The 56,198-nt window shown below is 69.4% G+C and carries 51 protein-coding genes, 1 tRNA gene, 2 pseudogenes and 1 riboswitch (1 of these 55 running past the window's edge); of the genes and pseudogenes, 38 read left to right on the top strand and 16 right to left on the bottom strand.

Translation table 11 applies throughout. The features are described from left to right. Positions 1-938 carry the 5' portion of a GGDEF domain-containing protein gene (locus ASG30_RS11270; RefSeq protein ID WP_055896065.1) on the bottom strand. Its footprint begins 175 nt before the window's first position, so 938 of the gene's 1,113 nt are visible here — the first part of the coding sequence; it begins with the start codon at positions 936-938; the stop codon falls past the left edge of the window. Between the two features lie 261 nt (positions 939-1,199). Here ASG30_RS11270 and ASG30_RS11265 point away from each other — a divergent pair, with 261 nt between their 5' ends. Together ASG30_RS11265 and ASG30_RS11260 are read left to right on the top strand one after the other, a co-directional pair. After that, positions 1,200-2,294: an ATP-binding response regulator gene (locus tag ASG30_RS11265; RefSeq protein ID WP_055896062.1), complete on the top strand. Its 1,095-nt coding sequence runs from the start codon at positions 1,200-1,202 to the stop codon at positions 2,292-2,294. Positions 2,295-2,311: 17 nt separating this feature from the next. Further along, complete coding sequence (locus ASG30_RS11260) at positions 2,312-2,959, top strand: response regulator transcription factor (RefSeq protein WP_055897469.1); 648 nt, start codon at positions 2,312-2,314, stop codon at positions 2,957-2,959. 18 nt (positions 2,960-2,977) lie between these two features. Here ASG30_RS11260 and ASG30_RS11255 read toward each other — a convergent pair whose 3' ends face one another. Next, the gene (locus tag ASG30_RS11255; RefSeq protein ID WP_235579795.1) at positions 2,978-4,027 is read right to left on the bottom strand and encodes a PQQ-dependent sugar dehydrogenase; all 1,050 of its coding nucleotides are present in this window, start codon (positions 4,025-4,027) and stop codon (positions 2,978-2,980) included. A 208-nt stretch (positions 4,028-4,235) separates the two neighbouring features. On the opposite strand from ASG30_RS11255, the gene ASG30_RS11250 reads away from it, so the two are divergent. Next, positions 4,236-4,805: a C40 family peptidase gene (locus tag ASG30_RS11250; protein WP_055896061.1), complete on the top strand. Its 570-nt coding sequence runs from the start codon at positions 4,236-4,238 to the stop codon at positions 4,803-4,805. Between the two features lie 12 nt (positions 4,806-4,817). On the opposite strand, the gene lpdA is transcribed toward ASG30_RS11250, so the two are convergent. From lpdA to aceE, 4 genes are read right to left on the bottom strand one after another with little or no spacing between them, the layout of a single operon-like run. Then, positions 4,818-6,611, bottom strand: a complete 1,794-nt coding sequence (lpdA, locus tag ASG30_RS11245) for a dihydrolipoyl dehydrogenase (RefSeq protein WP_055896058.1) — start codon at positions 6,609-6,611, stop codon at positions 4,818-4,820. Then, positions 6,608-7,198 (bottom strand): MFS transporter, encoded by a 591-nt coding sequence (locus tag ASG30_RS11240; RefSeq protein WP_055896055.1) that lies wholly within the window; start codon positions 7,196-7,198, stop codon positions 6,608-6,610. Before ASG30_RS11240 ends, lpdA begins: the two co-directional genes overlap by 4 nt. Positions 7,199-7,223: 25 nt before the next feature. Beyond that, positions 7,224-8,903, bottom strand: a complete 1,680-nt coding sequence (aceF, locus tag ASG30_RS11235; protein ID WP_055896053.1) for a dihydrolipoyllysine-residue acetyltransferase — start codon at positions 8,901-8,903, stop codon at positions 7,224-7,226. Between the two features lie 43 nt (positions 8,904-8,946). Beyond that, on the bottom strand, positions 8,947-11,658 hold the full coding sequence (gene aceE / locus ASG30_RS11230; RefSeq protein WP_055896050.1) for a pyruvate dehydrogenase (acetyl-transferring), homodimeric type: 2,712 nt from the start codon (positions 11,656-11,658) through the stop codon (positions 8,947-8,949). Positions 11,659-11,815: 157 nt separating this feature from the next. Here aceE and ASG30_RS11225 point away from each other — a divergent pair, with 157 nt between their 5' ends. From ASG30_RS11225 to ASG30_RS11205, 5 genes are all read left to right on the top strand, one after another. After that, a complete protein-coding gene (locus ASG30_RS11225) occupies positions 11,816-14,356 on the top strand; it encodes a PAS domain-containing sensor histidine kinase (RefSeq protein WP_082522044.1) in 2,541 nt (846 codons plus the stop codon). Next, positions 14,353-14,982, top strand: a complete 630-nt coding sequence (locus ASG30_RS11220; protein WP_055896048.1) for a response regulator transcription factor — start codon at positions 14,353-14,355, stop codon at positions 14,980-14,982. The genes ASG30_RS11225 and ASG30_RS11220 overlap by 4 nt, the downstream gene beginning before the upstream one ends. 58 nt (positions 14,983-15,040) lie before the next feature. Further along, positions 15,041-15,892, top strand: a complete 852-nt coding sequence (gene folD, locus ASG30_RS11215) for a bifunctional methylenetetrahydrofolate dehydrogenase/methenyltetrahydrofolate cyclohydrolase FolD (protein ID WP_055896045.1) — start codon at positions 15,041-15,043, stop codon at positions 15,890-15,892. A 69-nt stretch (positions 15,893-15,961) separates the two neighbouring features. Continuing rightward, positions 15,962-18,022 carry a M3 family metallopeptidase gene (locus ASG30_RS11210; RefSeq protein WP_156385501.1) on the top strand — a complete coding sequence of 687 codons (2,061 nt, stop codon included), beginning with the start codon at positions 15,962-15,964 and terminating at the stop codon, positions 18,020-18,022. Between the two features lie 69 nt (positions 18,023-18,091). Continuing rightward, positions 18,092-18,730 (top strand): glutaredoxin family protein, encoded by a 639-nt coding sequence (locus ASG30_RS11205; RefSeq protein WP_235579783.1) that lies wholly within the window; start codon positions 18,092-18,094, stop codon positions 18,728-18,730. A gap of 1 nt (position 18,731) precedes the next feature. On the opposite strand, the gene rpiA is transcribed toward ASG30_RS11205, so the two are convergent. Next, positions 18,732-19,403, bottom strand: a complete 672-nt coding sequence (gene rpiA, locus ASG30_RS11200) for a ribose-5-phosphate isomerase RpiA (protein ID WP_055896037.1) — start codon at positions 19,401-19,403, stop codon at positions 18,732-18,734. A gap of 44 nt (positions 19,404-19,447) precedes the next feature. Here rpiA and ASG30_RS11195 point away from each other — a divergent pair, with 44 nt between their 5' ends. After that, a complete protein-coding gene (locus ASG30_RS11195) occupies positions 19,448-20,500 on the top strand; it encodes a quinone-dependent dihydroorotate dehydrogenase (RefSeq protein WP_055896035.1) in 1,053 nt (350 codons plus the stop codon). A 125-nt stretch (positions 20,501-20,625) separates the two neighbouring features. Next, positions 20,626-20,829, top strand: a complete 204-nt coding sequence (locus ASG30_RS11190; protein ID WP_055896031.1) for a hypothetical protein — start codon at positions 20,626-20,628, stop codon at positions 20,827-20,829. Between the two features lie 10 nt (positions 20,830-20,839). Here the strand turns inward: ASG30_RS11190 and epsC are convergent, their stop codons facing one another. Further along, positions 20,840-21,748, bottom strand: a complete 909-nt coding sequence (gene epsC, locus ASG30_RS11185; RefSeq protein WP_055896027.1) for a serine O-acetyltransferase EpsC — start codon at positions 21,746-21,748, stop codon at positions 20,840-20,842. A gap of 122 nt (positions 21,749-21,870) precedes the next feature. On the opposite strand from epsC, the gene ASG30_RS11180 reads away from it, so the two are divergent. Next, complete coding sequence (locus ASG30_RS11180; protein ID WP_055896022.1) at positions 21,871-22,593, top strand: sulfite exporter TauE/SafE family protein; 723 nt, start codon at positions 21,871-21,873, stop codon at positions 22,591-22,593. A 13-nt stretch (positions 22,594-22,606) separates the two neighbouring features. Here ASG30_RS11180 and ASG30_RS11175 read toward each other — a convergent pair whose 3' ends face one another. Beyond that, positions 22,607-23,623, bottom strand: a complete 1,017-nt coding sequence (locus ASG30_RS11175) for a sulfate ABC transporter substrate-binding protein (protein ID WP_055896020.1) — start codon at positions 23,621-23,623, stop codon at positions 22,607-22,609. Positions 23,624-23,742: 119 nt separating this feature from the next. Between ASG30_RS11175 and ASG30_RS11170 the strand changes: the two genes are divergently transcribed. Beyond that, complete coding sequence (locus ASG30_RS11170; protein ID WP_055896017.1) at positions 23,743-24,015, top strand: oxidative damage protection protein; 273 nt, start codon at positions 23,743-23,745, stop codon at positions 24,013-24,015. Positions 24,016-24,024: 9 nt separating this feature from the next. Then, on the top strand, positions 24,025-25,833 hold the full coding sequence (mnmD, locus tag ASG30_RS11165; protein WP_055896014.1) for a tRNA (5-methylaminomethyl-2-thiouridine)(34)-methyltransferase MnmD: 1,809 nt from the start codon (positions 24,025-24,027) through the stop codon (positions 25,831-25,833). On the opposite strand, the gene ASG30_RS11160 is transcribed toward mnmD, so the two are convergent. After that, a complete protein-coding gene (locus ASG30_RS11160; RefSeq protein ID WP_055896012.1) occupies positions 25,808-26,557 on the bottom strand; it encodes a response regulator in 750 nt (249 codons plus the stop codon). The genes mnmD and ASG30_RS11160 overlap by 26 nt on opposite strands. Before the next feature lie 179 nt (positions 26,558-26,736). Here ASG30_RS11160 and ASG30_RS11155 point away from each other — a divergent pair, with 179 nt between their 5' ends. The 9 genes from ASG30_RS11155 (at position 26,737) to ASG30_RS11115 (ending at position 36,102) form a co-directional block, all read left to right on the top strand. Beyond that, positions 26,737-28,551 carry a nitrite/sulfite reductase gene (locus ASG30_RS11155; protein WP_055896009.1) on the top strand — a complete coding sequence of 605 codons (1,815 nt, stop codon included), beginning with the start codon at positions 26,737-26,739 and terminating at the stop codon, positions 28,549-28,551. Then, positions 28,548-28,937 (top strand): DUF934 domain-containing protein, encoded by a 390-nt coding sequence (locus tag ASG30_RS11150; protein WP_055896006.1) that lies wholly within the window; start codon positions 28,548-28,550, stop codon positions 28,935-28,937. Before ASG30_RS11155 ends, ASG30_RS11150 begins: the two co-directional genes overlap by 4 nt. After that, positions 28,937-29,797, top strand: a complete 861-nt coding sequence (locus tag ASG30_RS11145; RefSeq protein ID WP_082522043.1) for a phosphoadenylyl-sulfate reductase — start codon at positions 28,937-28,939, stop codon at positions 29,795-29,797. Before ASG30_RS11150 ends, ASG30_RS11145 begins: the two co-directional genes overlap by 1 nt. Beyond that, positions 29,794-30,726, top strand: a complete 933-nt coding sequence (gene cysD, locus ASG30_RS11140) for a sulfate adenylyltransferase subunit CysD (protein WP_055896003.1) — start codon at positions 29,794-29,796, stop codon at positions 30,724-30,726. Before ASG30_RS11145 ends, cysD begins: the two co-directional genes overlap by 4 nt. After that, positions 30,726-32,036: a sulfate adenylyltransferase subunit 1 gene (locus ASG30_RS11135; protein WP_055896001.1), complete on the top strand. Its 1,311-nt coding sequence runs from the start codon at positions 30,726-30,728 to the stop codon at positions 32,034-32,036. The genes cysD and ASG30_RS11135 overlap by 1 nt, the downstream gene beginning before the upstream one ends. Before the next feature lie 114 nt (positions 32,037-32,150). Further along, positions 32,151-32,480, top strand: coding sequence for a ferredoxin FdxA (gene fdxA, locus ASG30_RS11130; protein WP_055895998.1), 330 nt, complete (start codon positions 32,151-32,153; stop codon positions 32,478-32,480). Between the two features lie 21 nt (positions 32,481-32,501). Beyond that, positions 32,502-33,605: an NAD(P)/FAD-dependent oxidoreductase gene (locus ASG30_RS11125; protein WP_055895995.1), complete on the top strand. Its 1,104-nt coding sequence runs from the start codon at positions 32,502-32,504 to the stop codon at positions 33,603-33,605. A gap of 122 nt (positions 33,606-33,727) precedes the next feature. Then, a riboswitch (TPP riboswitch) is annotated at positions 33,728-33,829 on the top strand. A 71-nt stretch (positions 33,830-33,900) separates the two neighbouring features. Then, a complete protein-coding gene (locus tag ASG30_RS11120; protein ID WP_235579782.1) occupies positions 33,901-35,988 on the top strand; it encodes a TonB-dependent siderophore receptor in 2,088 nt (695 codons plus the stop codon). Positions 35,989-36,026: 38 nt separating this feature from the next. Then, positions 36,027-36,102 (top strand) — tRNA-Asn (locus ASG30_RS11115). Between the two features lie 53 nt (positions 36,103-36,155). Here ASG30_RS11115 and ASG30_RS11110 read toward each other — a convergent pair. After that, positions 36,156-36,836, bottom strand: a complete 681-nt coding sequence (locus ASG30_RS11110; protein WP_055895990.1) for a response regulator transcription factor — start codon at positions 36,834-36,836, stop codon at positions 36,156-36,158. Between the two features lie 277 nt (positions 36,837-37,113). On the opposite strand from ASG30_RS11110, the gene ASG30_RS11105 reads away from it, so the two are divergent. From ASG30_RS11105 to ASG30_RS11030, 16 genes are all read left to right on the top strand, one after another. After that, positions 37,114-37,323 carry a hypothetical protein gene (locus tag ASG30_RS11105; protein WP_156385500.1) on the top strand — a complete coding sequence of 70 codons (210 nt, stop codon included), beginning with the start codon at positions 37,114-37,116 and terminating at the stop codon, positions 37,321-37,323. Positions 37,324-37,461: 138 nt separating this feature from the next. Continuing rightward, the gene (locus ASG30_RS11100; protein WP_055895984.1) at positions 37,462-38,043 is read left to right on the top strand and encodes a prepilin peptidase; all 582 of its coding nucleotides are present in this window, start codon (positions 37,462-37,464) and stop codon (positions 38,041-38,043) included. Positions 38,044-38,065: 22 nt separating this feature from the next. Then, positions 38,066-38,896 (top strand): Flp pilus assembly protein CpaB, encoded by an 831-nt coding sequence (gene cpaB, locus ASG30_RS11095; RefSeq protein ID WP_055895980.1) that lies wholly within the window; start codon positions 38,066-38,068, stop codon positions 38,894-38,896. A gap of 14 nt (positions 38,897-38,910) precedes the next feature. After that, positions 38,911-40,800 (top strand): type II and III secretion system protein family protein, encoded by a 1,890-nt coding sequence (locus ASG30_RS11090; RefSeq protein ID WP_235579781.1) that lies wholly within the window; start codon positions 38,911-38,913, stop codon positions 40,798-40,800. A 26-nt stretch (positions 40,801-40,826) separates the two neighbouring features. After that, complete coding sequence (locus tag ASG30_RS11085) at positions 40,827-41,099, top strand: hypothetical protein (protein ID WP_055895977.1); 273 nt, start codon at positions 40,827-40,829, stop codon at positions 41,097-41,099. Positions 41,100-41,258: 159 nt separating this feature from the next. Beyond that, positions 41,259-41,453, top strand: coding sequence for a Flp family type IVb pilin (locus ASG30_RS11080; protein WP_055895975.1), 195 nt, complete (start codon positions 41,259-41,261; stop codon positions 41,451-41,453). A gap of 53 nt (positions 41,454-41,506) precedes the next feature. Further along, positions 41,507-42,787 (top strand): pilus assembly protein TadG-related protein, encoded by a 1,281-nt coding sequence (locus ASG30_RS11075; RefSeq protein ID WP_055895972.1) that lies wholly within the window; start codon positions 41,507-41,509, stop codon positions 42,785-42,787. 10 nt (positions 42,788-42,797) lie between these two features. Then, the gene (locus ASG30_RS11070; protein ID WP_055895968.1) at positions 42,798-43,241 is read left to right on the top strand and encodes a TadE/TadG family type IV pilus assembly protein; all 444 of its coding nucleotides are present in this window, start codon (positions 42,798-42,800) and stop codon (positions 43,239-43,241) included. Further along, positions 43,238-43,675, top strand: a complete 438-nt coding sequence (locus tag ASG30_RS11065; RefSeq protein ID WP_055895965.1) for a TadE/TadG family type IV pilus assembly protein — start codon at positions 43,238-43,240, stop codon at positions 43,673-43,675. The genes ASG30_RS11070 and ASG30_RS11065 overlap by 4 nt, the downstream gene beginning before the upstream one ends. Before the next feature lie 19 nt (positions 43,676-43,694). Continuing rightward, positions 43,695-44,846 carry an AAA family ATPase gene (locus tag ASG30_RS11060; RefSeq protein WP_055895963.1) on the top strand — a complete coding sequence of 384 codons (1,152 nt, stop codon included), beginning with the start codon at positions 43,695-43,697 and terminating at the stop codon, positions 44,844-44,846. 2 nt (positions 44,847-44,848) lie between these two features. Beyond that, positions 44,849-46,243, top strand: a complete 1,395-nt coding sequence (locus ASG30_RS11055; protein ID WP_235579780.1) for a CpaF family protein — start codon at positions 44,849-44,851, stop codon at positions 46,241-46,243. A 9-nt stretch (positions 46,244-46,252) separates the two neighbouring features. Next, positions 46,253-47,245: a type II secretion system F family protein gene (locus ASG30_RS11050; RefSeq protein WP_055895958.1), complete on the top strand. Its 993-nt coding sequence runs from the start codon at positions 46,253-46,255 to the stop codon at positions 47,243-47,245. Between the two features lie 13 nt (positions 47,246-47,258). Then, the gene (locus tag ASG30_RS11045) at positions 47,259-48,167 is read left to right on the top strand and encodes a type II secretion system F family protein (protein ID WP_055895955.1); all 909 of its coding nucleotides are present in this window, start codon (positions 47,259-47,261) and stop codon (positions 48,165-48,167) included. 169 nt (positions 48,168-48,336) lie between these two features. Next, on the top strand, positions 48,337-49,125 hold the full coding sequence (aat, locus tag ASG30_RS11040) for a leucyl/phenylalanyl-tRNA--protein transferase (RefSeq protein WP_235579779.1): 789 nt from the start codon (positions 48,337-48,339) through the stop codon (positions 49,123-49,125). Continuing rightward, on the top strand, positions 49,122-49,871 hold the full coding sequence (locus ASG30_RS11035; protein ID WP_055895952.1) for an arginyltransferase: 750 nt from the start codon (positions 49,122-49,124) through the stop codon (positions 49,869-49,871). Before aat ends, ASG30_RS11035 begins: the two co-directional genes overlap by 4 nt. A 46-nt stretch (positions 49,872-49,917) precedes the next feature. After that, positions 49,918-50,715 (top strand): IclR family transcriptional regulator, encoded by a 798-nt coding sequence (locus ASG30_RS11030; RefSeq protein WP_055895945.1) that lies wholly within the window; start codon positions 49,918-49,920, stop codon positions 50,713-50,715. An 84-nt stretch (positions 50,716-50,799) separates the two neighbouring features. On the opposite strand, the gene pbpG is transcribed toward ASG30_RS11030, so the two are convergent. The 5 genes and pseudogenes from pbpG to ilvC form a co-directional block, all read right to left on the bottom strand. Next, complete coding sequence (gene pbpG, locus ASG30_RS11025; RefSeq protein WP_082522042.1) at positions 50,800-51,801, bottom strand: D-alanyl-D-alanine endopeptidase; 1,002 nt, start codon at positions 51,799-51,801, stop codon at positions 50,800-50,802. A gap of 375 nt (positions 51,802-52,176) precedes the next feature. Further along, positions 52,177-53,874, bottom strand: coding sequence for a 2-isopropylmalate synthase (gene leuA, locus ASG30_RS11020; RefSeq protein ID WP_055897457.1), 1,698 nt, complete (start codon positions 53,872-53,874; stop codon positions 52,177-52,179). A gap of 192 nt (positions 53,875-54,066) precedes the next feature. Further along, positions 54,067-54,885, bottom strand: a complete 819-nt coding sequence (gene pssA, locus ASG30_RS11015) for a CDP-diacylglycerol--serine O-phosphatidyltransferase (protein ID WP_055895940.1) — start codon at positions 54,883-54,885, stop codon at positions 54,067-54,069. A gap of 153 nt (positions 54,886-55,038) precedes the next feature. Beyond that, positions 55,039-55,325: pseudogene (locus tag ASG30_RS11010) on the bottom strand (ketol-acid reductoisomerase); the annotation flags it as partial. 32 nt (positions 55,326-55,357) lie between these two features. Further along, positions 55,358-56,198: pseudogene (ilvC, locus tag ASG30_RS11005) on the bottom strand (ketol-acid reductoisomerase); the annotation flags it as partial.

Below are 56,198 nucleotides of genomic sequence, written 5' to 3'. Positions count from 1 at the left end.
GCGCCATGCAGGCTGGCGATGTCGTCGTCGTGGCCGGCCTGCACGAGCATGAGGTCGGGCACCAGCACGATCTCGCTACCGCCCGATTCGTACTCCACGCGCGAGGGCGAACCCAGCACCTGCTGGATGGCGCGCAGGGCGCGCTCGCGGTCCAGGCCGGGCAGCAGCACGGCGAATTCCGCCACGCCGGTGCGGGCGGCCAGGCCGCGCTCGCCGGCCACCTGCGACAGCACCTGCGTGACGCGCAGCGCCAGCCGGCGGGCGACGGGAGGGCCGTAGATGTGGCGCACCTCCAGGAGGTCGCTGCAGTCGAACACTGCCAGCGTGACCGGCTGGCCGCGATGGCGGCAGCGCGCCAGGACATCCTCGCCATAGGCGCGCAGGCCCTCGAGGCTGCACAGGCCGCTGGCGGGATCGATCCGTCCGCACTCGCGTCGGGCGTCGGCCCGGCGCAGCGCCGCGCCCGGCACGGCGGCCAGCAGCGCGGGAAGGACAAGCGCCAGCGCATCCGTGAACAGGGGCATGGCCTGCGGCGATTCGCCGGCATGGAGCAGGCGTACCGTCCCCAGGACGAGGAACGCGAACACCGTGACGCCGCAGGCCCAGCGGGCCCTCAGCAGGAAGGCGTAGGTGGCGCAGGCGGCGCCCAGCCAGGCCTGGGTCAGCAGGGTCGCGGCGCCGGCATCGGCGGGCTGGTGGAGCTGGAGGAGCAAGACCCCGGCGACGACCAGGGTGCCGCGCAGCGCGAGTTCGGACTGGTGGCGGCCCGGGCCGGATTGCGCCCAGCGGGCCGCCAGCAACGGCACCAGGGCCAGCGCCCAGGAGACCGGCAGGCCGGGCCACAGGAAGATGGCCGTCGCGGCCATGGCGAAAGACAGCGCCACCAGCGCCCAGGGCTCGATCGCACGCACGCGGACCGACACCCAGCCGGCCGGCATCGCGGCGCCGCCGGTTGCCCGGTTGCCCCCCGTCTGCCGGCCTGCGTTGCCTGCCCGTGTCCTTGCTTCCACTGCCTTCGTCTCCCCGTGCCCTTCGGTCCCCTTGCGCCCCCGCAGCCGACTATGGATGGGCAGGCGCTGGGCCCTCTAGGACGATGTGGGGAAACCGCTAAGGAATTTGCTTACTGTTGAGGGTTCTGGTGACGCCCTGATGACAGGGGGCGGCGCTTAAACTTTGCCGCCCTCCCGCCCTGCTCATCCATGGAAGCTTCCGCCCTCGCCGACCCCGCGCCCGTGCGGTTGCTGTGCGTCGAGGACAACCCGGACGACGTCGAGCTGATGGGCCTCGCGCTGGAGCGCGCCGACCCGCGGCGGCGCTACGAGCTGTGCCGCGTCGACGACGCCACCGCCTTCGCCCAGGCACTGCGCGAGCACTACGACGCCATCCTGTGCGACTTCAACATGCCGCGGTTCTCGCCGTACGCGGCGCTGCAGATCCTGATGGCGCGCCGCTCCGCCACCCCGCTGGTGGTGGTGACGCGGGCGATCGGCGAGGAAGCCGCGGTGCACGTGCTGCGCTGCGGGGCCAAGGACTACGTCACCAAGGACAAGCTGGGCACGCTGCCGCAGATCATCGAACGCGTGATGGCCGAGCGCCGCCGCGCGGCCGAACAGGAGCGCATGGCGCTCGAGCTGGAGGCGGCCTACCGGCGCCTGAAGAAGCTGTCGGCCCGGCTGGTGGTGGCCCAGGAGCGCGAGCGCACCCTGATCTCGCGCGAGCTGCACGACCACCTGGGGCAGACCCTCACCGGCATGGTCATCCACCTGCACGCCGCCCGCCGCTCGGCCGACCCGGACGCCGCCCGCAAGTACACCGGCACGGCCATGGACATGGCCCAGGCGGCCATCGAGCAGGTCAAGACGCTGTCGTTCTCACTGCGGCCGGCCCAGCTGGACCTGCTGGGCCTGGTGCCCGCGGTGCAGTCGGCCGTGCAGCGCATCGCCGAGCCGGCCGGGCTGGCCTTCGAGGTCACCGCCCGCGGCGAGGAGCCCCGGACACTGGGCGAGAACGCGTCCGTGGTGGTCCGGCTGGTCCAGGAAGCCCTGACGAACACCGTGCGCCACGCCAGGGCGGCGCGCATGAAGGTGCGCGTGCGGTTCCTGCCGAACGACCGCATCGGCCTGCTGGTGGTGGACGACGGCGTGGGTTTCGACAAGCAGGCGCTGCTCACGGGAACCCCGAGCGAGCGCAATGTCGGCCTGTACGGCATGATGGAACGCACCGAACTGGCCGGCGGTCGATTGCTCATCCGCACCCGCCCCGGCGCCGGCGTGGCCATACGGGCCATGCTTTGATGGACCAAGAGGACAAGATGAAGAACTCCGTTGCCGCTGCGACCACCCGGGTCGTGCTGGCGGACGACCACGACCTGGTGCGCTCGGGCATCAAGGCGCTGCTGACCATGATCGACGGCGTGGAAGTGGTGGCCGAGGCCCGCAATGGCCGCGAGCTGGTCCACCTGGTCGAGTCGCTGCGTCCCGACGTCGTGATGACCGACATCTCCATGCCCGAGATGGATGGCATCGCCGCCATCGCCGAGATCCACGCCCGCCAGCCCCAGGTGCGCGTGCTGGTCCTGTCGATGTACGACACGGTCGACTTCGTCAAGCGCGCCGTGTCAAGCGGCGCCTGCGGCTACCTGATGAAGGACGCGCCGCCGTTCGAGCTGGAGCAGTCCATCCGCAGCGTGATGGCCACCGGCACCTACTTCAGCCCGGTGATCGCCCAGCGCCTGCTGCAGCCGTCCGAACCCACCGCCAGCGACGAGCTGACCGACCGGCAGCTGGAGATCCTCAAGCTGATCGCCCAGGGCAAGGCGTCCAAGGAGATCGCGTTCGACCTCGGCCTGTCGTCCAAGACGGTGGACGTGCATCGTGCGCGCATCATGGAGCGCCTCAAGCTCAACGACATCGCCAGCCTCACGCGCTACGCGGTGCGCAAGGGGCTGGTCAAGCCCTGACGCGCCGCGCCTCGCGCCTCAGGGCGTCACGCGCAGCAGCTTGCCGTCCGGGCTGTCGGTGAGCAGGTACAGCAGCCCGTCGGGCCCCTGCCGCACGTCGCGCACCCGGCCCACGCCTTCCAGCATCCGGTGCTCGCGAAGCACCTTGCCGTCGGCGACTTCCAGCCGCGCGAGATAACTGAACTTCAGCGAGCCCAGGAACAGGTTGCCCCGCCATGCGGCACCGTAGCGGTCGCTGCCGAGGAAGGCCATGCCGGACGGCGCAATGGAAGGAACCCAGTGGTGGAGGGGCTGCTCCATGCCCTGGCGCGCGGTGATGCCCTCGCCGATCTTTCCGCCGCCGTAGTTCTCGCCGTAGGTGATCACGGGCCAGCCGTAGTTGCGCCCGGGCTCTGGCAGGTTGATCTCGTCGCCGCCCTGCGGGCCGTGCTCGTGCAGCCACAGCTTGCCGTCGGGCGCCAGGACGGCGCCCTGCGCGTTGCGGTGGCCGTAGCTCCAGATCTCCGGCAACGCGCCGGAGCGGCCGGCGAACGGGTTGCCGGCGGCCGCGGCCCCGTCCTTGGTGAGGCGCACCACCTTGCCGATGTGGCTGTCCAGGCGCTGCGCGTCCTGCATGCGCGAATAGCGGTCGCCCAGGACCAGGAACAACGTGCCGTCGCGCGCCTCCACGATGCGGCAGCCGAAGTGCATCCGGCTGGACACCTTGGGCTGCTGGCTGAAGATCACCTTCACGTCTTCCAGGCGCGAGCGGTCGGCTGCGAGCCGGGCCTTGGCCAGCGCGGTGGAATTGCCGCCGTCACCGGGTTCGGAGAAGCAGAAATAGACCGTGCGGTTGGATGCGAAGGCGGAGTCCAGCACCAGGTCGAGCAGGCCGCCCTGCCCGCCCACCTCGACCCGCGGCACCCCCGCGATCGCCGGCCCGACCTTGCCGTCGGCTTCCACCACCCGCATGCGGCCGCCGCGCTCGGTGACCAGGTAGCGGCCGCCATCGATGAAGGCCACCGCCCAGGGATGCGCGAGGCCCGAGGCCACTGGCTCGGCCCTGGGTTGTGCCAGCGCCGTGCCCATCGCGCAGGCGCCGCCCAGGAGCAGGGCCGCTGCCCTGCGCCACCCAACGAAACTCAATGCTTTGGAACTCATCCTTCCGAATCCTTCCAGGAACTTGGTGCCGGGCCAGTCTGGCTCGATCGGATCATCCCGATTCCGCTTCAGCATCAAGACGTTACAGTCAAAACCTCGCTTGACTTCTTGTGTCCCGCTGCTTACCCTGCACGACATGACGAGGTGGCTCATCAGTATCGGTCTGACCATGGCCTGCGCCCTGCCGGCGCAGGCGCAGCCCGCCACCGCGGAAGACGACATCGGCCGCTTGGTGGCGGAGAGCAGCTTCCTGCAGAAGCTCGGCCAGGTCCGCGAGCGCATCACCGACACCACCTCCGAGCTGGTCGTCACCGCCGTGGGCTTCCTGGGCGTGCCCTACCGCCGAGGCGGCAATTCGGCCGAGACCGGCTTCGACTGCAGCGGCTTCGTGCGCGCCATCTACGAGCAGACGCTCGGCCTGGTGCTGCCGCGCCGGGCCAACGAGCAGGCGGCGGCCACCCAGGCGATCGACAAGCGCGACCTGCAACCGGGCGACCTGGTGTTCTTCAACACCCTGCGCCGCGCCTTCAGCCACGTGGGCATCTACGTCGGCGAAGGCAAGTTCATCCACTCGCCCAAGCCGGGAGCGCAGGTGCGGGTGGAGGACATGAACGCCGGCTACTGGCAGCGCCGCTTCGACGGCGCCCGCCGCGTGCTGGTGGGGCAGCAGCAAGCTGCGCCCGCCACCGCTTCCACCACTCCCTGAAACGCCGCGCGGCTAGCGCCTGGCCGGCGGAACGTCGGTGCAGGTGCCGTGCGCGATTTCTGCGGCCATGCCCACGCTCTCGCCCAGCGTCGGGTGCGGATGGATGGTCTTGCCGATGTCCACTTCGTCGGCGCCCATCTCGATGGCCAGGGCCACCTCGCTGATCAGGTCGCCCGCATGGGTACCCACGATGCCGCCGCCCAGGATGCGATGGGTCTGCGCATCGAACAGCAGCTTGGTGAAGCCCTCGTCGCGCGTGTTGGCGATCGCGCGGCCGGAGGCCGTCCAGGGGAAGTGCCCCTTCTTGATCGCGATGCCCTCGGCCTTGGCCTGGTCCTCGGTGAGGCCCACCCAGGCCACCTCGGGATCGGTGTAGGCCACGCTCGGGATCACGCGCGCGTTGAAGGTGCTCTTTTCGCCGGCCGAGGCTTCGGCCGCGACGTGGGCCTCGTGCACCGCCTTGTGCGCCAGCATCGGCTGGCCCACGACGTCGCCGATGGCGAAGATGTGCGGCACGTTGGTGCGCATCTGGATGTCCACCGGGATGAAACCGCGCTCGCCGACGATGACGCCGGCCTTGTCGGCCCCGATCTTGGCGCCGTTGGGGCTGCGGCCCACGGCCTGCAGCACGAGGTCGTACAGCTGCGGCTCCTTGGGCGCCTGCTCGCCCTCGAAGCGGACCAGGATGCCGTCCTTGGTTGCTTCCGCGCCGACGGTCTTGGTCTTGAGCATGACATTGTCGAAGCGTGGCGCGTTCAGCTTCTGCCACACGCGCACCAGGTCGCGGTCGGCGCCCTGCATCAGGCCATCGAGCATCTCGACGACATCCAGGCGCGTCCCCAGCGTCGAGTAGACCGTGCCCATCTCCAGGCCGATGATGCCGCCGCCCAGGACGAGCATGCGCTTGGGCACCTTGGCCAGGTCCAGCGCGCCGGTGGAATCGACCACGCGCGGATCCTTGGGCATGAACGGCAGCCGCACGGCCTGCGAGCCGGCGGCGATGATGGCGTTGCGGAACTTGACGGTCTGCTTCTTGCCGGTGGCCTGCTGGCCTTCGCCGGTGGTTTCCTCGACTTCGACGTGGTGCGGATCGACGAAGCGGCCGTAGCCGCGCACCACCGTCACCTTGCGCATCTTGGCCATCGCCGACAGGCCGCCGGTGAGCTTGCCCACCACCTTGCCCTTGTGGGCGCGCAGCTTGTCCAGGTCGATCTGCGGCTTGCCGTAGCTGATGCCCAGCGAGTCGAAGTGGCTCACCTCGTCCATCACCGCCGCCACGTGCAGCAGCGCCTTGGACGGGATGCAGCCGACGTTCAGGCAGACGCCGCCCAGCGTGGCGTAGCGCTCGACCAGCACCACCTTCATGCCCAGGTCGGCGGCGCGGAAGGCGGCGGAGTAGCCGCCGGGGCCTGCGCCCAGGACCAGCATGTCGCATTCGAGGTCGGCACCGCCGGCATAGCTGGAAGCGACAGGCGCCGCGGCCGGCGCGGGCGCCGGTGCGCCGGCCGGCTTCTGCGTGGCGGGTGGCGTCGCGGCCGGCTGGGAAGCGGGGCTGGCGGCCGCGGCGCCGGCGCTCTCCAGCACCAGCAGGAGCGAGCCTTCCGACACCTTGTCCCCCAGCTTGACCTTGAGCTCCTTGACCACCCCCGCATGCGAGGACGGGATCTCCATCGAGGCCTTGTCGCTCTCCACGGTGACCAGCGACTGCTCCGCCTTCACGGTGTCGCCGGGCTTGACCAGCACCTCGATCACGGCCACTTCATTGAAGTCGCCGATGTCCGGAACCTTGACCTCGACGGTGCTCATTTGGCTTCCTTCGTCTTGACCGTGAAGACGTCGAACGGCAGCGCGGAGTTGCGATCGAACTCGCATCCCGCGGTGATGCCGGCCTCGGCCACTTCGCGCGCCGTCTTCGCCTTGCCGTAGATGGAGTGCATGGCGCCCAGCGCGAAGCTGCGGCCGGAGCCTATGCCCCAGAACTCCTTGAACTCGAACACCTCGCGGTAGCTGTACAGGCCGTAGATGCCGCTGGCGTTGGCGATCACCACGCTGAACTGGCTGGACTCGTACGGGTCGCTATCCTCTTCCTTGGTCTGCAGGAAGAAGTTGTCCTTCAGGTACGGGTGCAGCTTGGTGAAGGTGTCGAACACCTCGTCCTTGCTGTTGAGGTGCAGGATCTCGCGCGGCATCGACCCCATCGCCTTGCGCAGCACCGGGAAGTGGGCGACGGTGCCGGCCATGCCGACATAGCTGGGACCACCGTCGGTATCGACCCGGAAGATCTTGGTGTTGTCCTCGTAGCGCTTGGAGAGCATGGTGTCGCCGAATGTCACCAGGGTGTCAGCGGCAATGGCGATCTGTCCGGCCTTCTTCACTACTACGACTGTCGTCATGTGGAATACGTTTCTTTCTTTTTGCTCAGAGCAGCACGCGGCGGAAGTCCGCCAGGATGGCGCTCAGGTAGGCGTTGAAGCGGGCCGCCGAGGCCCCATCGATGACACGATGGTCCCACGACAGGGACAGCGGCAGCATCAGACGCGGCTGGAACTGCTTGCCGTCCCAGACCGGTTCGGTCTGGCTCCTGCAGACGCCGAGGATAGCGACTTCCGGTGCATTGATGATCGGCGTGAAGTAACGGCCTCCGATGCCCCCGAGCGAAGAGATCGTGAAGGTCGCGCCGGTCATGTCAGCCGGGCCCAGCTTGCCGTCGCGCGCCTTCTTGGCAAGGTCCGACATCTCCTGGCTGATCTGCATCACGCCCTTGCGGTCGGCGTCCCTGACGACGGGAACGACCAGGCCATTGGGCGTGTCGGCGGCGAAGCCGATGTGCCAGTAGTTCTTCAGCACCAGCTGCTCGCCGTCGAGCGAGCTGTTGAACTCGGGGAACTTCTTGAGGGCTGCGACGCTGGCCTTGATGAGGAAGGCCAGCATGGTGACCTTCACGCCGCTCTTCTCGTTTTCCTTGTTGAGCTGGACGCGGAAGGCTTCCAGGTCGGTGATGTCGGCATCGTCGTGGTTGGTGACGTGCGGGATCATCACCCAGTTGCGGTGCAGGTTGGCTCCGCTGATCTTCTTGATGCGCGAGAGGTCCTTGCGCTCCACCGGCCCGAACTTGGCGAAGTCCACCTTGGGCCAGGGCAAGAGGCCCAGCGCCTCGCCGCCCGCGCCCGCAGGCGCCTTGCCGGCGGCGGCGCGCGTGCTGGCCTCGCCCTTCATCACCGCCTTGGTGAAGTTCTGGACGTCTTCCTGGAGGATGCGGCCCTTGGGCCCCGTGCCCTTGACCTCTTCCAGCGGCACGCCGAGTTCGCGCGCGAACTTGCGCACCGAAGGCGATGCATGCGGCAGGTTGGTCGGCGCCCCCGTCGGCTGGTGCGGAGGCAGCGCCGCGGTCGGTGAAGTGCGTTCGCTCCCTGCCCCGCCGGCTGCGGGCGGCGGTGGGGGCGCGCCGGCGCCGGGAGAAGGCGCAGGGCCTGCGGCGGCAGCGGGAGACGGCGCAGCCGCACCGGCCGCCCCTTCCAGCACCGCGATCAGGTCCCCGATGTTGAGCTTGTCGCCCAGCTTGACCTTGAGCTCCTTGACGGTGCCCGCCGACGACGACGGGATCTCCATCGAAGCCTTGTCCGATTCCACGGTGATGAGCGACTGCTCCGGCTTGACCGTGTCGCCCGGCTTGACCAGGACCTCGATCACCGCGACGTCCTTGAAGTCGCCGATGTCCGGAACGCGCACCTCGACGCTCCCTCCCCCACCGGGGGAGGGCTGGGGTGGGGGCGCTCCGGCGCCTGAAGGGGCCGCCGCGGCCGGCGCGGACGCTGCCTTGGCGGGCGCCGCAGCTGCGGGCGCGGGCGCTGCCGCAGCGCCTTCGCTCTCGACGATCAGCAGCACCGACCCCTCGGACACCTTGTCGCCCAGCTTGACCTTCAGCTCCTTGACGACCCCACCGGTGGACGAGGGGATCTCCATCGAGGCCTTGTCGCTCTCGACGGTGACGAGCGACTGCTCCGGCTGGATCTTGTCGCCGGGCTTGACCAGCAGTTCGATGACCGCGACTTCATCGAAGTCCCCGATGTCGGGGACCTTCACTTCGACCGATGCCATGGGCTTGTTCTCCTGTTTGTTCTTGTGAGCCGCCGGCCGGCGGTCAGGCGTAGAGCGGATTGATCTTGTCGGCCTTGATCCCGTACTTGCGGATCGCTTCGGCCACCTTGGCCGCGGGCACCGCGCCCTCGTCGCTCAGCGCCTTGAGCGCGGCGACGACCACGTAGTGCCGGTTCACCTCGAAGTGCTCGCGCAGCTTGCTGCGGAAGTCGCTGCGGCCGAAGCCGTCCGTGCCCAGCACGCGGAAGGTGCGGCCCTTGGGCATGAAGGAGCGGATCTGCTCGGCGTAGGCCTTCATGTAGTCGGTCGACGCGATCACCGGGCCGGCATGCGGCTCCAGCTGCCTGGACACGAACGGCACGCGCGCCGTCTCGGTGGGATGCAGCAGGTTCCAGCGGTCGCAGTCCTGGCCGTCGCGGGCCAGCTCGTTGAAGCTGGGGCAGCTCCACACGTTGGCCGACACGCCCCACTCCTTCTCCAGCAGTTCCTGCGCCGCGATCGATTCGCGCAGGATGGTGCCCGAGCCCAGCAGGTTCACGGTGGGCGCCTTGGCCTTCTTGGCCCCCGGCTTGAACAGGTACATGCCCTTGACGATCTGCTCCTCGGTGCCGGCCACCAGGCCCGGCATCGGGTAGTTCTCGTTCAGCAGGGTGATGTAGTAGAAGACGTTCTCCTGCTTCTCCACCATGCGCTTGAGGCCGTCCTGCATGATGACCGCGAGCTCGTGCGCGAAGGTCGGGTCGTAGCTCACGCAGTTCGGGATCGTGCCCGCCAGGATGTGGCTGTGGCCGTCCTCGTGCTGCAGGCCTTCGCCGTTCAGGGTCGTGCGGCCCGACGTGCCGCCCAGCAGGAAGCCGCGCGCCTGCATGTCGCCCGCCGCCCAGCACAGGTCGCCCACGCGCTGCAGGCCGAACATCGAGTAGTAGATGTAGAACGGCACCATGATGCGGTTGTTCGTCGAATACGACGTGGCCGCGGCGATCCAGCTGGCCATGCCGCCCGCTTCGTTGATGCCCTCCTGAAGGATCTGCCCGGACTGGTCTTCCTTGTAGTAGGAGACCTGGTCGCGGTCCTGCGGCGTGTACTTCTGGCCTTCCGGGTTGTAGATGCCGATCTGGCGGAACAGGCCTTCCATGCCGAAGGTGCGCGCCTCGTCCACCAGGATGGGCACCGCGCGCGGGCCGAGCTCCTTGTCACGCAGCAGCGCGGTGAGGAAGCGAACGTAGGCCTGGGTGGTGCTGATCTCGCGGCCTTCCGCGGTGGGCTCGAGCACGGCCTTGAAGGCGTCCAGCGCCGGGACGTTCAGCTTTTCCTCGGCCTTCGCGCGCCGCTTGGGCAGGTAGCCGCCCAAGGCCTTGCGCCGCTGGTGCAGGTACTGCATCTCCGGCGTGTGCTCCTCGGGCTTGTAGAACGGGATCTCGGCCAGCTTCTCGTCCGGGATCGGGATGTTGAAGCGGTCGCGGAAGGTGCGGATGTCCTCGTCGGTCAGCTTCTTGGCCTGGTGGGCGATGTTGCGGCCTTCGCCGGCCTTGCCCATGCCGAAGCCCTTGACGGTCTTGATCAGCAGCACCGTGGGCTGGCCCTTGTGGTTGACCGCCTTGTGGTAGGCCGCATAGACCTTCTGCGGGTCGTGGCCGCCGCGATTGAGGCGCCAGATGTCCTCGTCGCTCATCTTGGCGACCATCTCCAGCGCCTTGGGATGGCGGCCGAAGAACTGCTTGCGCACGAAAGCGCCGTCATTGGCCTTCATGGCCTGGTAGTCGCCGTCCAGCGTCTCCATCATGATCTGGCGCAGGATGCCTTCCTTGTCGCGCGCCAGCAGCGGGTCCCAGTAGCTGCCCCAGATCAGCTTGATCACGTTCCAGCCGGCGCCGCGGAACTCGCCTTCGAGCTCCTGGATGATCTTGCCGTTGCCGCGCACCGGGCCGTCCAGCCGCTGCAGGTTGCAGTTGACGACGAAGATCAGGTTGTCCAGCTTCTCGCGCGCCGCCACGCCGATGGCGCCCAGCGACTCCACCTCGTCCATCTCGCCGTCGCCCAGGAAGGCCCAGACCTTGCGGTTCTCGGTGTTGGCGATGCCGCGGGCATGCAGGTACTTCAGGAAGCGCGCCTGGTAGATCGCCATCAGCGGGCCCAGTCCCATGGACACCGTCGGGAACTGCCAGAACTCCGGCATCAGCTTGGGGTGCGGATAGCTCGAGAGCCCCTTGCCATCGACCTCCTGGCGGAAGTTGAGCAGCTGCTCCTCGCTGATGCGGCCTTCCAGGAAGGCGCGGGCGTAGATGCCGGGCGAGCTGTGGCCCTGGATGTAGAGGCAGTCGCCGCCCCGCTCTTCGTTCTCGCCGTGCCAGAAGTGGTTGAAGCCGGCGCCGAACATGGTGGCCAGCGACGCGAACGAGCTGATGTGGCCGCCCAGGTCGCCGCCGTCTTCCGGGTGCAGGCGGTTGGCCTTGACCACCATGGCCATGGCGTTCCAGCGCATGTAGGCGCGCAGCCGCTCCTCGACTTCCAGGTTGCCGGGACAGCGCTCTTCGTCCTGCGGCTCGATGGTGTTCACGTAGCCGGTGGTGGCGGAGAAAGGCAGGTCGATGCCTTCCTGCCGCGCCTGCTCCAGCAGTTGCTCCAGGAGGTAGTGACCGCGCTCGCGGCCCTCCTTGGCGATCACCGCCGAAAGGGCATCGACCCACTCGCGCGTCTCCTGCGAGTCCGCGTCGTTGGCGGCGGCGCCGAAAGCCTGGTCGGGCTGAGCTGACATCGTGTTGTCTCCTTGCGTCTTGTGGGTAATTTAGTACGGCAGCAACGGCTGACGTGAAAACGCGGCGAGTTTCGCACAGTATGTTGCTAATTTCAAATGGCGCTCGTTCATTGCATATCATGAAACATAAGCACTTCCTACGCTCACCTACACTCTGATGCTGATGCAAGACAGCACCGTTCCCGAGCTGCACGAGGCCGTCGCGCCGGTCCCCTGGCTGCGCCGCTGGTGGCGGCGCCAGACCCCGGGACGGCAGGACCGTTTCGCCATGCTCGCGCCCCTGGCCGCGGTGCTGCTCTTCCTGGCGGCCATCATTTCGGCCTTCGGGTACCTGCGCCTGGAAGAGATGGACCGCGAGCAGGAAGCCGTCCGCCGCGACGTCGAGTACGCCCAGCAGCGCCTGCGCCTGAGGCTGCTGGAGCGCCAGGAGCAGCTGATGCGCATCGCCCGCGACATCTCCAACAAGGACATCGATCCGGAGGAGTTCGTCGGCCGTGCCGAAACCATGGTGATCCAGTACCCGGAGCTGCAGGCCCTGGCCTGGATCGACGAGCGGCGCCGCATCAAGGCCGCCTATGCCGGGCCCAGCGTCCCGGGGCAGCAGCAGCGCCGCGCCGGCGAGGTGCTGCGTCCGGGGGAGACCGAAGCCACTTACTCCCTGGTGCGCGACCTGCAGCAGCCGGTGTATTCGCAGCCGCCGCTGGTGGGCGACAGTGCACCGCTGCTGCAGCTGCACGTGCCGCTGGCCGAGCAGGCGCGCTTCGGCGGCGTGATCCTGGCGGAGTACTCGGTCGACAGCCTGATGCGCTACGGCGTGCCGGCCGAGGTCTCGGCCCGCTACGCCGTGTCGCTGCTGGATGCCAAGGGCCGCCTGCTGGCCGGCCAGACCCTGCCCACCCGCGGCACGGCCAGCCGCCTGCTGTCCTGGGGCGCGCCGCAGGCCAATGAATTCGAGGTGCCGGTTTCGCCGGTGGGCAACGGGCTGGTGCTCAGGGCCCAGGCCTACCGCACCTCGCTGGGCGTGGTGGGCAGCGGCCTGTTCTGGCTGGTGGGCACGCTCAGCGCGATGACCGCCTGGATGCTGATCGGCAACTGGCGCCACACGCGCCGGCGCATGCAGGCGCAGCAGGCCCTGATTGCCGAGACCAACTTCCGCCGGGCGATGGAGAACTCCATGCTCACCGGCATGCGCGCGCTGGACATGCAGGGCCGCATCACCTACGTCAATCCCGCCTTCTGCCAGATGACCGGCTGGAGCGAGGGCGAGCTGGTGGGCCGCACCGCGCCCTTCCCCTACTGGCCCGAGGCCGACCGCGACCAGCTGATGGCGCGGCTGGAGGACGAACTCAATGGCCGCACCACCCCGGGCGGCTTCCAGGTGCGGGTCAAGCGCAAGGACGGCACGCTGTTCGATGCCCGCATGTACGTCTCGCCGCTGGTGGACCCCAAGGGCCACCAGACTGGCTGGATGACGTCGATGACCGACATCACCGAGCCGAACCGCATCCGCGAGCAGCTCTCGGCCTCGTACGAGCGCTTCACCACCGTGCTGGAGGCGCTGGACGCCTCGGTGTCGGTCGCGCCCCTGGGCAGCGAGGAGCTGCTGTTCGCCAACAAGCTGTACCGGCTCTGGTTCGGCCTGCACACCGGCGGCCACCTGCAGATGGTGGCCCAGGCCGGCGTGCCCGACCACCCGCGCAGCGACGAACAGCTGGACGAGGTCGACTCCTTCGTCGGCCTGCCCACCGGCCAGCTGACGTCCGCGCAATCGGAGAACGCCGAGATCTTCGTGCCCGAACTGGGCAAGTGGCTGGAGGTGCGTTCGCGCTACCTGAACTGGGTGGACGGCCGCCTGGCGCAGATGGTGATCGCCACCGACATCACGCCGCGGCGCCACGCCGAGGAACAGGCAGCGGCGCAGGCCGAGCGCGCGCAGGCCGCCAGCCGCCTGATCACCATGGGCGAGATGGCCTCCAGCGTGGCGCACGAGCTGAACCAGCCGCTCACCGCCATCAACAACTACTGCAACGGGCTGGTCTCGCGCATCCGCTCCAACCAGATCAACCAGGACGACCTGCTGCTGGCCCTGGACAAGACCGCGCGCCAGGCGCAGCGCGCCGGCCAGATCATCCAGCGAATCCGCAGCTTCGTGCGCCGCAGCGAGCCCAATCGCGCGCTGTCGGACGTGGCGACCATGGTGGCCGAGGCGGTGGAACTGGCCGAGATCGAGCTGCGCCGCCGCAACGTGCGGTTGTCCCACTACGTCGCCGCGCGCCTGCCCAAGCTGATGGTCGACCCGATCCTGATCGAGCAGGTGCTGGTCAACCTCCTGAAGAACGCGGCCGAATCGATAGAGCATGCGCGCCGTCCCACCGCCCACCGCAGCGTGGAACTGCGCGCCGTGCCGCGCCAGGTGGACGGCCAGCCGGTGGTGGAGTTCTCGGTGCAGGACTCCGGCGCGGGCCTCGCGCCCGAGGTGATGGAGCGCCTGTACGAGGCCTTCTTCTCCACCAAGGTCGAAGGCATGGGCATCGGCCTGAACCTGTGCCGAAGCATCGTCGAATCGCACCAGGGCAGGATGCAGGCGGAGAACATCTACAATGGCGCCGAGGTCGCCGGCTGTCGTTTCTCCTTCTGGATTCCTGTTTCCGGCGCTATCAGTTCCGCAGCAAGCAAGGACGCCGGAGTAGTCGCATGAGCCTGATCCCGAAGAAGGGCACCGTGTATGTGGTCGATGACGACGAGGCCGTTCGCGACTCGCTGCAATGGCTGCTCGAGGGCAAGGACTACCGCGTCCGCTGCTTCGAGTCGGCCGAATCTTTTCTTTCCCGCTACGACCCCCGCGAAGTCGCCTGCCTGATCGTCGACATCCGCATGGCCGGCATGACGGGCCTGGAACTGCAGGACCGGCTGCTCGAGCGCAAGTCGCCACTGCCCATCGTCTTCATCACCGGCCACGGCGACGTGCCGATGGCGGTGAACACGATGAAGAAGGGCGCGATGGACTTCATCCAGAAGCCTTTCAAGGAGGAGGAGCTGGTCGGCCTGGTCGAGCGCATGCTCGAACACGCCAAGGGCGCCTTCGCCGAGTACCAGAGCGCCGCCAGCCGCGACGCCCTGCTGTCCAAGCTCACGAGCCGCGAGGCGCAGGTGCTCGAGCGCATCGTCGCCGGCCGCCTGAACAAGCAGATCGCCGACGACCTGGGCATCAGCATCAAGACGGTGGAGGCGCACCGCGCCAACATCATGGAAAAGCTCAACGCCAACACGGTGGCCGACCTCCTGAAGATCGCCCTCGGCCAGAACCACCCGGCCAAGGCCTGACGGCCCGCCCGCCCGCGCGCCGCGGACCTGGCGCGCGCGGCCCTCGCGCAACCCTCCCATGACCGCACAACTCATCGACGGCAACGCGCTGGCCAAGCGCATCCGCGCCGAAGTCGCCGGCCGCACCCAGGCCCTGAAGGCCCGCGGCGTCCAGCCGGCCCTGGCCATCATCCTCGTGGGCACCGACCCGGCCAGCCAGGTCTACACCCGCCACAAGGTCAACGACAGCACCGAGACCGGCCTCCAAGCCACGCTCGAGACCTACCCGGCCGACCTGACCGAAGCCGCGCTGCTGGACCGCATCCAGGCCCTCAACGCCGACCCGAAGGTCCACGGCATCCTGGTGCAGCTGCCCTTGCCCAGGCACATGGACGCCAGCAAGGTCATCGAGACCATCTCGCCGGCCAAGGACGTCGACGGCTTCCACGTCGCCAGCGCCGGCGCGCTGGTCACCGGCCAGCCCGGCTTCTGGCCCTGCACGCCCTATGGCTGCATGAAGATGCTGGAGGACATCGGCTACGACCTGCGCGGCAAGCACGCGGTGGTGATCGGGCGCAGCAACATCGTCGGCAAGCCGATGGCGCTGATGCTGTTGCAGAAGAACGCCACTGTCACGGTCTGCCACAGCGCGACCCGGGACCTGAAGGCCCACACCCTGCAGGCCGACGTGGTCGTGGCCGCCGTCGGCAAGCGCAACGTGCTGACGGCCGACATGGTCAAACCCGGCGCGGTGGTCATCGACGTCGGCATGAACCGCAACGACGAGGGCAAGCTCTGCGGCGACGTGGACTTCGAGGGCGTGCGGCAGGTGGCCGGCTGGGTCACGCCCGTGCCCGGCGGCGTCGGGCCGATGACCCGCGCCATGCTGCTGGTGAACACGCTGGAAGCGGCCGAACGCGCCGCCGGTTGATCGCGGCGATCAGGATCGGCAATCCCGGCCGTCGGTTGAAGACGGCGGGCCTGCCGCAAAATGGGTGCCATGCCCACCAATCCCCTGCTCGATTTCCACGATCTGCCGCTTTTCGACCAGATCCAGCCGCAGCACGTCGCCCCCGCCGTCGACGCCCTGCTGGCCGAGAGCCAGGCCGCGCTCGAGGCCGTGGTCGCCCCCGATTTCCCCGCCGACTGGAAGGCCTTGTCCGCCCGGCTGGACTGCACCACCGAACGCCTGAGCCGCGCCTGGGGTGCGGTGGGCCATCTCAACAACGTCGCCGACACGCCCGAGCTGCGAGCCGCGTACAACGAGGCGCTGCCGCGCGTCACCGACTTCTGGACGCGGCTGGGATCGGACGAGCGGCTCTACGCCAAGTACAAGGCGATCGATCCGGCCGCCCTCAACGGGGAGCAGCGGCAGGCGCTGAAGAACGCGATCCGCAACTTCGTCCTCGGCGGCGCCGAGCTGCAGGGTGCGGCCAAGGAGCGCTACGCCGCCATCCAGGAACGCCAGGCCGAGCTGTCGCAGAAATTCAGCGAGAACGCCCTGGACGCGACCGACGCCTTCTCGTACTACGCCTCGCTGGAGGAGCTGGACGGGGTGCCGGAGGACGTGATCCACGGCGCCCGCGCCGCCGCGCAGGCCGAGGAGAAGGACGGCCACAAGCTCACGCTGAAGATGCCGAGCTACCTGCCCGTCATGCAGTTCGCCCACCACCGCGGGCTGCGCCAGCGCATGTACCGCGCCTACGTCACGCGGGCCAGCGACCAGGCGCCGCCGGAGTTCCGCAAGTTCGACAACAGCGAGGGCATCCGCGAGATCCTGGCGCTGCGCAAGGAAGAAGCGCAGCTGCTCGGCTACCGCAACTTCGGCGAGGTCTCGGTCGTGCCCAAGATGGCGGAGTCGCCCGAGCAGGTGATCGGCTTCCTGCGCGAGCTGGCGGCCAAGGCCCGCCCCTTCGCCGAACAGGACGTGGCCGACATGCGCGCCTTCGCCGCCGACAAGCTCGGCATCCACGATCCGCAGCCCTGGGACTGGAGCTACATCGGCGAGAAGCTCAAGGAAGAGCGCTACTCGTTCAGCGAGCAGGAGGTCAAGCAGTACTTCCCGGCACCCAAGGTGCTGGCGGGCCTCTTCAAGATCGTCGAGACGCTGTTCGAGGTGGTGATCCGCCGCGACTACGCCCCGGTGTGGAACCCGTGCGTGGAGTTCTACCGGATCGAGCGCGAGCACAAGGACGCGACCGACCACGTCAACACCGAGCGCGTGGGCCAGTTCTACCTGGACCCGTCGGCCCGCACCGGAAAGCGGGGCGGCGCCTGGATGGACGACGTGCGCGCCCGCTGGCTGCGCCCCGACGACGGTCGCCTGCAGACGCCGGTGGCGCACCTGGTGTGCAACTTCGCCGAAGGCGTGGACGGCAAGCCGGCGCTGCTCACCCACGACGACGTGATCACCCTGTTCCACGAGTCCGGCCACGGCCTGCACCACATGCTCACCCGCGTGAACGAGCGCGACGTCTCGGGCATCAGCGGCGTGGAATGGGACGCGGTCGAACTCCCCAGCCAGTTCATGGAGAACTTCTGCTGGGAATGGGCGGTGCTGCGCCACATGACGGCCCACGTGGAGACGGGCGAGCCGCTGCCGCGCGAGCTGTTCGACAAGATGATGGCGGCGCGCAATTTCCAGAGCGGGCTGGCCACGCTGCGGCAGATCGAGTTCGCCCTGTTCGACATGCTGCTGCACACCCAGCACGACCCGGCCCAGGACTTCATGCCGCTGCTGCGCAAGGTGCGCGAAGAGGTGGCGGTGCTGCAGCCGCCGGAATTCAGCCGCACGGCCCACACCTTCAGCCACGTCTTCTCCGGCGGCTACGCGGCGGGCTATTACAGCTACAAGTGGGCGGAGGTGCTTTCCGCCGACGCCTATGCGGCATTTGAGGAAACGGCCGGCGCGGATGGTTCCCCCAGCGTGGAAACCGGGCGAAAATACCGGCAGGCCATCCTGGAGTCGGGCGGCAGCCGGGCGGCGATGGAGTCGTTCAAGGCGTTCCGCGGGCGCGAGCCCACACTGGACGCTCTGCTGCGGCACCAGGGCATGGCCTGACCGTAGTCCGTAAAAAGCGAAATGAGGAGGGGTGTCATGTCGTCTTCGAGAGCCTTTCATGCGGCCCGAATGGCCGTTCTCGCCGTGGCCGCCATCGCCGGCGCCGCCGGTGCGCAGCAGGTCTTTCGCATCGTCGGTCCCGACGGCAAGGTCACCTTCTCCGACAAGCCCCCGGTCGATCCGGCCGTGAAGGCCGCCCCCGCAGCCGCTGGGACCCCACCGGGCCGGGCAGGCGCGGCCGCCCCCGGCGGCGCCCTGCCCTTCGAGCTGCGCCAGGTCGCCAGCCGCTACCCGGTCACGCTCTACGCCGGCCCCAGCTGCGCCCCCTGCAGCTCCGGCCGCAGCTTCCTGTCGCAGCGCGGCATCCCCTTCGTCGAGAAGACCGTGACCAGCGCCGAAGACATCGAGGCGCTCAACCGCCTGAGCGGCGGAAGCGGCGCGCTGCCGCTGCTCACCGTCGGCGCGCAGCAGCTCAAGGGCTACTCGGAAACGGAGTGGTCGCAGTTCCTGGACGCCGCCGGCTACCCGCGCAACTCGCTGCTGCCGGTCGGCTACCGCCCGCCGGCCGCCACGCCGCTGGTGACCGCGCAGCCGGTGCGCCCCGCCGAAACCGCGGCCGCGCCCGAGTCGGCGCCCGCCGCCACCGCGCCGTCGACCCCGGCGCCGCAGGGCCCCACCGGCAGCAACCCTGCGGGCATCAGGTTCTGAGCTAGAACTTCAGCGTCCGCACGCCGCTCGCCGTGCCGAGCAGGCAGACCGAAGCCTTCTGGTGGGCGAACACGCCCACCGTCACCACCCCCGGCCACTGGTTCACCTCGCTCTCGAAGGCGACCGGCTGCGTGATCGAAAGGCCCGAGACGTCCAGGATGTGCTGGCCGTTGTCCGTCACCAGGGGTGCGCCGTCCTTCATGCGCAGCGTGGCGCGGCCGCCCATCGCGGCGAACTGGCGGGTGACCCGCCCGGCCGCCATCGGCACCACTTCCACCGGCACCGGAAAATTCCCCAGCGCGTTCACCAGCTTGGATTCGTCGGCGATGCAGACGAAGGAACGGGACTGCGCCGCAACGATTTTCTCGCGCGTGAGCGCCGCGCCGCCGCCCTTGATCATGTGGCCGCCGCCGTCGATCTCGTCGGCGCCGTCGATGTAGACGGCCAGCTCGCCGACCTCGTTGGCATCGAACACCGGCACGCCGATGGCGCGCAGCCGCTCGGTGGACGCCACCGAGCTGGAGACGGCGCCGCGGATGCGGTCCTTGATGCCGGCCAGCGCCTCGATGAACTTGTTCACCGTGGAGCCGGTCCCCACGCCCACGATCTCGCCCTGCACCACGTACTGCAAGGCGGCCTGGCCCACGAGGGCCTTCAGTTCATCCTGGGTCACGCGACAATCCTCGGTTGATCGAAAGAAATCGCGACGGATTATCCATGCCCCTGCTGCCCTACTCGCTTGCGCGCCCCTTCCTCTTCGGCCTGGACCCCGAGGCCGCGCACGACCTCACGATGGAATCGCTGGCCCGGCTGCAGGGCACGCCGCTGGCCTGGGCGTGGTGTTCGGCGGCGGTGGACGATCCCGTGGAACTGGCCGGGCTGAAATTTCCCAACCGCGTGGGCCTGGCGGCCGGGCTGGACAAGAACGCGCGATGCATCGACGGCCTGGGCGCGATGGGCTTCGGCTTCGTCGAGGTCGGCACCGTCACCCCGAAGCCGCAGCCGGGCAATCCCAAGCCGCGCATGTTCCGCCTGCCGCAGGCCAACGCGCTGATCAACCGGCTGGGCTTCAACAACGACGGCCTCGACGCCTTCCTGGCCAACGTGAAGCGTTCGTCCTTCCGCCAGCGCGGCCGCATCCTGGGCCTGAACATCGGCAAGAACGCCGCCACGCCGATCGAGGAGGCCACGCGCGACTACCTCACCGGCCTGGAAGGCGTGTACCCGCACGCCGACTACGTGACGGTCAACATCTCCAGCCCCAACACCAAGAACCTGCGCGCTCTGCAGTCCGACGAGGCGCTGGACGCGCTGCTGGGCGCCGTGGCCGAGCGCCGCGAGACGCTGGCCCGTACCCACGGCCGGCGCGTGCCCGTCTTCGTGAAGATCGCCCCCGACCTGGACGAAGCGCAGGTCGACGTGATCGCGGCCACGCTGCGCCGCCACGGCATGGACGGCGTGATCGCCACCAACACCACCATCTCGCGCGAAGCCGTGCAGGGCCTGCCGCACGCGCAAGAGACCGGCGGGCTGAGCGGCGCGCCGGTGCTGGCGGCGAGCAACCGCGTGATCTCGCAACTGCGCGCCGCGCTAGGCACGGGTTTTCCGATCATCGGGGTGGGCGGTGTCCTCAGCGCGGAAGACGCGGTCTCCAAGGTGCGGGCCGGCGCCGACGTGGTGCAGATCTACACGGGCCTGATCTACAAGGGCCCGGCGCTGGTGGGGCAAGCCGCCTCGGCCTTGAAGCGGATGCGCGCACGCAGTGCCTGAGCGAAGCACCCCGGGACTTCACGTAAGCCACCGCTGACGCACACCCGTGCGCTGCGCCGATAGCCAAGCTGCGGCCCCGGCGCGGACACTCGCCTCTGCACGTAGAAGACTCAGGGAACGAACACATGGACCAGGTCCAGCAACTCCAGCGCTGGGGCGCCGCCCACGGCGCCGCGCGCGACGCCGAACGCCAGGCCGCCCTGGAAGGTGGTGACGTCCGCAAGAAGCTGCAGCAGCAGGCCCGCGCACTGCGCGAGCAGGCGGACAGGATGCACGCGGAGATCTACGGCCAGATCGGTCGCCGCGCGGAATTGCGTCCGTCGGCCTGACCGCGAGCCCTCAGCTCACCCCACAGCCCTCGTCGTTTCGCGCCTGCGCCACGCTGCCGCCGGCCGGCACGTCGTGCGTGACCCAGACGTTGCCGCCGATCACGGCGCCCTTGCCGATGGTGACGCGGCCCAGCACCGTCGCGCCGGCGTAGATCACCGCGTCGTCCTCGACGATGGGGTGGCGCGGCAGGCCCTTGGCCAGGTGCCCGTCCTCGGCGATGGGGAAGCGCTTGGCGCCCAGCGTGACGTTCTGGTAGAGCCGCACGCGCTCGCCGATCACCGCGGTCTCGCCGATCACGACGCCGGTGCCGTGGTCGATGAAGAAGCCGCGGCCTATGGTGGCGCCCGGGTGGATGTCGATGCCGGTGCGGCTGTGGGCGATCTCGGCCACGATGCGCGCCAGCAGCGGCAGCCCCAGCCGGTACAGCCGGTGCGCCAGGCGGTGGTGGATCATGGCCAGCACGCCGGGATAGCACAGCAGCACCTCGTCCACGCTGCGCGCGGCCGGGTCGCCCTGCCAGGCGGCCAGCACGTCGGTGTCGAGCAGCCGGCGGATGTCCGGCAGCGACTGCGCGAACTCGCGCACCAGGCCCGACGCCCGGTCCTGCACGGCGTCGGTCGAGATTTCCGACTGCCGCGACGCGTGACGGACCTCCAGCAATACCTGGGCGTGCAGCGCCCGCAGCGCGGCGTCCAGGGTGTGGCCGACGTAGAAGTCCTCGGTCTCGTTGCGCAGGTCGGGCGGGCCCAGCCGCATGGGGAACAGGGCGCCCTTGAGCTGGTCGACGATGCGCTCGAGCGCCTGCGGCGAAGGCAGCTCGCGCCCGCCCACGTCGCGCGCCCGGCCCTGCGAATCGCGCCACTCGCCCCGGGCGGCGCGCAGGCCCTGCACGAGGTCGGGGAGGTCGAAGCTGGTCATGGTGCGGGATCCGGAAAGCTCTGGGACCCGCGAAGATACCGGAGAACCAGCGCACCCACCGGCAGCGCGGCTATGGCTTGCTAGAGTGCGTCCATGTCGAGCTTCCCGGCCCCGCGCCGCTGATGGACTACCTGCTGGTGCTGGCCTTCGGCCTGCTGGGCGGCACGCTCGGCGGCATCGTGGGCACCGGCTCGTCGATCGTGCTCATGCCGGTGCTGGTGCTGGCCTGGGGGCCGGTGGAAGCGGTGCCGGTGATGGCCATCGCCTCCTTCATGGGCAACCTGGGACGGGTGCTGGCGTGGCGCCGCGAAGTGGACTGGCGCGCCGCGGCCGCCTTCTGCGTGGCCGCCCTGCCCTGCGCGGCGCTGGGCGTGCGCACCCTGCTGGCCATCCCCGAGGGCTGGGCCGAGACGGCGCTCGGCCTGTTCTTCCTGGCCATGGTGCCGGCGCGGCGGCGGCTGCTGCGCCGGGGCGGGCGCCTGTCGCTGCCGCAACTGGCACTTCTGGCCGCGCCCCTGGGGTTCCTGACCAGCATCGTGGTCTCCACCGGGCCGCTGCAGCTGCCGCTGTTCACCGCCTACGGCCTGGAACGCGGCGGCCTGCTGGGCACAGAAGCGCTCGCGTCGCTGGCGGTGTACGGCGCCAAGATCGCCACCTTCGCGGCTTCGAGCGCGCTGCCGGTGAAGGTCGTGATCGAGGGCCTGGTGGCAGGTTCGTCCCTGATGGCCGGCGCTTTTGCCGGCCGCCACGTCGTGCTGCGGCTCGCGCCGGACACCTTCCGCCTCCTGATCGACGGGCTGCTGGTGGTGTCGGGGCTGGCCATGCTCTGGGCGGCGACGCGTTGACCCCCCGGAAACGTCACTTGCGCGTGTAGATCTGGTCGAACGAAGCTCCGTCCGCGAAGTGCTCCTTCGCGGCCTTGTCCCAGCCGCCGAAGGCCTGGTCGATGGTGAACAGGTTCAGCCTGGGAAACTGCTTGGCGTACTTGGCCTGCGCCTTCTGCGACACCGCCGGCCGGTAGAAGTGCTTGCCGGCGATGTCCTGGCCTTCCTCGGAGTACAGGTACTGCAGATAGGCCTCGGCCACAGCGCGCGTGCCCTTCTTGTCCACGTTGCGGTCGACCACCGCCACCGCGGGCTCCGCCAGGATGGACAGCGAAGGCGCCACCACGTCGAACCTGGTGCCGAACTCCTTTTCCAGCAGCCAGGCCTCGTTCTCCCAGGCGATCAGCACGTCGCCCTGGTTGCGCTGCGCGAACGTGATGGTGGAGCCGCGCGCGCCCGTGTCCAGCACCGGGACGTTGGCGAACACGCGTCCGACGAAGTCGCGGGCCTGGGCGTCGCCGCCGTACTTGCGCTTGGCGTATTCCCAGGCGGCCAGGTAGTTCCAGCGCGCCCCGCCCGAGGTCTTGGGGTTCGGCGTGATCACGCTGACGCCGGGCTTGGCCAGGTCGTCCCAGTCCTTGATGCCCTTGGGGTTGCCCGCGCGCACCACCAGCACGATGGTCGAGGTGTAGGGCGAGGAGTTGTGCGGCAGGCGCTTCTGCCAGCCCTCCTTGATCCAGGCGCCGTTCTTGACCAGCGCGTCGGTGTCGCCGGCCAGGGCCAGCGTGGCCACGTCGGCGTCGAGGCCGTCGATGATGGAGCGGGCCTGCTTGCCCGAGCCGCCGTGCGACTGCTTGATGGTCACATCCTGGCCGGCCTTGGCCTTCCAGAACTTCTGGAAGGACTGGTTGAAGTCCACGTAGAACTCGCGTGTCGGGTCGTACGACACGTTCAGCAGCGTCACCGCGGCCGGCTGCTGGGCGAACGCGGGCAGCGCCGCGCCCAGGGCGGCCGCCAGGGGAATCTTGATAAAGTCGCGGCGAAGGCTCATGGAAGTCGCTCCTGTTTCCGTTCAATGGATGGGGCGCATTCTTCGAGGCCGCGGGCAAAAGGGGAACGAACAAGTTCTCAGTTGCTTATCCGAATAAGCTCATACATCGAAAGCAAGTCGTGGCGCGTACCGTCAACTGCATCAAGCTCGGCCGGGAGGCCGAAGGCCTGGACTTCCCCCCGTATCCCGGCGAACTCGGCAAGCGCATCTACGAGAGCGTGAGCAAGGAGGCCTGGGCCGCGTGGCTCAAGCAGCAGACCATGCTGGTGAACGAGAACCGCCTGAACCTCGCCGACCAGCGAGCGCGCGAGTACCTCAAGCGCCAGATGGAGGCGCACTTCTTCGGCGGCGGCGCCGACGTGGCGCAAGGGTACGTGCCGCCCAGCGCCTGACGCGCCCCCGTGGCCGAGCCGGTCGACTGGTCGCCTGACGGCACGCCGCGCAGCCCCCGCTTCGCCGACCTCTACCCCTCGGCCGGCGCCCCCCTCGAGCAGGCCCGCCACGTCTTCCTGGAAGGCTGCGACCTTCCCGCCGCCTGGGCCGGCCGCGAGGGCTGGCGCATCCTCGAGACGGGCTTCGGCCTGGGCCTGAACTTCCTGGCCGCCTGGCGCGCCTGGAAGGACGATCCGCGGCGTCCGCGCCTCCTGCACTTCGTGTCGGTCGAGGCCTGGCCGGTCTCGGCGCAGGACATCGTGCGCGGCGCGGCTTCGACGCCCGAGGTGCAGGAGCTTGCGCGTGAACTGGCCGCGCAGTGGTGGGGCCTGGTGCCCGGATGGCACCGGCTCCAGTTCGAAGGCGGGCAGGTGCTGCTCACGCTGTGCGTGGGCGACGTGCGCAAGATGCTGGACGAGCAGTCCTTCGCGGCCGACTCGGTGTTCCTGGACGGCTTCGAGCCTCGTGGCAATCCGGCGATGTGGGAGCTGGACACGCTCAAGGCGGTGGCGCGCTGCTGCCGGCGCGGCACGCAGCTGGCGACCTGGACCGTCCTGGGCCAGGTGCGGCGCGACCTCGCGCAATGCGGCTTCCAGGTCGAGAAAGTGCCCGGCCTGCCGCCCAAGCGCGAGCGCCTGCGCGCCCTCTTCGATCCGGCGTGGACGTTGCGGCGCACGGCGCCGGCCCGGCGCGATGCGGCGGGCAGCGCCCTGGTGGTGGGCGGCGGCCTCGCCGGTGCGGCGGCGGCCGCGAGCCTGGCGCGACGCGGGTGGCGGGTCGAGGTGCTCGATGCGGCAAACGAGCCGGCGGCGGGCGCCTCGGGCCTGCCGGCCGGGCTGCTCGCGCCGCACACCTCGCCGGACGACAACCAGCTCTCGCGGCTCTCGCGGGCGGGCGTCCGCATGACGTTGCAGGAGGCCGGCGACCGGCTCGTCGCCGGCCAGGACTGGCAGCGCAGCGGTGTGCTCGAGCGGCGCGAAGCCGGAGCGCGCCTTCCCGCCCCGCTCGGGCCGGGCGAGGAAGAGTGGCAGCAACCGGCCGACGAGGGCTCGCTGTGGCACGCGGCGGCCGCCTGGGTGCGGCCCGGAAAGCTGGTTCGGGCGTGGCTGGCCGAGCCGGGCGTGGCTTGGCGGGGCGGCTTGACCGTGAGGTCGCTCGCGAATCGCGCAGGTGAATGGGTCGCGCTGGATGAAGACGACCAGCCGATCGCTTCCGCCGAGGTGGTGGTCGTGGCCGCCGCGCTCGGATCGGCCGCGCTGCTCGACCGCCGGCTCACCCTGCACCCGGTCCGCGGCCAGGTGAGCTGGAACCTGCACGGCGACCCGCCCCCTCCGGCCGCACCGCCGCGCAACGGGCACGGCCATTTCCTCCCCGACGTGCCGCTGCCCGAAGGACGGGCCTGGCTCACCGGTTCGACCTACGGCCGCGGCGAGACGTCACCCGCACCGCGCGCAGAAGACCAGCGGGCCAACCTAGAACGTCTGCGGGTGCTCGATCCTGAAGCAGCGGCCCGCCTGGCGCCGGAGTTCCAGGCCGGGACCGCTCGCGCCTGGGTCGGGGTGCGCTGCGCCTCGTCCGATCGCCGTCCGCTGGTCGGCGAACTTGCGCCGGGCCTGTGGGTGAGCACGGCGATGGGGTCGAGGGGACTGACGTTCGCCCGGCTGGCGGCCGAGCTGCTGGCGGCGCGGCTGCAGGGCGAGCCGCTGCCGCTGCCCGCGCGGCTGGCGGCCGCGCTGGACGCGCAGCGCTCCGCTATGCCTGCCGCAGCAGCGCCGTGAGCTTGAGCGGATCGACCGGCTTTTCCAGCACGATGGGCTGGCGGCCCAGCAGCGCCCGCGCCTTCTCGGTCGCCGACAGCCGCTCCTTGGTGACGATCACGCAGGGGATGCGCGGGTCGGCCTGGACCAGTTGCCGCACCAGCTGGGCGCCGCCCTTGCCGGGCAGCGCGTGGTCGACCACGGCGACGTCGTAGCGGCAATTCCGGGCCAGCTCGAGCGCATCGGCCGCGGTCTCGGCCTCGTCGGCCTGCGTCAGGTCGACCAGGGCCATGCGTGCCCGGATGTAGAGCCGCTCGGCGCGGTCGGCGCTGGCGATGAGCGCGCGCCTCACGCCGGCCGGCACGGTCGGCTCGGAGGTGCCGAAGTCGAAGTCGAGATTGAACGCGGCGACGGGCGGCGCCAGGGCGAGCTGGTCCATGGCTGCGATCACGGCCGGCCAGTCGATCGGCCGCGTGAAGCTGCGCCAGGCGCGGGCCGGTGCCCGGTCGCCGACCCAGATCATCTTCAGGCCTTCATTGCTGGGCGCCTCGAACTCGACCAGCGCCTCCATGGACTCGCTGTCGATCAGGGCCAGCTGGGGGGAAACGCCGAACTCGGGCTGCCACAGGGCGTAGCTGGTGCCGCGCCCTTGCGAAAGCCGGAACAGCGTGTTGAGCGCATGCCGCTCGACATCGCCGAACCCGACCACCTTGACGAAGACCCGCTGCATCTGCTCCCTGCTCATCCGTGGCTCGATTATGGCGGTCCACGGTCGAGCTGGACACCGGCTTTTCCCGCGTTATCCGGCCTCGCGCACCGATGGCCCGGAAAGCCGCGCCAGCACTGGCGCATATGCTTATCCGCATAAAGCACGAACTAAAAAATAGTTTGGCTTCATAAGGACCGCCCGTAGATTCGCGGCCCATGTACCAGTACACCGAGTTCGACAAGGCGTTCGTGCGCGCGCGGGCCGCCCAGTACCGCGACCAGCTCGAGCGCCACCTGGCCGGCCAGCTTGGCGCCGACGAGTTCCGGCCCCTGCGCTTGCAGAACGGCTGGTATGTCCAGCGCTACGCCCCCATGCTGCGCGTGGCCGTGCCCTACGGCGAGATCTCCAGCGCCCAGCTGCGCGCGCTGGCGACCATCGCCCGCGACTACGACCAGCCCACCCCCGAGCTGCTGCGCGAGGCGCAGGAAAAGCAGCTGGCCCTGGGCGAGGTGCCGGTGCCGGGCGGCACACCCGTGGTGACCCGCTTCAAGACCGGCTACGGCCACTTCACCACCCGCACCAACGTCCAGTTCAACTGGATCCCGCTGGACAAGAGCGCCGACGTGATGGAGCTGCTGGCCAGCGTCAACATGCACGGCATCCAGACCAGCGGCAACGCCATCCGCAACATCACGGCCGACGAGCTGGCCGGCATCGCGCCGGACGAGATCGCCGACCCGCGCCCCTTCGCCGAGATCCTGCGCCAGTGGAGCACGCTGCACCCGGAATTCGCGTTCCTGCCGCGCAAGTTCAAGATCGCCCTGAACGGCGCGCTCGAGGACCGGGCCGCGACCGGCTGGTACGACATCGGACTGCAGCTGCTGCGCAACGAGGCGGGCGAGCTGGGCTTTCGGGTGCAGGTGGGTGGCGGCATGGGCCGCACGCCCATCATCGGCTCGGTGGTGCGCGAGTTCCTGCCCTGGGACCAGCTGCTCAACTACGTGGAGGCGGCGATCCGCGTCTACAACCAGTACGGCCGCCGCGACAACGCCTGGAAGGCCCGCATCAAGATCCTGGTGAAGGCCGAAGGCCAGCGCTACATCGACCAGGTCGAGGCCGAATACAGGCGCATCGTCGAGGTCGACGGCGCGCCGCACACCATCACGCAGGCCGAGTTCGACCGCGTGGCCGTCTCCTTCGTCGCCCCCCGGGTCCAGCCCTCGCGCAAGGACGCGCGCGTGCACGAGATCCTGCGCGCCGATGCCGAAGCCGATCCGCTGTACGACCGCTGGCTGCAGCGCAACGTGCACGAGCACCGCGACCCGCAACTGCGCGCCGTGACGCTGTCGTTCAAGCGCCTCGGCCAGGCCCCCGGCGACGCCGACGCGGCGCAGCTGGATGCCGCCGCCGAACTGGCCGACCGCTACTCCGCCGGCGAGGCGCGCGTGACGCACGAGCAGAACCTGCTGCTGCCGTGGGTCCACCAGGACGACCTGCCCGAGCTGTGGGCCGCCGCCCGCAAGCTGGGCCTGGCCAAGCCCAACATCGGCCTGCTCACCGACATGATCGCCTGCCCCGGCGGCGACTTCTGCTCGCTGGCCAACGCGCGGTCGCTGCCGATCGCCGAGGCGATCACGCAGCGCTACCAGGACCTGGACGAGCTGTACGACATCGGCGAGATCGACCTGCACATCTCCGGCTGCATCAACAGCTGCGGCCACCACCATTCGGGCCACATCGGCATCCTGGGCGTCGACAAGGACGGCAAGGAGTGGTACCAGGTCACGCTCGGCGGCGCCGACGGCTCCCACCTGTCGGGCCCGGCCACGCCGGGCAAGGTGGTCGGCCCGTCGTTCTCGGCGGCCGAGGTGCCCGAAGTGGTGGAAGCCGTCCTGGAGGCCTACCGCCGCCAGCGCGTGTCGGTCGACGGCAAGGCCGAGACCTTCATCGCCACGCTGCGCCGCGTGGGGCTGGAGCCCTTCAAGGCCGCCGCCAACGCGGCCCGCTTCACCGAACGGGAGGCGGCATGAATCGCACTCTGACCATCCTGTCCGCCCAGGACTTTTCCGAGCCGGGCACCGAGCCGGACGTGCTGCGCGTGGCCAATGACGCCGATGCCGCCGAGGTGGCGCTGGAAGGTGTGCGCGTGGTCGAGCTGAACTTCCCCAAGTTCAGCGACGGCCGCGCCTTCAGCCAGGCCTTCCTGCTGCGCCGCCGCGGCTTCCAGGGCGAGATCCGGGCCGTGGGCGACGTGCTGATCGACCAGCTGGTGCAGATGCAGCGCACCGGCTTTTCCAGCGCCGTGCTGCGCGCCGACCAGGACGTGGCCCATGCCCAGCGGCAGTTCGACCGCTTCGCGGCCTTCTACCAGGGGGATGCGCAGCAGCGGCAGCCGCATTTCAGGACCGCCGCGTGATGGGCGCGATCGAACTGCACGCGCGGCCCTCCCCGGACTACGCCGCCAAGCTGGACGAGACGCAGGCGCTGCTGGTACGCGCCGCGGCCTCGTTCTCCCCGCTGACCCAGGCGTCCAGCCTGGGCGCGGAGGACGTGGTGATCACGCACATCATCAACTCGCTGGAGCTGGACATCCCCGTGTTCGTGCTGGAGACCGGCATGCTGCATCCGCAGACGCTGGAGCTGCTGGAGCGCCTGAAGGCCGGCTCCCGCGCCCCGGTGAAGGTCTACCAGCCGGTGCAGGAGTCGGTGGTCCGGTTCGTCGGCCGCGAAGGCCCCGAGGCCATGTACCGCAGCATCGAGCTGCGCAAGGCCTGCTGCCAGATCCGCAAGGTCGAGCCGCTGCAGCGCGCGCTGGAAGGCCAGCGCGCCTGGATCACCGGCCTGCGCCGCGAACAGTCCGCCGCCCGCGCCGAGGTGCCGCTGGAGGACACCAGCGAGCCGCGAACCAAGTTCAACCCGCTGGCCAACTGGACCTGGGGCGACGTCTGGCACTACATCGCGCAAAACAAGGTGGACTACCACCCGCTGCACGACGAGTTCTATCCCAGCATCGGCTGCGCGCCCTGCACGCGGGCCATCAGCCTGGGCGAGGACTTCCGCGCCGGGCGCTGGTGGTGGGAAAACAGCGAGTCGACGAAGGAGTGCGGCTTGCATGTCAAGCCGCAGGCGGGCGACAGCGCGCCACTCGCTGTTTCGGCGCAGGCTAACTTCGCCGAAGGCGAAGTTAAGGCCTCGGACGAGGCCGGCCGGAGGCAAGACGAGGCCGCCAAGGAATGCGGCCTGCACGTGAAGACAACCGAAGGAATGGCCGCATGAACGCCCGCGTCGAACCGCAACTGCTCACGCAGCTGTCCAACAGCCACCTGGACGCCCTCGAGGAAGAGGCGATCTTCGTGCTGCGCGAGGTGGCCGCCGCCTTCGAACGCCCCACCCTGCTGTTTTCCGGCGGCAAGGACTCGCTGGTGCTGCTCAAGTGCGCCGAGAAGGCGTTCGGCGCCGGCCGCATCCCCTACCCGCTCCTGATGATCGACACCGGCCACAACTTCCCCGAGGTGACCGCGTTCCGCGACCACCGCGCCGCGGAGCTGAAGGCCGACCTGGTGGTGCGCAGCGTCGAGGACTCGATGAAGCGCGGCACCGTGCGCCTGGCCCACCCGGGCGAGTCGCGCAACGTGCACCAGTCGGTGACGCTGCTGGAGGCGATCGAGGAGTTCCGCTTCGATGCGCTGATCGGCGGCGCCCGCCGCGACGAGGAGAAGGCGCGCGCCAAGGAGCGCGTCTTCTCGCACCGCGACGGCTTCGGCCAGTGGCAGCCCAAGGCGCAGCGGCCGGAACTCTGGACGCTGTTCAACACCCGCCTGCAGCCGGGCGAGCACTTCCGCGTGTTCCCGATCTCCAACTGGACCGAAGTGGACGTGTGGCAGTACATCGAGCGCGAGGACATCGCCCTGCCCTCGATCTACTACGCGCACCAGCGCCCGGTGATCGAGCGCAAGGGCCTCCTGGTGCCGGTGACCGAACTCACCCCGCCGCGCGAGGGCGAAGAGGTGGTCACGCGCACCGTGCGCTTTCGCACCGTGGGCGACATCACCTGCACCTGCCCGGTGGCCAGCCCGGCCGCCAACGCGAGCGAGGTGGTCGCCGAGACCATCGCGGCCGACGTGAGCGAGCGCGGCGCCACCCGAATGGACGACAAGACCTCCGATGCTTCGATGGAGAAGCGCAAGAAGGAAGGGTATTTCTGATGGATGCCTCCGTAACCGCCCTCCCCGCGCTGGCGGCCATCCAGCGCCCGGACGGCGATCACGCCGCCGCCCTGCGCTTCATCACCTGCGGCTCCGTCGACGACGGCAAGAGCACGCTGATCGGCCGCCTGCTGGTGGACAGCAAGGCCGTGCTGCAGGACCAGCTGGCCGGCGTGCAGCGCTCGGGCGAGACCGACCTGGCGCTGCTGACCGACGGCCTGACGGCCGAGCGCGAGCAGGGCATCACCATCGACGTGGCCTACCGCTACTTCGCCACGCCCTCGCGCAAGTTCATCATCGGCGACGCGCCGGGCCACGAGCAGTACACCCGCAACATGGTGACGGCCGCCTCCAGCGCCGACGCCGCCGTGGTGCTGGTCGACGCCACCAAGCTGGCCTGGCAGGACCCCGACCTGCCCCTGCTGCCGCAGACCCAGCGCCACTCGCTGCTGGCGCACCTGCTGCGCGTGCCCTCGATCGTGTTCGCGGTCAACAAGCTGGACGCGGTGGAAGACCCCACGCTGGCCTTCCGCCACATCTCGGCCGCGCTGGGGCGCTTCGCCGCCACCGCGGGCATCGAGCCGCGCGCGGTCGTCCCCGTGTCGGCGCTCAAGGGCCACAACGTGGTCGAGGCGGCGCCCGGCTGGTGCGGCTACCAGGGCCCCTCGCTGCTGCAGCTGCTGGAGACGCTGCCGGTCACGCAGGCCGAGACGTCCGAGCCGCTCTCCTTCCCGGTGCAGTGGGTGGAAAAATTCTCCGGCTCGTCCGACACCAGCCAGGGCCGCCGCGTCTTCTGGGGCCGCGTGGCCACCGGCCAGGTGAGCCCGGGGCAGGCCGTGCGCGTCATGCCTTCGGGCCAGACCGCGACCGTGTCGCAGGTGCTCGATGCCGTGCGCCGCCCGCGGGACATCCCGGCCGGCCACAGCGCCGGCATCGTGCTCGACCGCGAGGTCGACGTCTCCCGGGGCGACTGGCTGCTGGCCGCCGATGCGCCGGAGGCCGTGCGCGAGATCTCGGGCACCGTGGCCTGGCTGGACGACGAGCCGCTGCTGCCGGGGCGCACCTACTGGGCCCTGCACGGGCACCGCTGGGTCAAGGCCAAGGTGCGCCGCGTGGTGCATCGGCTGGACATCCAGACCCTGGCGGAACAGGACGCGACGCAACTGGAGCCCAACGCGATCGGCCACGTGGAGATCGCGCTGCAGGAGCCGCTGGCGGCCCGGCCCTTCGAGCGGGCCCGCGTGCCCGGCTCGCTGGTGCTGGTGGACACCGCCACGCACAGGACCGCGGGGGCGCTGCTGGTGCGCTGAGCCGGTCCCACCGCTTTCGATCGCGGCTCGACCGGGGCATCTCCATGGTGCCCGGGGGGCTGCGGCAGCAGCCGTAAAATTCGGGGTTTTCCCCAGCGCACACGCGAAGACAACATGACCCACGTCGTCACCGAACAATGTATCCGCTGCAAGTACACCGATTGCGTGGACGTCTGCCCCGTGGACTGCTTCCGCGAGGGGCCGAACATGCTGGTGATCGATCCGGATGAGTGCATCGATTGCGCCGTGTGCATCCCGGAGTGCCCGGTCAACGCCATCTATGCCGAAGAGGACGTGCCGGCCGACCAGATGTCGTTCATCAAGCTGAACGTCGAGCTGTCGCAGGCCGCCGGCTGGAAGAGCATCACCAAGCGCAAGCCCGCGCTGGAGGATGCCGAGGAATGGAAGGACAAGCCGGGCAAGTTGTCCGAACTGGTCCGCTGAACAAGAAAAGCTAGCATTCGCATGGAACCGAGACTCAGCCAAGAAGTGATCAAGACCGCCGCCGAGCATGACGGCCCCATCGAGACCGACGCCGTGATCGTCGGGGCCGGGCCCGTCGGCCTCTTCCAGGTGTTCGAACTCGGCCTGCTGGAGATCAAGGCGCACGTGATCGACTCGCTCGCCTATCCCGGCGGCCAGCCGATCGAGCTGTACCCCGACAAGCCGATCTACGACATCCCGGCCATCCCGGTGTGCACCGGCAAGGAACTGACCGACGCGCTGCTCAAGCAGATCGAGCCGTTCGGTGCCACCTTCCACCTGGGCCAGACGGTCACGGTGGTCGAGCGGCAGGACGACGGCCGCTTCTTCGTGCAGACGTCCAAGGGCACGCAGTTCCTGACCAAGACCATCTTCATCGCGGCGGGCGTGGGCGCCTTCGAGCCGCGCACGCTGAAGCTGGACGGCCTGGACAAGTTCGACGGCTCGCAACTGTTCTACCGGGTGCGCAACCCGGCCGACTTCGCCGGCAAGAACCTGGTGGTCGTGGGCGGCGGCGACTCGGCCCTCGACTGGACACTGAATTTCGTGGCCGAGGGCCCGAACAAGGCCGAGAGCGTCATCCTGATCCACCGCCGCGACGGCTTCAAGGCCGCGCCCGCGTCGGTGGCCCGCATGCGCGAGCTGTGCGAGCAGTACGAGATGCAGTTCATCGTCGGCCAGATCACCGGCTACGACGAAAAGGACGGACGCCTCTCCGGCGCCAAGGTCACCGGCTCCGACGGCGTCACCCGCGTGGTGCCCCTGGACATGCTGCTGGTTTTCTTCGGCCTGTCGCCCAAGCTGGGCCCGATCGCCGAGTGGGGCCTGGACATCGAGCGCAAGCAGCTCAAGGTGGACACCGAGAAGTTCTCCACCAGCATCCCGGGCATCTTCGCGGTGGGCGACATCAACACCTACCCCGGCAAGAAGAAGCTGATCCTCTCGGGCTTCCACGAATGCGCGCTGGCCGCCTTCGGCGCCGCGCCGATCATCTTCCCCGAGAAGGGCAAGATCCACCTGCAGTACACGACCACGTCGCCCAAGCTGCACAAGGTGCTGGGGGTGGAGACGCCGGTGTTTGATTGAGGGGCTAGGGGCTAGGGGCTAGGGGTTGGTGACATGGGGGGCGTTCGGCTGCTCCCTAGTCCCCAGCCCCTAGCCCCTAGCCCCTTTTCCAACCGCATACAATCCGCACCGCCTCCCAAGAGGCATTCCGCTAGGGGTGTTGTTGCCTGAACGGCAGCGACTGAGAGAGTCCCTTTGAACCTGATTGAGGTAATCCTCGCGCAGGGAAGCAAGCGACAAGACGGCGCTCCGGTTCTCACAGGGCGACAACCCGTCCAGCAAGCCGACCTGCCATCGACCGTTGAAGGAAGACGTCGTGGCAAAACTCCGACCCGTCCCGGGCGCAATCGCGCTCCTCACCGCGCTGTGCGCACACGCGCAGGACACGACCCTGCGCACCGTCACCGTCACCCCGGCGCAGGCCGCGCCGGCGGCCGACGTCACCGGCTTCGGTGACCTGCCCCGCAAGGAGGTGCCCGTGTCCACGACGGTCATCACCGGGCGCGACATCGAGGCCGCCGGCGCGCGCCGCCTCGCGGACCTGACCCGCTTCGACAGTTCGGTGAGCGACGCCTACAACGCGGCCGGCTACTGGGACATCCTGTCGATCCGCGGCTTCACGCTGAACAACCAGTTCAACTACCGCCGCGAAGGCCTGCCGATCAACGCCGAGACCATGATCCCGCTGGACAACAAGGAGCGGGTCGAGATCCTCAAGGGCACCAGCGGCATCCAGGCCGGCACCAGCGCGCCCGGCGGGCTGGTCAACTACGTGGTCAAGCGGCCGACGGCGCAGCCCCTGCGCGAGGTGCGGCTCGAAGCGACGAACCGCGCCGGCCTGCTCGGCGCGGCCGACCTCGGCGGGCGCTTCGGCGTGGACGACGCCTTCGGCCTGCGCCTGAACGTCGCGCACGAACGCCTGCGGCCGCTGGTGCGCAACACCGACGGCGAGCGCAGCCTGGTCGCGCTGGCCACCGACTGGCGCGCGAGCCGCGACTCGCTGCTGGAAGCCGAGGTCGAGTGGAGCCACCGCGCGCAGGCCAGCCAGACCGGCTTCAGCCTGCTGGGCAGCGTGGTGCCGCAGCCGGCCAACCCGCGGCTGAACCTGAACAACCAGCCCTGGCTGCAGACGTCGAAGTTCGACGGCCTCACCGGCACGCTGCGCTTCACCCAGGCGCTGAACCCCGACTGGCGCTGGTCCGCGCAACTCGGATCGCAGCGGCTGGAGACGGACGACTTCACCGCCTTCCCGTTCGGCTGCTCCGCCGAGGGCAACTTCGACCGCTTCTGCTCCGACGGCACGTTCGACTACTTCGACTTCCGCAGCGAGGACGAGCGCCGCCGGCGCGATGCCGCCGCGCTGCGCCTGGCGGGCCGGTTCCAGACCGGGCCGGTGACGCACGATCTGTCCACCGGCGTGCTGGTGCACCGCACGCGCGACCGCTTCAACCCGCAGGCATTCAACTTCGCGGGCGTCGGCACCATCGACGGCACTGCCGTCGTGTCGCCGGCGCCGGACCTGACCTTCATCGTCCCCGATCGCGACGAGCGCGCGACCGAGCTGCACGTGCAGGACGCCATGCGCTGGAGCGACCGGCTCACCACCTGGCTGGGCGTGCGCCACACGCGCCTGGACCGCGGCTTCGAGCAGAACGTCACCACGCCCTGGGCCGCGGTGAGCTATCGGTTCGGCGAGCTCGTCGCCTATGGCAGCTGGGGCCAGGGCATCGAGTCCTGGCAGGTCACGACCAACCCCGTGTTCGCGCTGGCCAACGCCGGCCAGGTGCTGCCCGCGGCGAAGTCGCGGCAGACCGAGGTGGGCCTGCGCGGCGGCGATGCGGGATTCGGCTGGCAGGTGGCGCTGTTCGAGATCCGCCGGCCGCTGACCAACTTCGATTTCTGCCTGCGCACCTTCTCCTGCGCCGTGGGCGAGTACGACGGCTCCGCGCTGCACCGCGGGCTCGAGGCCTCGGCCGGCTGGACCGCGGGTCCCTGGCGCCTGCAGGGTGCCGCGACCGTGCTGCGCGCGCGCCGCGAAGACAGCATCTACGAGCCGTCCACCAACGGCGAGCGGCCGACCAACGTGCCGCAGCTCGTGCTGCGCGGCACAGCCGCCTACCGCATCGCGGCCGTGCCGGGGCTGGCGGCCGAGGGCCATGTCTCGCACGAGGGCTCGCGCAACGTGCTGGCCGACGGCTCGGCTTCGATCCCGTCGTGGACGCGCGTGGACGCCGCGCTGCGCTACGAGCGGCGCATCGGCGCCACGCCCACCACCTGGACGGTCGGCGTGCACAACCTGCTGGACCGCCGCTACTGGCGCGAGGCGCCCTTCCAGTTCTCGCACGTCTACCTCTACCCGGGCGCCCCGCGCACCTACCGCGTGGCTTTCACCGCATCGCTCTGAAGAAGAGCCAAAAAGAGGCGCTATAATCTTGGGCTTGTTCCCCGATAGCTCAGTCGGTAGAGCGCCGGACTGTTAATCCGTAGGTCCCTGGTTCGAGCCCAGGTCGGGGAGCCAAAAAATCAAGGCCCCGCACGCAAGTGCGGGGCCTTCGTCTTTTGCGCGGCGGCTCAGCCCGCCTTGTGCAGCCGGTGCTTGGTGGCGTAGGCGAAAAGGTCCAGCCGGTTGGACAGGCCCAGCTTGCCGTAGATGGAGCTCAGGTGGTTGCGCAGCGTGTGTTCGCTGATGCACAGGCGCCCCGCGATGACCTTGCCGGGCGCCGATGCATCGCTGGCCACCGCCGCGATCGTCTGGCGCTCGCGCGCGGTGAGCGTGGCGATCTTCAGGCGGTCGGGGTCGTTGCCGCTGGCCACGTTCTGGCGGGCCATCTCCACGAAGATGCGGCCGGCGGCGCTGCGGTTGATCCACAGCTCGCCCTCGTGCACCTTCTCGATCGACTTGAGCAGCGCGGCCGGCGAATCGCTCTTGCGGACCACGCCGCTCGCGCCCGCCACCACCACCTGGTCCAGCAGCCCCACGTCCTGCGAACTGGTGAGCACCACCAGCCGCCCCTTGAAGACCGCCTGCAGGTCGGCCACCGCGTCGGGTCCGTAGCCGCCATCGAGATCCAGGACGACCACGTCGGCCACCACCCGGCCCTGCAGCACCGGCATCGCATCGGCCAGCGTCTCCGCCGTTCCCATCAGTTCGATGCGGGGACGCGCCGTCTGCACCAGGCGCTCGAGCCCCCAGCAGAGCATCGCCGGAGCCACCACGAACACCTGGACGGGCCTGGATGCAACTGGATTCATGGCGTATCCCTTTCGAGGTCGATCCATACTACGAAAGGCTAATCTTTCCGTGTGTGATCCTTCTCACGGTTCGAACTTTCGTTGCATTGCAGAGCTTGCGCATGTGTAACTCGACTTCGTGAGGACCCATGACGCCGTGGACCCTTCGCCAGGGGCAAAGCAACCATCCGGCCCGCGGGTTCGTCCCCGCAGAATCCAGCGGATGAAGCATGAGCGGCGCGCCGGCGAGCGAACACCCCTCGCGCTCCGGTTCCACTTGCCGGACGGAAGCCCGGCCGTGTCCCGCGACATCGGCCCCGGCGGCATGTACTTCTTCGCGCCTTCGGGAAGCACGATCGACGATTGGCTGTCGTTCCGCTACGAGGTGCCCGCGACGGGCCTGACGTTCGCCGCGACGGCCCAAGTCCTGCGCACCGAGCCCGGACCCGACGACGCCATCGGCGTGGCCGTGGCCTGGCACTCCCCTCGTCTGCACCCCTCCGCCTGAATCCGCGGCACGCCCCGGGTCCACCGGGACCCATGTCCCATGCAAATCGGGACGGTCCGGTGATGTGCCAGGACTAGCCCCCTCCTAGATTCGATTCATCGACGACGCACCGCATTCCGCCGGTGCCAGGACAACAAGATGAACGAACTCGAAGCCCTGGGAGAACTGCTCTGGATGCTGGCCAGCCACGCCCAGACCGGAGCGCTGATCGCACTGCTGGCGCTGGCCGCGGTGATCGACTGGAAGACGCTGCGCATCCCCAACTGGCTCACGGCCGGCGGCATGGTGTACGGCCTCCTCTACAACGCGACGCACGCCACCTCGATCGCCGCCGGCCTGTCGACCGCGGCGCTGGGCCTGGCCGCCGGGCTCGCGCTGCTGATGCCGCTGTACCTGCTGCGCGTGCTGGGCGCGGGTGACGTCAAGCTGATGGGAGCGATCGGCGCCTTCCTCGGCGCCCCGGCCATGCCGCTGGCGGTCGCCTTCGTCCTGGTGACCGGCGGGCTGGCCGCCGTCGTGTTCGCAGTGTCGCGCCGCGCGACCGGTCCCTTCGTCCACAACCTGCGCTTCGTCGCCTGGAGCCTGCTGACGCCGGCCTCGGGCGCGTGGCGCCCCAGCGCCGCCGCCACCATGCCTTCGATCGGCAAGCTCCCCTACGGCGTGAGCATCTGCCTCGGTGGCGTGGCGTTCCTGGTGGCGCGGCAGCTCGGATTCGTCTGATTCGATTTCCCAAGGAGTCGCCATGAAGAACCTCAAGGCCTTCGCCATGCTCGCGCTGGCCGTCCTCATCGGCCTTGCCGCCGCGGTGTACGCGGCGCGCTGGGCGGCGCAGCACGGCAGCGTTTCGGCCAGCCGCGTCGTCGTCGCGGCGGTCGACATTGATCTGGGCAGCCGCATCCACCCGCAGATGCTGGCGACGGTGGAATGGCCGGCGGGCTCGGTGCCGCCAGGCGCCTTCAGCGACGTCAAGGCGCTGCAGGACCGCGTGGCGCGCGTCGGCATCCCGCGCGGCGACGCGCTGCTCGATCGCAAGCTCGCGCCGCCCGGCACCACCGGCGGGCTCTCCGCCGTGATCGCCGATGGCAAGCGGGCCATGACCGTGCGGGTCAACGACGTGGTGGGCGTCGCCGGGTTCGCGCTGCCGGGCAACTACGTGGACGTGATGGTCAACACGCAGCAGGACCGCGGCCGCTCCGACGGGCCCAGCCAGATCAGCCTCACCGTGCTGGAGCAGGTGCTGGTGCTGGCGGTGGCGCAGGAGGCCGGTCGCGACGACACCAAGCCCAAGGTCGTCAGCGCGGTGACGCTGGAGCTGTCGCCGGGCGACGCCGAGAAGCTGGACCTGGCCCGCAGCGTCGGAACGCTCTCCCTGGTGCTGCGCAACCAGCTCGACAAGCAGGCCATCGCCACGCGCGGCATCACCCGCGCCCAGCTGCTCGGACTGAAGGAAGTCTCCACCCGCGCCCCCGAGCCGCCGGCGCGCCCCGCCGCCCGTCCGGCCACGCCGAAGCCAGCCGCGCAGGACTGCGTGGAGGTGATCCGCAACGCCATGAGCGCCCTGCACTGCTTCTGAACCCGGAGGATTCGATGCACCACGTCCAGCCGACACTGATCGCCGTCACGCTTGCCGCCACGCTCGCGCCGGCGCTGGCCCAGGCGCCCACCGGCCTGGGCCAGCGGGTCCAGACACCTCGCATGGCGAGCGGCGTCGTCGAAGACCGATGGGTCGTGTCGGCCGCGGCCCAGCCCGTGGCCATCGAAAGGCCGGAGCGGCGCGAACCGGAGGTCGTGGTTCCGTCGGAAGCCGTGGTCCTGGCGCAGGCGACCACGCTGGCGCCCGCGATCGAACTGGCCCAGGCCCAGCCTGTGCAGGCCCAGCCGGCCCGCCCCGCCGCGCCGGCCCGCACGCCCGCCCCCGCACCCGCGCAGGCCTCGGCCGCATCGCCCAACGGCTCGGGCGCGCTGCGGCCCTGCACCTCGGTCACCGTCGACCGGCCCACCCAGCTGACGCTGGGCAAGTCGCAGGTCGTGCAGTTGCCCTTCCTCGTCTCGCGCGTGATCGTGGGCGGCGCGCCCGGCAGCCGGGGCGGCCGCCCCGCGTCCGCCGCACCCGCCACCGGCGGACCGGCGCTGCCTCCCGGCATCGCGCCACCGCCGGCGGCCACGCAGCCCGGCGAAGCGAACTGGGGCATCGCGGAAGCCGACGTGACGCTCCTGAGTCCCACCGAGCTGTTCTTCCTGGGCCGCCGCCCCGGCTCCATGAACGTGGTCCTGCAGGGCAACGACGGCCGCTGCATCGTGAAGGACCTGGTCGTGGCCATCGATGCCGGCACCCTGCAGGCGCAGCTGGGCGAGCTGATGCCCGAGGAGACCGGCGTGCGGGTGCGCGGCGCCTCGGACTCGATCGTGCTCACCGGCAGCGTGAGCGATGCCGCCAAGCTCGACCAGGTGCTCCTGCTCGCCGGGGCCTACGGCGAGAGCAAGAAGGTGGTGAACCTGCTGCGCGTGACCGCGCCGCAGCAGGTGATGCTGGAGGTGAAGATCGCCGAGGTCAGCAAGACGCTGCTGGACCGCTTCGGGCTGGACTTCTCGCGCGTGATCCGCTCGGGCAACAAGTATTCCGTCTTCACCGGTGTCCTCGGCGGCGCGCCGGGCGCCGGCGGCACGATCCGGCCGACGCCCAACCGCAACGGCGAGTTCCACGTGCCCGACTCGTTCCCGCTGGCGGACCTGATCAACTCCTCCAACGGCGCGTCCCGCCTCTTCATCGACGTGGAGAAGCAGGACGGGATCATCCGCGTCCTGGCCGAGCCGAACATCATGGCCATCAGCGGCCAGGCGGCCAGCTTCCTCTCGGGCGGCAAGATCTTCATCCCCGTCGCCCAGGCGCCGGCCATCGGTGGCGGCTCCACCATCACGCTGGAGGAAAAGGAATTCGGCGTCGGCCTGAAGTTCACGCCCACGGTGCTGGACGGCCGGATCAACCTGAAGATCGTCTCGGAGGTCTCCGAGCTGTCGCAGACCGGTACGCCCTTCGCCACGGTCGGCGGCGTCACCGCCGTCCTGCCCTCGCTGTCCACCCGCCGCGTCGACACCACCGTGCAACTCGCCGACGGCCAGAGCTTCGCGGTCGCGGGCCTGATCAAGAACAACGTGACCGAGGCGCTGAACAAGTTCCCCGGGCTGGGCGAAGCGCCGGTGGTCGGCGCGCTGTTCCGCTCCACGGAGTTCCAGAACGACCAGACCGAGCTGATGTTCGTGGTCACCCCGCGGCTGGTCACGCCGCTCATGGGCGCCGTGCCGGTGCCCACCGACAACCACGTGGTGCCCACCCGCACGGACGTGATCCTGAACGGCAAGGGCGAAGGGGCCGAGCCGGCACCGGTCGCTCCCCCGCCCCGCCCGGTGTCCGCGATGCCGCTGGCACCGCTCCCGCCTCCCGGCGCGCCGGCCACCCCGACCGGCACCCGCCCCTGAACCCACGCCTGGAAGAAGGAACCGCCATGCACCCCAACCTCCCGACGCTGATGCTGGCCTCGCTGCTGGCGGCCTGCGCGGCCTCGCCGACGCCGAACTACGACGCACGCTTCGGCGACGCGGTCCGCGGGGCCCGCCAGGCCCAGACGCTGAACCCGCAGGGTGTGCCCGCGCACCAGGCCGGCATGGACGGCAAGGCCGCGCGCGAGGCGACCGGCCGCTACCACGACAGCTTCAAGACCCCGCCGCCGGTGGTGAACGTCATCAACATCGGCGGCCAGCTCGGTGGCGGACGCTAGCCATGCGCCCCGCCCGCACCCCCTCTCGCCGCGCGCGGCACTGCCGGGACCCCTGCGGGGACGGCGGAAAGGAGGGCGCGCCCATGGAGTAGCCCGCCAGCCCCCTTTCCCTCTCCCCTCTTCCCATCCATCCCTACTTCTTTTGTGAGGTCCTTTGCAATGAACCAGCTCATGAACTTCGTGCGCGCCTTCGCCCGGGAGGACGACGGCGCCCAGATCGTCGAGTACGCACTGATCATCGCCGTCGTGTCCATCGGCCTGATCCTGCTGCTGATGCCCGCGGCGAACGGCCTGAACTTCCAGGCCTTCATCACCCGCGTCAACACCTGCCTGACGACGGGCCCCTGCGTCTGACCGACGCTCCGGGGCCTGCGGGCCCCGGGGAACGGACCCCACGGGATCACTCGATGAAGCGGCGCACCTCCAGACCCGGACGCAGGCAGCACGGCGCGGTGATCGTCACCGTTGCCCTCTTCATGCTGTTCCTGCTGGGGTTCATGGGCTTCGCGCTGGACTACGGGCGGCTGTTCATCGTCAAGACCGAGTTGCAGACCGCCATGGACAGCTGCGCGCTGGCCGCCGCCGAGGAACTGGACGGCCAGGCCGATTCGATCGCGCGGGCGCAAAGCGCGGGCATCACGGCGGGCAACCTGAACCGCGTCAACCTGCAGTCCCCCACCTGGGCCGGCCAGCCCCAGCTGACCGCGGCCAGCCTCACCTTCCGCAATGCCGCCTACGCCATCACCACGACGTCCGCGCAGGCGCGCTATGCGCAGTGCCAGCACACGCAGGCCAGCATCCAGCTCTGGCTGATGCAGGCCCTGGGCGCCTTCTCGGGCGACAACGCACTGTTTCCCGCGACCGGCAGCGTGGCCGCCAACGCGGTCGCCACGCGGGCGAGCTCGCAGACCACCTGCCCGCTGCCGCTGATGCTGCGGCCCATGCCCGGCGGCGTGGCGCCGAACTACGGCTTCACGGTCGGCCAATGGATCACGCTCCTCATGGCGCCGGGTGGCGGCAGCGGCGGCCAGATCGGCTGGGCCAACCTGGACGGCTCCAACAGCGCCGCCGAGACCGAAGCCGAGATGTCGGGCTATTGCGGCACGGCGGTCGGCGACACCCTGGGCACGCCCGGCGTGCAGGCCTCGATCGCGGACGTCTGGAACTACCGCTTCGGCATCTACCGCAATTCCACCAATGCGAGCGAGCACAGCCCGGACGTCTCGGGCTACGCGTACACGGAGCTGAACTGGCCCAGCCGCGCCAATGCCTTCGACGGCCCCACGCCGGCCGGCGCCCATGCGACCGCCCAGAACTTCGTGGCCAAGCGCATTGCGTACGCCTCCTGCGCGGACACCGGCACGCGCGTGCGGGGCGCCAACAGCTGCGAGACCATCACCGGCCTCTCCCTCAACGGCTTCCAGAACCTTGCCGCGCCGGGCCCCGCGGCGATCGGCGGGCACCGCACGCACGGCGTGCGCAGCCGGGTGGCCACGGTGCCGGTGGTGAACGCCGCCAACCAGGTAATCGACTACGCCTGCATGTTCATGCTGCAGCCGCTGAGCATCCCGATGTCGAACGTGCAGCTGGAGTTCCGCGGCAATGCGGGTGTCCCGGGCAGCCCCTGCACCACCAGCGGCCTGCCCGGCGGGAACGCCGGCCCGCTGGTGCCGGTGCTGGTGCGATAGGAGAGGAAGCATGGACAAGCCCCCACGCCCCCGCCAAGGCGGCACCGCCATCATCGAATTCGCGCTGGTGCTGCCGCTGCTGGTGTTGCTGTCCATGGTGGTGGTGGAACTGGGCCGCGCCATGTACCAGTACAACGCCCTGGCCAAGTCGGTGCGCGACGCCGCGCGCTACCTCTCCATGCAGGCGCCCGACACCCAGGTCGCGCAGGCCAAGAACCTGGTGGTGTTCGGCAACCTCGCGGGCACCGGCACGCCGCTGGTCCCGGGGCTGGATGCCGCGACCCACGTGCCGGACCCCACCTGGCAGCCCGCGGGCGCCGACCCGGTCATCACCACCGTGACCATCCGGGTGAGCAACTACGTCTTCCAGTCGATGTTCACCAATGTGTTCGGCGTGCCCTTCCCGGCGATGCAGTTCTCCGACATCCGGGCCACCATGAGGAGCCACCTGTGAAGCGCCCCAACTGCGAGCGCGGCTCGACCATCGTCGAGTTCGCCCTGGTCCTGCTGCTGTTCCTCACCTTCCTGCTGGGGGTGATGGACTTCTCCCGGATGCTGTTCACCTGGAACGCGGCCACCGAGGCCACGCGGGCCGGCGCGCGCTACGCAGTGGTCTGCGACAACACCGGCAACGAAGCCGCCGTGCTCGCCCGCATGCAGGCCCTGCTGCCCGAGATCACCGACATCGACCTCGCGTGGACGCCCGCCGGTTGCAACTCGGCCGACTGCACCGGCGTGACGGTCACGGTCCAGGGGCTCAACTACCGCTGGATCTCGCCGGTCCTGGGCCTGGCCGCCTTCACCGACTGGCCCATGCCCGCCTTCTCGACCTCGCTGACGCGCGAGGTCATGCGCCAGGACCCCAACAGCGACGCGATCTGCCTGTGACGTCCCACCCGGAGCCCTCATGAAGATTGCCGTCATCTCCCCGAGTCCCGCCCACCTCGACTCGATCTGCGGCGCCCTGTCCGCGCAGGGCCACGCGGCCAGCCGCTTCGAAGGCGGCAAGAGCCGGGTGCGCGAGATCGCCGAACGCGAGGCGCCCGAGCTGATGCTGGTCGACGGCATCTGCTGCGATCCCGCCGAGCTGGCGCAGGTCGAGCATGTCACCACGCACCTGCCGCACATCGCCGTGGTGCTGCTGTGCTCGACCACCAGCCCCGACTTCCTGATCCACTCCATGCGCGCCGGCGTCCGCGAGGTGCTGCCCTCGCCGGTGGCGCCGTCGGCGCTGCTGGCCGCGGTGGAGCGGGTGCAGGCCAAGCGCAGCGGCGCGGCGGCCCGTCGCCAGGGCCAGGTGCTGGCCTTCATGCCCTGCAAGGGCGGCAGCGGCGCTACCTTCCTGGCCACCAACCTGGCCTGGCAGCTGGCTCAGTCGCGCTCGGTCCTGCTGGTCGACCTGAACCTGCAGTTCGGCGACGCGCTCTCCTTCGTGCACGACGGCCGGCCCGCGGCCACGCTGGCGGACGCCTGCAAGGACATCGGGCGCCTGGACGCCACCCTGCTCGCGGCCTGCACGGTGAAGGTGGCGCCCAACTTCGGCCTGCTGCCCGCGCCCGACGACCTGGGCCAGGCCGTGCAGGTGAAGCCGGAGCACGTGGACGCCCTGCTCTCGGTGGCGCTGGCGCAATACGACTTCGTGCTACTGGACCTGCCGCGCAGCCTGGACCCGCTGGCGATCCAGGCGCTGGACCGGGCGACGCGCATCTTCCTGGTCATGCAGTCCGGCCTGCCCGACCTGCGCCACGCCACCAAGCTGCTGGACGCCTTCCGCACCATCGGCTACGGGCCCGACCGCACCGAGCTGATCGTCAACCGCTTCGGCAAATCGGGCGAGATCGGCCTGGACCAGGTGCAGCGCGCGCTCGGCGCGGTGCGCCTGCACACCGTCCCCAATGCCTGGCGCGAGGTTCACGCGGCCATCAACCACGGCGAGCCGCTGGCGCAGGCCGCGAAGTCCAACCCCGTCGTGCGCCGGCTCGCCGAGCTGGCGCTGGCGCTCAGCCCCCGGCCCGATGCCGGCCCGGGGCTGCTCGATCGTCTGCTGAGGAGAGCCTGACCATGTCCGCCGTCCATCCTCTTTCCCCTCGCGAAGGCACGATGCTCTCGCTGCGCGACCGGCTCAGTGCCGGCAGCGCGGAAGCGTCCGGCGCGCGGGCCGCCCCGGCCAACACGGGCGACTCGTACAAGGCGCTCAAGAGCCGCATCCACCTGAAGCTGCTGGACAAGTTCGACCTCACCGCGCTGGAGACGCTGGCGCCCGACCTGCTGCGCCAGGAGATCGCCCTCATGGTGGAGCGGCTGCTGGTGGAGGAGCAGGCGGTGGTCAACGACGCGGAGCGCGGCACGCTGATCCGGGACATCCAGCACGAGATGCTGGGGTTCGGGCCGCTGGAGCTGCTGATGGCCGACCCCGCCGTCTCGGACATCCTGGTCAACGCCTGGCGGCAGATCTACGTCGAGCGGCACGGCCGGCTGGAGCTCTCCAGCGTGACCTTCACCGACGAGAAGCACCTCTTGCGCATCATCGACAAGATCGTGTCGCTGGTCGGCCGGCGCATCGACGAATCCAGCCCCATGGTGGACGCGCGGCTGCCGGACGGCTCTCGCGTGAACGCGGTGATCCCGCCGGTGGCGATCGACGGGCCGATGATGTCGATCCGCCGCTTCGCCCACATCCCGCTGCGGATGGAGAACCTGGTGGGCGAGAAGCTGCGCACGCTGACGCCCGAGATGGCCCAGATGCTGCAGGGGCTGATCAAGGCCAAGGTCAACATCCTGATCTCCGGCGGCACCGGGGCCGGCAAGACCACGCTGCTGAACATCCTGTCCGGCTACATCCCCGAGACCGAGCGGGTGGTGACGATCGAGGATGCCGCCGAGCTGCAGATGCAGCAGCCCCACGTGGTGCGCATGGAGACGCGGCCGATGAACATCGAGGGCAAGGGCGAGGTCACGCAGCGCGCGCTGGTGCGCAACGCGCTGCGGATGCGGCCGGACCGCATCGTCATCGGCGAGGTGCGCGGCGCCGAGGCCTTCGACATGCTGCAGGCGATGAACACGGGCCACGAGGGTTCGCTGACCACCATCCATGCCAACACGCCGCGCGACGCCATCTCGCGGCTGGAGAACATGATCGGCATGGCCAACCTGAACCTGCCGCACAAGGCCGCCCGCCAGCAGATCGCCTCGGCCATCACGGTGGTGATCCAGGTGCTGCGCCTGATCGACGGCCGCCGCAAGGTGACCAGCATCCAGGAGATCACCGGCATGGAAGGCGAGGTGATCACCATGCAGGAGATCTTCGCCTTCCGCCAGACCGGCATGGGCCCCGAGGGCCAGGTCCAGGGCCATTTCCAGGCCACCGGCGTGCGGCCCAGGTTCTGCGACCGGATGCGCGCCTTCGGCGTCCTGCTGCCGGACTCGGTGTTCGACCCGGCGCGGCATTACCTCTAGGAGCGCGCCATGATCGGCTTCGCGCAGGACAACGGCTTCCTGGTCCTTTCCGTGCTGGTGTTCGTGGCCGTCGTGCTGATGCTGGAGGGCCTCTGGGCTTTCTGGCAGCTGCGGCGCGGCCCGCGGGCGCGCCGGTTGCAGCGGCGGCTGGCCTCTCTCGGGGGAGCGCCGGGCCGCGACACGCCCTCGCGCGTGCTGCGGCAGGGCATGGTCAGCCACGTGCCGTACCTGGAGCGCCGGCTGCGGGGCCTGCGGGCCATCGAGTCGCTCGAGCGCCACCTGCAGCAGTCCGGCCTGCACTGGACGGCTTCGGGGGTGCTGCTCTCGTGCGCGCTGTCGGGCATCGCGGCCTGGCTGCTGGTGGCGGCCTTGCTTCACCAGCCGGCCTGGCTGGCGGCGTGCGCCGCCGTGCTGGGCGCGTCGATGCCGGCGATGGTCCTGCAGTACCGGCGCAATCGGCGCCTGGCGCGCATCGCGCAGCAGATGCCGGAGGCGCTGGACCTGCTGACGCGGGCCCTGCGCGCGGGCCATGCCTTCACCGCCGGGCTGAAGATGGCCGGCGAGGAACTCGCCGATCCGATCGCGGGCGAGTTCCGCGCGGTGCACGACGAGATCAACTTCGGCGTGTCGATGCAGCAGGCCCTGACGCACCTGTGCGAGCGCGTGCCGGGCACGGACGTGCGGTACTTCGTGGTCGCGGTGCTGATCCAGCGGGACTCGGGCGGCAACCTGACCGAGATCCTGGCCAAGCTGAGCCACCTGATCCGCGAGCGCGCCAGGCTGGTCGGCAAGATCCGGGTGCTGTCCTCGGAAGGCCGGATGTCGGCCTGGGTCCTCACGCTGCTGCCGTTCGCGCTGGGCGGCACGCTCTACCTGGCCAACCCGAAGTTCATGGGCCCCATGTTCACCGACCCGATCGGCGTCTCCATCCTGCAGTACCTGCTGGCCATGATGGCGCTGGGCGTGGCGGTGCTGCGCAAGATCGTCCGCATCCGCGTCTGAAGGAGGCACCGACATGGTCCTGTTCACCACCCTGGTCTTCCTGGCCGTCACCCTGGCGGCGGCCGGCGTCTTCCTGTGGCTGGTCCCCACCCGTGCCGAGCAGCGGCTGCAAAGCATGACGGCCCCGGCCTCGGGCGCCGAGTGGACCGCCACCGTGGTGCGGCTGGCCGGCCCTCTGGCGCGGCTGTCGCTGCCCGAGGGCGAGTGGGAGGCCTCGCCGCTGCGCGTGCGCTTCCTGAACGCCGGCATCCGCCATCCCGACGCGCGCCTGGCGTACTTCGCGGCCAAGACGTTCCTGCCCCTGCTCCTGGCGGCGCTGGCCTTCCTCGCGCTGCGCACGCTGAACCCGTCGTACGGGCTGGCGCTGCTGTTCCAGGTGATGGTGGCGGCCCTGGCCGGCTGCTACCTGCCGAACGCGGTCGTCGCCTGGCTCGCGCGGGGACGCCAGCGCGAGATCTTCGAGAACTTCCCGGACGCGGCCGACCTGATGCTGGTGTGCATCGAGGCCGGGCTGGGCCTGGACGCCGCGCTGACCAAGGTGGCCGAGGAAATCCGCCGCAAGAGCCACGCGCTGGCGGAGGAACTGCACCTCACCAACCTGGAGATGCGGGCGGGCGCCAGCCGGGAGCAGTCTCTGCGCAACCTGGCGCTGCGCACCGGCGTGGACGAGGTGGGCATGTTCGCGACCATGCTGAACCAGGCGGACAAGTTCGGCACCAGCATCGGCGATTCGCTGCGGGTCTTCTCCGACGAGCTGCGCCACAAGCGGCAGGTGCGCGCCGAGGAGCGCGCGGCCAAGGTGCCCACCAAGATGCTCTTCCCGCTGGTGCTGTTCATCTTCCCGTCGATCATCATGATCGTGCTCGGGCCGGCGATCATCCAGGTGGCCCGCACCATCCTGCCGATGATCAACGGCCGTTGAGCGGCGCCCGCGGCTCTCGCCGCCCGGGCAGGCCGTGCCGAGCTCCCGCTGACGCCGCTGGAGCCGCGCGGACGCGAGGATCGGCGTGCAATCCAGATTAGTTCACGGGCGCCGCCTGAGCTTGTGCGAAGTGGCGCGATGGAGCCGCCACAATCAAGGTCTGCAGCGCATGCTGCGCCCCTGGCTCCCCGTTGTCTTCCACCTGTTCGGCATGAAGCTTCCCTGGCTCGACCCCGGCGATCCGTTTCCCAAGGCGAGCGAGGCCTGGGACGCGGACCAGCCCGCGCCCGGGCTGCTGGCCGCGGGTGGCGCGCTGGATGTCTCGACGCTGCGCCGGGCTTATTCGGGCGGCATCTTCCCGTGGTTCAGCGAAGGCCAGCCGATCCTGTGGTGGAGCACCGATCCGCGGATGGTGCTGTACACGGGCGAGTTCCGGCTGCACCGGTCGCTGCGCAAGACGCTCAGGAAGTTCATCGACGACCCGCGCTGCGAGGTGCGCCTGGACAGCGCCTTCGGCGAGGTGATCCGCGCCTGCTCGGCCAGCCCGCGCGAGGGCCAGTCGGGCACTTGGATCGTGCCGGAGATGGTGCAGGCCTACGAGGCGTTCCACGCCGCCGGCTACGCGCACAGCGTGGAGACCTGGATCGACGGCGAGCTGGTGGGCGGCCTGTACTGCGTGGGCATCGGGCAGGCGATGTTCGGCGAGTCGATGTTCACGCGCGTGCCCGACGCGTCCAAGATCGCGCTCGCGGCGCTGGTGGCCTTCTGCCGGCACCACCGCATCGAGTGCATCGACTGCCAGCAGAACACGCAGCACCTGGCTTCGCTGGGCGCGCGCGAGATCCCTCGTGAGGAATTTGTGGCGGCGGTGGCACGCCGCATCAAACAACGTGGCCCTGTCTGGAAATTCGAGCCCGTATACTGGAGCGAACTCCTGTCGCCTAGGCCCGCCGCGTGACGCACCTCAAGGACCTGCCGCTCCAGACCCTGCAGTTCTACGCGACCGCACCGTACCCGTGCAGCTACCTGCCGGGCAAGCAGGCCCGATCGCAGGTGGCCACCCCCAGCCACCTGATCCACAACGACGCCTACTCCGACCTGGTCACCAGCGGCTTTCGCCGCAGCGGCATGTTCACGTACCGGCCGTACTGCGACGGCTGCCGCGCCTGCGTTCCCCTGCGCGTGCTGGCCGACCGCTTCCAGCCCGATCGCAGCCAGCGCCGCGCGTGGGCGCGGCACGCCAACCTGCAGGCGCGCGTGCTCAAGCTGTGCTTCGTGCCCGAGCACTACCAGCTTTACCTGCGCTACCAGAGCGGCCGCCATGCCGGCGGCGGCATGGACCACGACAGCATCGACCAGTACACCCAGTTCCTGCTGCAGAGCCGGGTCAATTCGCGGCTGGTCGAATTCCGCGACACGCTGCCCGATGGCTCGCCCGGCGCGCTGCGCATGGTGTCCATCCTGGACGTGCTGGGCGACGGGCTGTCGGCGGTCTACACCTTCTACGAGCCGGACGCGGCCGCCAGCTTCGGCACCTACAGCGTGCTGTGGCAGATCGACCAGGCCCGCAAGCTGAAACTGCCGCACGTCTACCTGGGCTACTGGATCGCCGAGAGCCCGAAGATGAGCTACAAGGCGCGCTTCCGCCCGCACCAGGTGTTGCACGAGGGCGTCTGGACCGAAAGCGAGCCCGGCGGCGCCTGATTTTCACAAGATAAAATCGCGGGAACACTCCAGAAGACGTTCCCCGATGAGAAAGTCTCCCAGCGGCCCTGCGGCCACCCCCACGATCCAGGTCATCGAGCGCATGTTCTCGCTCATCGACGTGCTCGCGTCGCGCGAGGAAGCGGTGTCGCTCAAGGAGATCAGCGAGAAGACGGGCCTGCACCCGTCCACCACGCACCGCATCCTGAACGACCTCGCGGTCGGCCGCTTCGTCGACCGGCCCGAGGCCGGCAGCTACCGGCTGGGTATGCGGCTGCTGGAACTGGGCAACCTGGTGAAGGCGCGGCTGAACGTGCGCGATGCGGCGCTCACGCCGATGCGCGAGCTGCACAAGCTCATTCAGCAGCCGGTGAACCTGTCGGTGCGCCAGGGCGACGAGATCGTGTACGTGGAGCGCGCCTACAGCGAGCGCTCCGGCATGCAGGTGGTGCGCGCCATCGGCGGCCGGGCGCCGCTGCACCTGACGTCCACCGGCAAGCTGTTCCTGGCCGCGGACGATCCGCAGCGCGTGCGCACGTACGCCACCCGCACGGGCCTGGCCGGCCACACGCGCAACAGCATCACGCAGCTGCCGGTGCTCGAGCGCGAGCTGGCCAAGGCGCGCCAGTACGGCATCGCCCGCGACAACGAGGAACTGGAGCTGGGCGTGCGCTGCATGGCCGCCGGCATCTACGACGACCAGAGCCGGCTGGTGGCCGGCCTGTCGATCTCCGCGCCCGCCGACCGGCTGGACGAAGGCTGGCTGACCAAGCTGCAGACCACGGCCGGCGAGATCTCCGCCGCACTGGGCTACAAGCCGCCGCAGCAGCGCGCCGTGGCCTGAAGCCGGCCGGCCGCACGGCCCCAAAGCAAAACGGCGCCCGAGAGGCGCCGTTCTTCATGGAGCCGCCGAGGCGGCTTTGGCTTCTCAGCCGTTGACCTGCTTGATCGCGCTGGTGGACGTGTCCGGCGTGAGCGCGGCCGGCGAGTTGGTTTCGACCCAACGGCGCACGCGCTCGGCATCGCCCAGGCGGCTGAGCTTCCCGGCCGAATCGAGGAACACCATGATGATCTTGCGGCCCGCGACCTTGGCCTGCATCACCAGGCATTGGCCGGCCTCGGAGATGTAGCCGGTCTTCTGCAGGCCGATCTCCCAGTCGGGGTTCTTCACCAGGCGGTTGGTGTTGTTGTAGTGCAGGGTGCGCTTGCCCACCGCCACTTCGTAGCCGTGGGAGGTGGAGTATTCGCGCAGCACCGGGTCCTGGTAGGCGGCGTTGACCAGCGTGGCGAGGTCTTGCGCGCTCGACTGGTTGCGGCTGGACAGGCCCGTCGGCTCGACGTACTGCGTGTCCTTCATGCCCAGCAGCCGGGCCTTGGCGTTCATGGCGGAGACGAAGGCGGCGAGGCCACCCGGGTAGGTGCGGCCCAGCGCGTTGGCCGCGCGGTTCTCGCTGGACATCAGCGCCAGGTGCAGCGCCTCGCCGCGGGTGATCTGGGTGCCGACGCGCAGGCGCGAGCTGCTGCCCTTCTCGGTGTCGACGTCGTCCTGCGTGATGGTGATCAGCTCGTCCATCGGCAGCTTGGCCTCGCTGACCAGCATGCCGGTCATCAGCTTGGTGAGCGATGCGATGGGAAGCACGGCGTGGTCGTTCTTGGAGAACAGGACTTCACGGGTGTCCTGGTCGATCACCAGGGCCACGCTGGATTTGAGGTCCAGGTCATCCTGCTTGCCATGCAGGCCGGCCAGCTTGCCGTAGGAAGCACGCTCGGTCTGGGTGATGACCACGGAACGGCGCTGCTTGGCCACGAAGGTCTTGGAGACCCGAGGCTGCTTGGCCTGGACGGTGCGCTGCTTCTTGGAGACCGTCGTGCGGCGCTCGGCTGCATCGGCGGGAGCCGGGGCGAAGGCCGCGAAAACGGCAAGAGCCATCACCGTGTGAAGCACACGTGTCAAGGTCTTCCGCTTGAATTGAGGTGCCGCCGGTTGCATCCAGGACTCTCCTTACCGTCCTCATGGATTCTGGCGCCAAAAACTGCCGGGCGCCAAAAACTCCATAACTTCAACGACTTAGGAGCCATTCCTCAGTCGTGGCGGAATTATATGGACACAAACCTAACCTTGTGCTGCCTTCCGCTCAGCTTTACTTTGTAACCAAATGAGAACGCCGCGGAAAGCCCTTCCATCGGAGGGACTTGGAAGCTGCGCCCGGCCATCCGATGGGGCCCTGCGCAGCTTCGGACAGCGGACGTCAGGCGGCGTTCCCATCGAGTCCCGAGGGACGTCGACGGGAAACAACGCGACGCCTTACTTCGCCGCTGCGACGGTGGGCTGCTCCTGCGGCGAGCGCGCCTGGGCCCGCTGCACGCCGGAGACGATGGCCTTGAGCGAAGCGGACACGATGTTCGCGTCCATGCCCACGCCGAACAGGGTCTGCGACCCCACCCGCAGCTCCAGGTAGGCCACGGCCTGGGCATTCGCGCCCCCGCCGATCGCATGCTCGTGGTAATCGAGCACGCGGACCTCGACCCCGGCCACCGAGGACAGGCCGTTGACGAAGGCATCGATGGGGCCGTTGCCGGTGCCGCGCACCGTGAGCGGCCGGTCGCCCACCACCACGTCGGCCGAGAGCCGCACCGTGGTGCCGGCGGCGCCCGCCTCTTCCACCAGCTGGTGCGTGGGCGCCGGAATGCTGGTGACGCCGTACTCGCGGGCGAACAGGTCGTACAGCTCGCGCGCGCTCAGCTCCTTGCCACTGGTGTCCATCACGCCCTGCACCAGCTGGCTGAACTCGATCTGCAGGCGGCGGGGCAGCTCCAGCCCGTACTCGCTCTCGAGCAGGTAGGAGATGCCGCCCTTGCCCGACTGGCTGTTGACGCGGATCACCGCCTCGTAGCTGCGGCCCAGGTCCTTGGGGTCCACCGGCAGGTAGGGCATGTCCCAGAGGTCGCCTTCCTTGCGGGCGGCGAAGGCCTTCTTGATGGCGTCCTGGTGGGAGCCGGAGAAAGAGGTGTAGACCAGTTCGCCCACGTAGGGGTGGCGCGGATGCACCGGCAGCTGGTTGCAGTGCTCCACCGTGCGGCGGATCTCGTCGATGTCGGAGAAGTCCAGGCCGGGGTTCACGCCCTGGGTGTAGAGGTTGAGTGCGACGTTGACGAGGTCCAGGTTGCCGGTGCGCTCGCCATTGCCGAACAGGCAGCCTTCCAGCCGGTCGGCCCCGGCCATGACGGCGAACTCGCCGGCGGCGGTGCCGGTGCCGCGGTCATTGTGCGGATGGACCGAGAGCACGATGGAATCGCGCCGCTGGAGGTTGCGGTGCATCCACTCGATCATGTCGGCGAAGATGTTCGGCGTGGAGTGCTCGACCGTCGACGGCAGGTTGACGATGCACTTGCGCTGGGGCGTGGGCTGCCAGACGCCGGTGACCGCATCGACCACGCGCTTGGCGAACGCCAGCTCGGTGCCGGAGAACATCTCGGGTGAGTACTGGAACACCCAGTCGGTCTGCGGCTGCAGCGCCGCCAGTTCCTTGAAGAGGCGCGCCTGGCCGGTGGCCAGCTCGACGATGCCGTCCTCGTCGAGGCCCAGCACCACGTTGCGCATCACCGGCGCGGTGGCGTTGTAGAGGTGGACGATGACCCGCTTGGCGCCGCGCAGCGACTCGAAGGTGCGCCGGATGAGCGGCTCGCGCGCCTGCGTCAGCACCTGGATGGTGACGTCGTCCGGGATCAGGTTGTCGTCGATCAGCTTGCGCAGGAAGTCGTATTCCACCTGCGAGGCGGACGGAAAGCCGACCTCGATCTCCTTGAAGCCGATCTTCACCAGCGCCTGGAACATGCGCAGCTTGCGGGGGATGTCCATGGGCTCGATCAGCGCCTGGTTGCCGTCACGCAGGTCGACGCTGCACCACACCGGCGGGCGGGACAGGACGGCGTCGGGCCAGGTCCGGTCCTTCAGGCCGACCGGGGCGAAGGGCCGGTACTTGGTGGCGGGGTTCTTCAACATGGACATGGTCGTCTTTCGGTCTTCGTGGAAGGTGAACCGGCAGCCCCAAAACAAAACGGCCCGCTGCTGGTGCAAACGGGCCGTCGAGGTCTGGTGAACGCGTGCGCTACCGTCTCCGCCCGTGGGTGGATAGCAGTAGAGCCAGCGAAATCAGGTTCATGGCGGCGAATTTAGCACAAACGCCTGGCGCGGCTATTTGTGCAGCCCGCTTTCCTCGGGCTCGTCGGTCGACGTGCTGATGACGCTGGCGCGCTGGCCGCGGGCCTTGCGCCAGCCGTACATCGCGTAGCCGGACAGGCCATAGACGCAGAACAGCACGAACAGCACCACGGGCGGGTCGATGTTGATGACGGCGATGCCCAGCGCGATCAGCACGATCACGGCGAACGGCACGCTCTTTTTCATCGACACGTCCTTGAAGCTGTAGAACGGCACGTTGGTCACCATGGTCAGGCCCGCGAAGAGCGCGAAGCCGAACATGACCCAGCTCACCTCGTAGCCCTTGATGCCGTAGTCGTTCATCAGCCAGATGAAGCCGGTGACCAGCGCCGCCGCCGCCGGTGACGGCAGGCCCTGGAAGAAGCGCTTGTCGACCACCGCCGTGTTGACGTTGAAGCGCGCCAGGCGCAGCGCCGCGCAGGCGCAGTACACGAAGGCGGCGATCCAGCCCCAGCGGCCCAGGCCCTTGAGCGCCCATTCGTAGGCGATCAGGGCCGGCGCCGCGCCGAACGACACCATGTCCGACAGCGAGTCCATCTGCTCCCCGAAGGCGCTCTGCGTGTTGGTCATGCGCGCGACGCGGCCATCCAGGCTGTCCAGCACCATGGCCACGAACACGCCCGCAGCGGCCATGTCGAAGCGCTGGTTCATCGCCATCACGACCGCGTAGAAGCCACCGAACAGCGCCGCCAGCGTGAACAGGTTGGGCAGGATGTAGATGCCCTTGCGGCGCCGGCGCACCACCACGCCCTCCTGGGGAGTGGTGTCGGTGTGAGCGGGGCCTTGGTACATGGAGGTAAGTGTAATTGCGGTCGCGTTCCGTCACCCCGCGAAGGCCGGGTCCAGTGCTTGCGGCTTCAAGGAAAAAGCCCGCTTGCGCGGGCTTGCCGGATCCCCGCCTTCGCGGGGATGACCTCGCGTGCGGCCTTCGGCCGCGATGCGAGGTCAGTTGCGGGCCTTGTCGACCAGCTTGTTTGCCTTGATCCAGGGCATCATCGCGCGCAGCTTCTCGCCCACCACTTCGATCTGGTGCTCGGCCATCAGGCGGCGGCGCGACTGCAGCGTGGGCGCGCCGGCGCGGTTTTCCAGGATGAAGTTCTTGGCGTACTCGCCGGTCTGGATGTCCTTCAGGCACTGGCGCATCACGTCCTTGGTGCGCTCGTCCACGATCCTCGGGCCCGTGACGTACTCGCCGTACTCCGCGTTGTTGGAGATCGAGTAGTTCATGTTCGNGTGATCTTCATGGCTGGCTCCAGAAAACCGCGCCGGTCTGGATGTCCTTGAGGCACTGGCGCATCACGTCCTTGGTGCGCTCGTCCACGATCCTCGGGCCCGTGACGTACTCGCCGTACTCCGCGTTGTTGGAGATCGAGTAGTTCATGTTCGCGATCCCGCCTTCGTAGATCAGGTCCACGATCAGCTTGAGCTCGTGCAGGCACTCGAAGTACGCCATCTCGGGCGCGTAGCCGGCTTCCACCAGCACTTCGAAKCCGGCCTTGATCAGCTCCACGGTGCCGCCGCACAGCACGGCCTGCTCGCCGAACAGGTCGGTCTCGGTCTCCTCGCGGAAGTTGGTCTCGATGATGCCGGCCTTGCCGCCGCCATTGGCCATCGCGTACGACAGCGCCAGGTCGCGCGCCTTGCCGCTCTTGTCCTGATGCACCGCCACCAGGTGGGGCACGCCGCCGCCCTGGGTGTAGGTGTTGCGCACCGTGTGGCCSGGCGCCTTGGGSGCSACCATCCACACGTCCAGGTCGGCRCGCGGCACGACCTGGCCGTAGTGCACGTTGAAGCCGTGGGCGAAGGCCAGCGAGGCGCCCTGCTTGATATGCGGCTCCACGTCGTTCTTGTAGACCGAGCCGATCTGCTCGTCGGGCAGCAGGATCATCACCACGTCGGCCATCTTCACGGCTTCGTTSACSGCGGCGACCTTCAGGCCRGCCTTCTCCACCTTGGGCCAGGACGCGCCGCCCGGGCGCAGGCCGACCACGACCTTCACGCCGCTGTCGTTCAGGTTCTGCGCGTGCGCATGGCCCTGCGAGCCGTAGCCGATGATGGCGACGGTCTTGCCCTTGATCAGGCTCAGGTCGCAGTCCTTGTCGTAG

It is taken from the genome of Ramlibacter sp. Leaf400 (assembly GCF_001424545.1).
GTDB lineage: Bacteria > Pseudomonadota > Gammaproteobacteria > Burkholderiales > Burkholderiaceae_C > Ramlibacter.
This window is presented reverse-complemented; position numbering and strand designations above follow the sequence as displayed.

Coding starts and splice junctions, on each gene's coding strand:
- ASG30_RS11240 (WP_055896055.1), bottom strand. CDS start 7,198: ATGACGACAGTCGTAGTAGTGAAGAAGGCCGGACAGATCGCCATTGCC.
- ASG30_RS11080 (WP_055895975.1), top strand. CDS start 41,259: ATGAACCAGCTCATGAACTTCGTGCGCGCCTTCGCCCGGGAGGACGAC.
- cysD (WP_055896003.1), top strand. CDS start 29,794: ATGAACGCCCGCGTCGAACCGCAACTGCTCACGCAGCTGTCCAACAGC.
- ASG30_RS11110 (WP_055895990.1), bottom strand. CDS start 36,836: ATGAATCCAGTTGCATCCAGGCCCGTCCAGGTGTTCGTGGTGGCTCCG.
- fdxA (WP_055895998.1), top strand. CDS start 32,151: ATGACCCACGTCGTCACCGAACAATGTATCCGCTGCAAGTACACCGAT.
- aat (WP_235579779.1), top strand. CDS start 48,337: ATGCTGCGCCCCTGGCTCCCCGTTGTCTTCCACCTGTTCGGCATGAAG.
- pbpG (WP_082522042.1), bottom strand. CDS start 51,801: ATGGCTCTTGCCGTTTTCGCGGCCTTCGCCCCGGCTCCCGCCGATGCA.
- epsC (WP_055896027.1), bottom strand. CDS start 21,748: ATGACCAGCTTCGACCTCCCCGACCTCGTGCAGGGCCTGCGCGCCGCC.
- ASG30_RS11030 (WP_055895945.1), top strand. CDS start 49,918: ATGAGAAAGTCTCCCAGCGGCCCTGCGGCCACCCCCACGATCCAGGTC.
- ASG30_RS11205 (WP_235579783.1), top strand. CDS start 18,092: ATGGCCGTTCTCGCCGTGGCCGCCATCGCCGGCGCCGCCGGTGCGCAG.
- ASG30_RS11075 (WP_055895972.1), top strand. CDS start 41,507: ATGAAGCGGCGCACCTCCAGACCCGGACGCAGGCAGCACGGCGCGGTG.
- ASG30_RS11060 (WP_055895963.1), top strand. CDS start 43,695: ATGAAGATTGCCGTCATCTCCCCGAGTCCCGCCCACCTCGACTCGATC.
- ASG30_RS11190 (WP_055896031.1), top strand. CDS start 20,626: ATGGACCAGGTCCAGCAACTCCAGCGCTGGGGCGCCGCCCACGGCGCC.
- pssA (WP_055895940.1), bottom strand. CDS start 54,885: ATGTACCAAGGCCCCGCTCACACCGACACCACTCCCCAGGAGGGCGTG.
- ASG30_RS11155 (WP_055896009.1), top strand. CDS start 26,737: ATGTACCAGTACACCGAGTTCGACAAGGCGTTCGTGCGCGCGCGGGCC.
- ASG30_RS11090 (WP_235579781.1), top strand. CDS start 38,911: ATGCACCACGTCCAGCCGACACTGATCGCCGTCACGCTTGCCGCCACG.
- ASG30_RS11125 (WP_055895995.1), top strand. CDS start 32,502: ATGGAACCGAGACTCAGCCAAGAAGTGATCAAGACCGCCGCCGAGCAT.
- ASG30_RS11250 (WP_055896061.1), top strand. CDS start 4,236: ATGACGAGGTGGCTCATCAGTATCGGTCTGACCATGGCCTGCGCCCTG.
- ASG30_RS11180 (WP_055896022.1), top strand. CDS start 21,871: ATGGACTACCTGCTGGTGCTGGCCTTCGGCCTGCTGGGCGGCACGCTC.
- ASG30_RS11085 (WP_055895977.1), top strand. CDS start 40,827: ATGCACCCCAACCTCCCGACGCTGATGCTGGCCTCGCTGCTGGCGGCC.
- ASG30_RS11150 (WP_055896006.1), top strand. CDS start 28,548: ATGAATCGCACTCTGACCATCCTGTCCGCCCAGGACTTTTCCGAGCCG.
- ASG30_RS11260 (WP_055897469.1), top strand. CDS start 2,312: ATGAAGAACTCCGTTGCCGCTGCGACCACCCGGGTCGTGCTGGCGGAC.
- ASG30_RS11135 (WP_055896001.1), top strand. CDS start 30,726: ATGGATGCCTCCGTAACCGCCCTCCCCGCGCTGGCGGCCATCCAGCGC.
- ASG30_RS11160 (WP_055896012.1), bottom strand. CDS start 26,557: ATGAGCAGGGAGCAGATGCAGCGGGTCTTCGTCAAGGTGGTCGGGTTC.
- ASG30_RS11265 (WP_055896062.1), top strand. CDS start 1,200: ATGGAAGCTTCCGCCCTCGCCGACCCCGCGCCCGTGCGGTTGCTGTGC.
- ASG30_RS11100 (WP_055895984.1), top strand. CDS start 37,462: ATGAACGAACTCGAAGCCCTGGGAGAACTGCTCTGGATGCTGGCCAGC.
- ASG30_RS11195 (WP_055896035.1), top strand. CDS start 19,448: ATGCCCCTGCTGCCCTACTCGCTTGCGCGCCCCTTCCTCTTCGGCCTG.
- ASG30_RS11055 (WP_235579780.1), top strand. CDS start 44,849: ATGTCCGCCGTCCATCCTCTTTCCCCTCGCGAAGGCACGATGCTCTCG.
- leuA (WP_055897457.1), bottom strand. CDS start 53,874: ATGTTGAAGAACCCCGCCACCAAGTACCGGCCCTTCGCCCCGGTCGGC.
- ASG30_RS11070 (WP_055895968.1), top strand. CDS start 42,798: ATGGACAAGCCCCCACGCCCCCGCCAAGGCGGCACCGCCATCATCGAA.
- cpaB (WP_055895980.1), top strand. CDS start 38,066: ATGAAGAACCTCAAGGCCTTCGCCATGCTCGCGCTGGCCGTCCTCATC.
- ASG30_RS11145 (WP_082522043.1), top strand. CDS start 28,937: ATGGGCGCGATCGAACTGCACGCGCGGCCCTCCCCGGACTACGCCGCC.
- folD (WP_055896045.1), top strand. CDS start 15,041: ATGACCGCACAACTCATCGACGGCAACGCGCTGGCCAAGCGCATCCGC.
- ASG30_RS11210 (WP_156385501.1), top strand. CDS start 15,962: ATGCCCACCAATCCCCTGCTCGATTTCCACGATCTGCCGCTTTTCGAC.
- ASG30_RS11220 (WP_055896048.1), top strand. CDS start 14,353: ATGAGCCTGATCCCGAAGAAGGGCACCGTGTATGTGGTCGATGACGAC.
- ASG30_RS11050 (WP_055895958.1), top strand. CDS start 46,253: ATGATCGGCTTCGCGCAGGACAACGGCTTCCTGGTCCTTTCCGTGCTG.
- ASG30_RS11225 (WP_082522044.1), top strand. CDS start 11,816: ATGCTGATGCAAGACAGCACCGTTCCCGAGCTGCACGAGGCCGTCGCG.
- lpdA (WP_055896058.1), bottom strand. CDS start 6,611: ATGAGCACCGTCGAGGTCAAGGTTCCGGACATCGGCGACTTCAATGAA.
- ASG30_RS11175 (WP_055896020.1), bottom strand. CDS start 23,623: ATGAGCCTTCGCCGCGACTTTATCAAGATTCCCCTGGCGGCCGCCCTG.
- ASG30_RS11255 (WP_235579795.1), bottom strand. CDS start 4,027: ATGGGCACGGCGCTGGCACAACCCAGGGCCGAGCCAGTGGCCTCGGGC.
- aceE (WP_055896050.1), bottom strand. CDS start 11,658: ATGTCAGCTCAGCCCGACCAGGCTTTCGGCGCCGCCGCCAACGACGCG.
- ASG30_RS11045 (WP_055895955.1), top strand. CDS start 47,259: ATGGTCCTGTTCACCACCCTGGTCTTCCTGGCCGTCACCCTGGCGGCG.
- aceF (WP_055896053.1), bottom strand. CDS start 8,903: ATGGCATCGGTCGAAGTGAAGGTCCCCGACATCGGGGACTTCGATGAA.